Here is a 41679-nt window from a genome sequence, read left to right as displayed (position 1 = left end):
CTTCGGCTTAAAAACACGCCGCTTCCCAGCGGTGTGATGCCATCATCTTCTAATTCATTGCCGGGCTCAAGACGGTGCTGGATTTACGCTTACGTCATTCTTGGCTGTGCCATGAGAGAAAACCGCCCACCATATTTCAAAAAAAATCGCGCTGTCAAGGCGCGATTTTAGATTTTAGTCTAACTACTGCTGCGTCAGCCCTGAGTATGGACGTCATCGGATTACGGCCGGATTGAAAGAATTCCTGATCGGGTCAGTGATGGCCCCGTGGCGACATACTCACTCGGCGGTGGCGCCCTTCGTCGTAAGCGTAACGGTTGTCGCTGAATTCATGGCCGCGACGTTGGCCCCGGTGCAAGTCTTGGTAGCGGTTTGCGGCACGAGCGTTGTCGCGACGATGCTGCTGATCATAGTCATTGCGATAGCCGTAGCTATTGTCGCGCAGCCCCATAATTTGAACGTTGCCATAGCGGCCATTGTTTTGTTGATAGCGCTCCTGCACATTCCGGTCACTGTTTTGCTGGTAGCGCTCAGACATATCCCGGTCTCCCTGGTAGCCATGTTGGGCAAATGCGCTGCCGGTGGTGGCAATGCTCAATACAAAAAAAGCTGATGCAATCAAAGTAGTTTTCATTGTAATTCTCCTCTGGCGAAACTGCGGGGCTGCAGCGACAAAGCCATTACATCGCAAGTTTGGCCTACGAGGTGAAGCAGTTCGGTAAGCAATGCAACTAAACGTATCAGGTCTCCCCCGCGCGAAGACTTCCAACAAACGAGGGTTTATTGGACTCCCGCGCGCGGCCGGCATGTGTGTCGTTTTCAGAAGACGACCGCACCATCTGACTGGATGTAACGCCTGGTGTGCATACGGCTCCTGACAGCCCAATATCAGGAGTCGTCTGCACCAATCTCGACTATGCTCAATACTCGTGTGCACCAAAGCGAGGTTTGGGCATGACATCAGACACTCCACCGATTGCCGCGCAAGGCGTGGCCACCCTGCCCGACGAGGCATGGGCGCAAGCCCGGCACCGGACGGAAATCATCGGGCCACTGGCAGCGCTTGAGGTGGTCGGGCATGAAGCCGCCGATGAGGCAGCCCAAGCGCTGGGCCTGTCCCGGCGACAGGTATATGTCCTGATCCGTCGCGCCCGGCAGGGTACTGGCCTGGTAACAGACCTGACGCCCGGCCGATCCGGCGGCGGCAAAGGCAAGGGGCGCTTGCCGGAACCGGTCGAGCGCATCATCCGCGAGCTGCTGCAAAAGCGCTTCCTGACCAAGCAGAAACGCAGCCTGGCGGCGTTCCACCGCGAAGTCGCGCAGGCGTGCAAAACCCAGAAGCTGCCGGTGCCGGCGCGCAACACCGTGGCCCAGCGGATTGCCGGACTACACCCGGCGAAAATAGCCCGCAGCCGGGGCGGGCAGGACGCTGCCCGTCCCTTGCAAGGCGCGGGTGGCATTCCGCCAGAAGTCACCATGCCGCTGGAACAGGTGCAGATCGACCACACCGTCATCGACCTGATCGTGGTCGACGAGCGCGACCGGCAACCGATTGGCCGCCCATATTTGACCCTCGCCATCGACGTGTTCACGCGCTGCGTACTCGGCATGGTGGTCACGCTGGAAGCGCCGTCCGCCGTCTCGGTCGGCCTATGCCTCGCGCATGCCGCCTGCGACAAGCGGCCCTGGCTGGAAGGGCTGAATGTGGAAATGGACTGGCCGATGAGCGGCAAGCCCAGGCTGCTCTATCTGGACAACGCGGCCGAGTTCAAAAGCGAAGCGCTGCGCCGTGGCTGCGAACAGCATGGCATCCGGCTGGACTATCGCCCACCAGGCCAGCCGCACTACGGCGGCATCGTGGAACGGATCATCGGCACGGCGATGCAGATGATCCACGACGAATTACCGGGGACGACCTTCTCCAATCCCGGCCAGCGCGGCGAGTACGATTCCGAGAAGATGGCCACCCTGACGCTGCGCGAGCTGGAGCGCTGGCTCGCGTTGGCGGTAGGCACCTATCACGGCTCCGTGCACAACGGCCTGCTCCAGCCGCCGGCCGCGCGCTGGGCCGAGGCCGTGGAGCGCGTTGGCGTCCCGGCCGTCGTTACCCGCCCCACCGCGTTTTTGGTCGATTTCCTGCCGGTGATCCGCCGCACCCTGACCCGCACCGGCTTTGTCATCGACCACATCCACTACTACGCCGACGCCCTCAAGCCGTGGATTGCCCGGCGCGAGCGCTTGCCCGCCTTCCTGATCCGGCGCGATCCGCGCGACATCAGCCGCATCTGGGTACTGGAACCGGAAGGTCAGCACTATCTGGAGATCCACTACCGCACCTTGTCCCATCCGGCCGTCACCCTCTGGGAACAACGCCAGGCGCTGGCCAAATTGCGTCAGCTCGGGCGCGAGCAGGTGGACGAGTCGGCGCTGTTCCGCATGATCGGGCAGATGCGCGAGATCGTGACCACCGCCCAGAAGGCCACGCGCAAGGCGCGGCGCGACGCTGATCGCCGCCAGCACCTCAAGACGTCGGAGCCACCGGCCAAGCCCATACCGCCGGATGTGGACATGGCTGACCCGCAGGCAGACAACCTGCCGCCGGCCAAACCGTTCGATCAGATCGAGGAGTGGTAGCCGTGGACGAATATCCCGTCATTGACCTGTCCCACCTGCTGCCAGCGGCACAGGGTTTGGCCAGGCTGCCGGCAGACGAGCGCATCCAGCGCATTCGCGCCGACCGCTGGATCGGCTACCCGCGCGCGGTCGAGGCGCTGAACCGGCTGGAAACTCTGTATGCGTGGCCGAACAAGCAACGCATGCCAAACCTGCTGCTGGTCGGCCCCACCAACAACGGCAAGTCGATGATCGTCGAGAAATTCCGGCGGGCGCACCCGGTCGGCACCGACGCTGACCAAGAACATATCCCGGTGCTGGTCGTGCAGATGCCGTCAGAGCCATCGGTGATCCGCTTCTATGTCGCGCTGCTGGCTGCGATGGGCGCGCCGCTGCGCCCGCGCCCACGGCTGCCGGAAATGGAGCAACTGGCGCTGGCCCTGCTGCGCAAGGTCGGCGTGCGCATGCTGGTGATCGACGAACTGCACAATGTACTGGCTGGCAACAGCGTTAACCGGCGCGAGTTCCTCAACCTGCTGCGCTTCCTCGGCAACGAGCTGCGTATCCCCCTGGTCGGGGTCGGCACGCGCGAGGCGTACCTGGCCATCCGTTCGGACGATCAGTTGGAAAACCGCTTCGAGCCGATGCTGCTGCCGCCGTGGGAGGCCAATGAGGACTGCTGCTCGCTGCTGGCCAGCTTCGCGGCGTCACTCCCGCTACGGCGGCCATCCCCGATTGCCACGCTGGACATGGCCCGCTACCTGCTCACCCGGAGCGAAGGCACCATCGGCGAGCTTGCACATCTGCTGGTGGCGGCGGCCGTCGCCGCCGTGGAGAGTGGCGAGGAAGCGATCAACCACCGCACGCTCAGCATGGCCGACTACATCGGCCCCAGTGAGCGGCGGCGACAGTTCGAGCGGGAACTGATGTGAAGTCCGCGCCGCGCTGGCCGCTGCATCCGGCACCCAAGGAAGGCGAAGCCCTGTCCTCATGGCTCAACCGGGTCGCCGCCTGCTACCAGATGGACGTGCACGAGCTGCTGGCCCACGATCTTGGTCACAGCCAACTTGATGACCTGGATACCGCACCATCCTTGTCGTTGCTGACGGCGCTCTGCCAGCGCAGTGGCGTCGAGCTGGAGCGGTTGCGCAGCATGAGTCTTGCAGGCTGGGTGCCGTGGCTGCTCGACAGTCTCGACGATTCGGTACCAGCAGCCTTGGAAACCTATACATTCCAATGCGCGGTGCTCCTGCCCAAGCGCACCCGCAAGGTGCGGTCCATCACTCGCTGGCGTGCCTGGCTACCGAGCCAGACGATTCGCCGGGCGTGTCCGCAGTGTCTGAACGATCCAACGAATCAAGCTGTGCTACTCGTCTGGCAGCTCCCCTTGATGCTGAGCTGCCCGCAGCATGGCTGCTGGCTGGAGTCCTACTGGGGCATGCCCGGCCGGTATCTTCAGTGGGAAATCGCCGATGCTGCGCCGCGCCCTGCCGATGACGCAATCGCCTGCATGGACCGGCGCACCTGGCAGGCGCTGACGACGGGTTTTGTGGAGCTGCCGCGTCGGCGTGTCCACGCCGGCTTGTGGTTCCGGCTGCTGCGCACCCTGCTTGATGAGCTGAACACGCCGCTCTCGCACTGCGGCAGTTGCTCGGCGAGCATCCGCCATGTCTGGGAGCGCTGCGGCCATCCGCTGCGCGCCGGGCAGAGTCTGTGGCGTCCCTACGAGATTCTGGCCCCGGCGGTGCAGTGGCAGATGCTGGAGGCGGCGGCCACCGCCATCACGCTGATCGAGTCAAAGGCGCTGATCCCGCGCGGGGAACAGGCCGCGCTGTTTCAGACGGAGCCGCACACTGGTTTCACCAACGGCCTGCCGGCGAAGGTGCCGAAGCCGGAACCCATCAACCACTGGCAACGAGCAGCCCAGGCCATCGATGAGGCCATCATTGAAGCGCGACACAACCCGGAGACGGCCCGCTTGCTGTTCACACTGGCGTCCTACGGGCGACGCGACCCCGAATCCCTGGAACGTTTGCGCGCCACGTTCACCAAGGAGGGCATCCCGCCGGAGTTTTTGTCACATTACGAGCCTGAATGGCCGTTTGCAGGTCTTAGACTAAATGACGGGTTAAGTGACAGTTTTTGACGGCGAGAACTTTCTGGCTCACACTGTCACATAATCGAACGTATATGTGACAGGTACGACATGCTGATAGGCTACATGCGGGTATCGAAGGCGGACGGCTCCCAGGCTACCGATTTGCAGCGCGACGCGCTGATTGCCGCCGGGGTCGATCCAGTACATCTTTACGAGGACCAGGCATCCGGCATGCGCGAGGATCGGCCCGGCTTGACGAGCTGCCTGAAGGCGTTGCGAACTGGCGACACACTGGTCGTGTGGAAACTGGATCGGCTCGGACGCGACCTGCGACATCTCATCAACACCGTGCACGACCTGACTGGGCGCGGCATCGGCTTGAAGGTATTAACCGGGCACGGCGCGGCCATCGACACCACGACCGCCGCCGGCAAGCTGGTCTTTGGCATCTTCGCCGCCCTGGCCGAGTTCGAGCGCGAGTTGATCGCGGAGCGCACGATTGCCGGCCAAGCCTCGGCCCGCGCGCGCGGGCGGAAAGGCGGCCGGCCGTTCAAGATGGGGCAAATAGGGAAAACGGAAAAAATCGGGCGCTAAGCCCTTTTATCAATCTTTGAAGTTCCGCAGTGGCCGATAATTTCCCTGATCGACCTGCTTGCTCTGCCTCCAGACATAATCCCCGGTCAGATTGATGTGTTCCCAACCCAACGGCGACAAGAATTGCAACATGTCGGCGTTGGACAGCTTGCCTTTTTCGTGCAACGCCTGCGTCGCCCGCTCCAGATAGACCGTATTCCACAGCACAATGGCAGCCGTCACCAGGTTCAGCCCACTGGCGCGGTACCGCTGCTGCTCGAACGTCCGGTCTCGGATCTCACCGAGCCTGTGGATGAAGACAGCCCTGGCCAGCGCATTTCGCGCCTCTCCCTTGTTCAGACCAGCATGCACGCGCCGGCGCAGTTCGACATTCTGGAGCCAGTCTAGGATGAACAGCGTCCGCTCGATGCGGCCCAGTTCGCGCAGCGCGATCGCCAGGCCGTTCTGACGGGGGTAGCTGCCAAGTTTGCGCAGCATGAGGGAGGCCGTGACGGTGCCATGCTTGATTGAGGTGGCCAGGCGAAGCACGTCGTCCCAGTGCGCGCGCAGGTGCTTGATGTTCAAGCTGCCGCCGATCATCGACCGCAGCGCCGGATGATCCGTCACCTTGCCCGGCACGTACAATTTGGTGTCGCCCAGGTCGCGGATGCGCGGTGCGAAGCGGAATCCGAGCAGGTGCATTAGCGCGAACACGTGGTCAGTGAAGCCGGCGGTGTCGGTGTAATGCTCCTCGATGCGCAGGTCCGATTCATGGTACAGCAGGCCGTCCAGCACATAGGTCGAGTCGCGCACGCCGACGTTGACCACCCTGGTGCTGAACGGGGCGTACTGGTCGGAGATATGGGTGTAAAACAGCTTGCCCGGCTCGGCGCCGTATTTCGGGTTGATGTGGCCGGTGCTCTCCGCCCGGCCACCGGCGCGGAAGCGCTGGCCGTCCGACGACGACGTTGTGCCGTCGCCCCAGTTCTCGGCGAACGCGTGCTTGAACTGCGCGTTCACGAGATCGGCCAGGCCGGCCGAATAGGTCTCATCGCGTATGTGCCACGCCTGTAGCCAGGACAGCTTGGCGTAGGTGGCGCCAGGGCTCGATTCCGCCATCTTGGTGAGCCCGAGGTTGATCGCGTCGGCCAGGATAGCGGACAGCAGCAGCGTGCGGTCCTTGGCCTGCTCACCGCTCTTGAGATGGACGAAATGGCGCGTGAACCCGGTCCAGTCGTCCACGTCCATCAGCAATTCGGTGATCTTGATACGAGGCAGCAGACCCCCGGTGAGATCGATCAGCACCTGTGCCTCGTCCGGCACCACGGCATCCTGAGGGCTGATACGCAGCCCTGTCTCCGTGATGATGGCATCGGGGAGCTCATTGGTCAGTGCCAAGCGGTTGACCTTGGCCAGCTGCTCTTCGAGCAGCAGCAGGCGGTCATGCAGGTACTGGTCGCAGTCGGGGCTGACCCCGATCGGCAGCTCCCGCGCCGTCTTCATAGCTCCGAATTTCGCCGCCGGCAGCAGGTATTCCTCGAAGTCGCGGAACTGGCGCGATCCCTGCACCCAGATGTCGCCGGATCGCAGCGAATTCTTCAGCTCCGACAGCACGCAGATCTCGTAGAAGCGACGATCCAACCCGTCGTCGGTAATGACAAGCGCCTTCCAGCGCGCCTTCACGAACGAGACAGGCGCATCGTCGGGCACCTTGCGAGCCCCCGTCATGTTCATCTCGCGCAGCACGTCGATCGCATCCAGGACCGCTTGCGCGGCCGGCGCCGCCTTCAGCTTGAGCACATCCAGGAATTCGGGCGTGTAGCGCCGCAATGTGCTGTACTGCTCGCCGACCAGGGAGAGGTAATCAAAGGATTCGGGCTGCGCCAACTGGCCGGCCTCGGCTACGCTTTGCGTGAAGTCGGTCCACGGCAATACCGCCTCGATCGCGGCGTACGGGTCCAGCCCGGATTCCTTGGCTTCGACCAGGGCACGGCCGATTTTCGAGTACAGGCGCACCTTGTCGTTGATCGCCTTGCCCTGTTTCTGGAAGTCTTGCTGATGCTTGTTCTTGGCAGCGCTGAAGAGCTTTATCATGATCCGGTCGTGCAGGTCGACCAGCTCGTCCGTCACGGTGGCCATTCCCTCGATGGCCAGCGCGGCGAGCGTGGCGTAGCGCCGCTCGTCCTCGAACTTGGCCAGGTCGCGTGGCGTCATCTGCGCGCCCTCACGCGCCATCTTCAGTAGCCGGTTCTGGTGGATCTGCCGGCCAAGCCCGTCCGGCAGGGCCAGCGACTGAAACACCTTCAGCCGTTCGATGTGTTCGCGCATGTAGCGGGAATTTGGCTTGAGCGGCGATTGGCGCAACCAAACCAGCCAGGTGATGCTCATGTCGGGCGCGACATTGAGCAGGTTGTCCAAGGATCGCTTGTGCTGGCGCTCCAGCGGGTCGATCAATGCCCGGTAGATCCGTCGGTTCGCCCTTGTGACGGCCTCGGAGCAGGCCCGCTCGATGACGCTTAACGCCGGCAGGATGATGCGCTTGTGGCGCAGCGTTCCCAAGGAATGCGCTGCCAGGACCATCGCTTTGTCTGTCTGCATGGCCAAGTCGGCCAAGCTGTGCACCAATTTGCGGAAATCGGGAAGCCCGAACACCGACAACCCTAAGTAGGCGCGCAGTTCGTGCAGGTGCTCGTTTCGGGTCTTTTCGCGCTCGCCGTATTCCGGCCATGCGCCGGCGTCGCTGCGTACCTGCTTGGCGATCCAGGTGATCACCTCCTCCGGGAGAACGGTGTCACTAGCCAGCGCGTAGCCGGGGTAGCGCAACAGGCACAGTTGCACGGCGAAACCGAGACGATTGGCGGCCCCGCGCCGCTGCCGGATCAGGGCCTGGTCGGCATCCGTGAAGCTGTATTGCTGAATCAGATCATCCTGACTCTGCGGCAAAACCAATAGGCTGTCGCGTTCGGTATCGGAAAGCAGTGAGCGACGTGGCATTGGTCCGTCCTTCAGTGGAGGTTTGTCAGATTCGGTAGATAATTATGATACATTCTTGCAACTTTTCGACGGCAAAATCAGTATGATTAAATTTGATTAAGAACGATTGACACGGATTTTTCGCTATGCCATGATGGCCAACACAGTTCTGTGCACCGGAAAACTGAACTCACTTAGGAACCTGAATGGGACAAGCTAAACAACGTGGTACTCAAGAAGATCGGGCCAAGCAAGCTCGAGAGAAGATTGAGGCGTTAAAGCCATCGATGATCGTCTGCAATAGTTGCGAGAACGAGATCACGGACATTCACAAGATGGACACGCGGGGAATGGCCGGCATCCGCGCAGTGTTCGCCGGTATTTGCGGCTGTGGCTGCACCACGCACGCGATGCTCGGCGATCCGGACGCGGTGGCCGAGTTGGCCGTGGCGATGGAGGCAACCATGGGCCGGGAAGGCATTCTGGGATCACAAGCTTATCAACCTGCGAAATCGGAGGAATAATGGCAAACGCAGACACCAAAGTGCTGACGGCGCACATTCCGCTGCCGCTGGCCGAAAAGGTAGACCAGCTGGCCAGCCGGCTTGAACGATCGCGTGGCTGGATTGTCAAACAGGCCCTCAGCGCTTGGATCGACCAGGAAGAGGAACGCAGCAGGCTCACGCGCGAGGCGATGGCCGACGTCGATGCTGGCCAAGTAATCGACCACCAGACCGTGCAGGCATGGGTCGACAGTCTCGGCACCGCCAATCCGCTGCCGGCGCCGGTGGTGGCTTGATGGAGTTGCTGTGGACCGGTAAGGCTTTGTCCGATTTGACGCGACTGCACGAATTCCTGGCGACGGCGAATAAATCGGCGGCCGGGCGCGCGGTTCAGGCGTTGACAGCTGCGGCGCTAACCCTGGTATCAAACCCGCGCATTGGAGAACGGCTCGAAGAGTTTGAACCGCGCGAAGTTCGCCGCATTCTGGTGGGCAGATACGAGCTACGCTACGAAATCGTACAATCTACAATCTTCGTCTTGCGGCTTTGGCACACGAGGGAAGAACGTTAGGTCCAACAGCGATCATGCTTTTACCGGGATGAATGTATGGCGAGTAGTTTGACGAGATTGACCGAAGCTGCGGCGAAGACTACCGGGCGGCGCTATTGCAGCACGCATGGAAGCCAGGTGCCGTGCGACGCTGGGAGCTATGTCCTGCGCAACAAAACGACGCGATGGGTTTGCTTTAGCTGCCAGCAAAAGCGCAACTTCGCGATCCCCGGCATCGGCACCAAATAGAGGAGCGTCGGATTCCGGCTGATCGACTCGCAGGATTGGCCCTGTAGAGCTAAAATACAGAACGGATATCTTCAAGAGGACAGATTGTGTCTGATGCATCAGAATTGAAATTTGCGGTCAGCGCGGAGTTCGATATGCTTGCCGGCCGGGCTGTCGCAGATGCCGTGGCGCAGCACCACGCCTCCGGGCGAGCAACTTGTCATGGAGATGGTGACGGGCTTTACCTTCTCTTTCCGGATAAATCGACACGCCATTTCCCGGCAGAGAGCTTCCCGATGGACAAATTGGCCCCCACGCCTTATTGGCTGAAGTGGTGCGAGTTCATCCAGGCGCTCTATCGACTCCTGACGCCGGTGGAGTGGGCCGCCGTTCAGGTTCAGTACAGTCGCGAAGGGGCGCATGGACCTTTTCAGGCCGTTGTCGCCCCTGATGGGCTCGACGTGAAGCACTGGCTGGCTGCACGCGAGCTGGCCAGCCGGATCTCGGCCGAGCATCGCACCGAGCAGGAATATTTGGCATGACCTTGGCCCGCAGGAACCGCAAGCTTGTGGAGCAGCTGCGCTGCGCGCTCGACATCGACGCCACCCAAGCCGCGCTCGATCGGGGAGCCATCACCCCTATTCAAGCGCGCAATATCGTCAAATGGGTGGTCCACGTGAAACAGATACACGACAACCCCATGTTTGTTGTCACTGACGCAACTGGGGAGCACATAGGCGAACTGATCAGCGGGAATAAGGGCACGACCTGGACAGGCCGGCGGTACGGCAAGAACTACCCCAACGATGCCGCCGAGTTCGCCGACCAGGGCCACGCAGAGGCTTTTGTGCGTGGCCATTCCGGCACTACGGGTGAGTGATATATACTACTCAGGGTCAGTAGTACATACTACTCGCCCAAGGCGAGTCACCGCTGACCTCCAATTTGCCGGCACGGGCGGGATGGTTACTTCTTCTTCCCCGCTGCCGTAAGCCTGGCTTCCAGTCGCTCACGCAGCCTACCGATTTCCACCTCAAGCGCGCTTGCGCTGGCACGGACCTGCGCCGTTTCTTCCCACGCTTCGCGAAGCCGTGCAGCGGTCAGTTCTGATTGCATTTGCTGGGCACTGGCATCCTCGCGCGAGACCGTCAACTGCTCGACAAGCACCGAGTTCATGGCTATAGACTCGTCGCGGGCGGCGGTCGCGCTGTCCAGGCGCTCCTTCAGACTTTCTTTCTCGGCGCGCACGACAGCAAGCGCTTCCCGGCTTTCTTGCAAAATTCCCCTGGCCGCGCCCAGATCGCGCTCCACCGCGCCGGTACGCGCCTCCCAATCCTGCCGATCAGTTTGCCGCTGTTCGGCGGTCATTTCTTGAAAGTGCTCGAACTGGCGCCTCGCCTGGGCCAGCTGCTCGGCCAGCTCCCTGACCTCGGCCGCACGGTCAGCCAGACGCTGGGCCTGACCGTCCCGCTCCGCCTCCAGGGCCGCGATAACTACCGCGTCCTTTTGCCTTGCAGCCTGATCGCGGACGAGCGAGGCCTTGACACCGGCCAGCTCCCTTTCAAGCGCATCGCGCTCAATGGCCAAGTGCTGTAATTCGCCACGCAATGCATCCTGCGCGCGTTTGGCGCCCTGTTCCGCGGCCTGATGTTCGGCATGCAGCTGGTCGACCTGGGCGCGCGCGGCCTCCTGAAGGCGCTGATACACGCTCTTTACCGCCTCCAGCAGATCAGCCGGAAGGCCGACGCCGGTGGCCGCCATCACCCCCACGTGCTCGGCCTTCCACTGCTTGAGCATGGGCGCGATCGTGCTCTTGCTGCCCGTGCCGCCCATGGCCTCTCGCACCGAGTCGACAGTTGGGTTCTTGCCCGCAGTGGCCAGTTGGGTGGCGGCCCTGGCGACGTGGGAGTAAAGAATACCTGCTCGTGCCATGATCGTTCCCCAAATAACGTTCCGTAGTGTGTAATATGTAATATTACGCCAAATTACGAATCGAGTTTCTTTGTTCAAACGTATTTAAAGGTCTTGATAATTCATCTTATCGATACCAATGCCGAGCTTCGGCATGTTATCGTGCCGTAATCCCCATTACTAACCCACATTGAGAAACGCCGCCATGTCTATCCCCGCACCCGACAACGATACGGATTCGCGCCGGGCGCCAGGCCTCCATATCGGGGTTACGCCAGCACTGGCGACCCAGCACCGTGCCGTGCTGGCCGCCGCCACAGCCGACAACACGCGGCGCGCGTACAGGTCTGCCGTCAATCACTTTCTGACCTGGGGAGGCGTGCTGCCGGCGGACGAAGGCGCGATGATCCGCTACCTGCTCGCCTACGCGACTGTCCTCAACCCGCGCACTCTAGCCCTGCGCCTCACGGCGTTGTCGCAGTGGCATGTGCACCAGGGATTCAACGATCCAGCGTCGACGCTCACCGTGCGCAAGACCTTGACGGGGATCGCGCGTACGCACGGCCGCCCGAAGAAGAAGGCCAAGGCGCTGCCGATCGAGGACCTGGAGCGCATCGTGACGCGGCTGGCCAGCGCCTGCACGCTCAAGTCCGCGCGCGACAACGCGCTGTTGCAAATCGGCTTTTTCGGGGGGATGCGCAGGAGCGAGCTGGTGGCGATCAAGGTTGAGCACGTCGGCTGGGTGCCGGAGGGCATCGAGATCATGCTGCCCCGCTCAAAAACCGATCAGGTGGGCGAAGGGATCATCAGAGCAATTCCCTTTAGCGATGGACCGTGTTGCCCGGCCACGGCGCTACGTGCATGGCTTAACGCCGGCGACATTGAGGCCGGGCCGGTGTTTCGGCCGATCAGCAAGTGGGGCGTGGTGGCCGGGGCCGCGCTGGGCGAGGGTTCGGTCAATGATATCCTGGCGGCGTGCGCGGTGCTGGCGGGCCTCGACTATGTGCCGGACCTCTCAAGCCACAGCCTTCGGCGCGGAATGGCCACCAGTGCGTACCGCGCCGGCGCGGACTTCCGCGACATCAAGAAGCAAGGCGGCTGGCGCCACGATGGCACGGTGCAAGGTTATATCGAAGAAGCGAACCGTTTTACCGCGAATGCGGCAGGGAGCTTGCTTCGCACCCGGATCAAAGTCAGCTGACCGCTGGTGCAAGACGTATGCGAACACAGCCGGCACAGTTATGGCTCTCCAAACCGCCAATTACTGTCAATTTGCATAAAGAAAAAGGCTCGCGCCTGTTTTCGCCGAGCGGCCTACTCGTCTTCTTCCCATTGAAATAGGGCGAAGCGTTCTCGACTCAAATGCACGCGAAACTCCTTCCCTGCCACACGGGCGGGTAAGGGAATGGTGCGGACGTCACGTTTGCAAAGTAATGCGACCTGCGTCTTTGCCACCGTAAGCCTTTCAATGGCAGTCGGGTTTATGCTTTAAATCGAATATTGGGCATTCATTCCTGTTTTTCATCCACCCAACGTAAAAGGCGTCTGGTGTCAATGGCTTGGCGTACCAATATCCCTGTGCCTCATCGCAGCCGAGCTCGTGTAACATCGTCGCCATCGCCTCGTTTTCGATGCCCTCGGCGACAACGCGATAACCCATGCCGTGCAATAAGTCGATCATCGCACGGACCAAGGCCTTTCCGCGGAGGGTGTCAAGTTCCCCGATGAATGAACGGTCAATTTTGACCACTTGGGCGGGCAGCTTTTGCAAATAGCCCAGACTGCTGTACCCTGTGCCAAAATCGTCTATGGCCAAGCCTACCCCGTTTTTTTTCAGTGCAATCAGGGTCTGTTCAGCTAACACTGGGTTGGTCATCACGGCGCTTTCCGTCAGTTCGACCTCGAGCATAGACGGCGGCAAACCATGTTTTTTTAGACGCGCTAATATGCGGCCGATGAAGTCATCTTCGAGCAGGTTCGTCGTCGAGACGTTCACAGATATCTGCGTCTCGATGCCTGCGGCGCGCCAGATCGCAAGTTGCGACAATGCAGTCTCCATGACCCATTCGGTAGTGGCCCGAGCCGTGGAAGTCTTTTCGACGATAGGGATGAATTCTCCCGGAGCGACGAAGCCCAGCGTAGGGTGATTCCAGCGCAGTAGCGCTTCGGCCCCCAGCCAGCGACCTGTTCTTACGTCCACACGGGGCTGGTAGACGAGCGACAACTGGCCCACTGTACTTAGCGCTGTGCCAAACGCGTTTAGCAGCGTGAAGCGGCGCTGGTAGGTTGCATCCTGCTCGGCAGAATACAGCCCCACGCTTCGTTCGGTCGCCTCGGCATCCTGGGCCGCGTTGTGACAGCGCCGTAGAAGATCAAGCCCATCAGCTGCGCCGACAGCAAAGTCGCTCAGCCCGAACGTAACCGTGGTCAGGTACACCGTTGCCTGGGCGACCCCACGCCGCGTCAACCAGCCCCTGGCGCTATCCGTAAAATGTTTTACGCTGACCTCTCTACTAGCCAGAAAGGCGAACTGAGCACTTCCGACGTGATATAGCCGGACATCCGGCCCCACGCATTCCTTAAGCCAGGTCGCAGCCTCGCTCAGCAGGACGTCGAGATAGGACGATCCCATCACCCGTACCGCCGCGTCAATTTGTCCTGGGGAGGCGAGATTGACCAGAACTGCCAGTTGCGCGGACCCAGGAAGGGAGGTCCTACTGAGAGCCTCTACGTCCTCCTTGAACTGTGTGCGATTCGGCATGCCGCTGATCGAGTCCCTGCGCCCGATAACGTAGTTCAATTCGATTTGCGCCATGACCATGGTGGCCATGTCACGTAGGGTTTGCATCTCCTGCTCGGTGACCTCGCGCGGCTCTACGCCTAACACGCACATCGCTCCTAGGCAGTAACCGTCAGAAGTGGTCAACGGTGCGCCGGCGTAAAAGCGTATCCCGGACTGGGCAAGGACACTGTGCCGGAATTCCGGATCGGTGAGCAAGTCTGGCACGACCAGCATCGACTCGCTGCGGGCCACTTGGGCACAGGGCGCTTGGTGGCGCGGAATGGCGCTGTGTGAAATGCCCACTTTAGACTTAAACCATTGGCGATCTACGTCTGTGAGCGACACGGCCGCAATCGGCAGATTGAACAGCTGCGCCGCCATGCGCGTGATGCGGTCAAAGGCGTCGCTGGGGGCCGTGTCGAGCATGCCTAGTTTGCGAAGCGCATCGAGGCGATACGACTCATGCTGGGTACACGAAAAATTTAACATGATCTCTTCGAGTTGAAGGAGGAACTGAGCCTATCGGCAAAAAAATTGGTTTGCACCAGGTCTGGATATTTTTCCAGCCAATTCTGGAGGGCATAGTACCCAAGCGCGGGCCGGATCAGTTGCACTTATGCCCTTAGCCTAGCGGCGCTCGGCGGTATTGGCGCTTTAACGCTGGCGTGGAGCAAACGCGGGGCGCTACGCGTCGCCGGCGGTGCGACCGTGATCGAGACCGGAGGGACGATAAAAAACTCAACCACTTCGGCCAGATGCTGCGCCTGAACGTTCATAGTCTGGGCGGCAGCAGCAGCCTCTTCAACCAAACTCGCATTTTGCTGAGTGACTTGATCGAGCTGCGCGACTGCGCGGTTGATCTGATCGATACCACCGGCCTGTTCCTGGGTTGCGCTGGAGATTTCGTCAATCGTCCGGTTCGCCTTAATGATCGCCGCGACCACGTCCTGCATCGTGCCACCGGCGCCTTGCGCCAAAACGACACCAGACGCTACTTGGTCGAGGGATTCTCCGATTAACAGCTTGATCTCCTTGGCTGCAGTACTGGAGCGGTGCGCCAGCGTGCGGACCTCGGTAGCAACGACGGCAAAGCCGCGCCCGTGCTCACCAGCTCGCGCTGCCTCTACAGCGGCGTTGAGAGCGAGTATATTGGTCTGAAAGGCAATCCCATCCACCACGCTGGTGATATCGGCGATCCGCGTGGCCGAAGCCTTAATTGCATCCATTTTGGCCACAAGCTGTTCAACTGCATCACCGCCTAGTCGCGCAGTAGTGGCCGCCTCCCGTGATAAAGCCTGGGCAGCGAGCGCGTTATCGGCGTTATTGCGTACGCTCGCGTTCATCTGCTCCATTGATGAAGCAGTCTGTTCCAGCGCCGCGGCCTGCTGTTCGGTGCGCGCAGACAGTTCCATATTGCCGGCCGCGACCTCGCTCGAGATGGCGCTAATTGCATCGGTGCTCGAGCGTACCTGGCTCACCACCGTCGACAAGCGATCGGTCATCGTCTGCACGGACGCGAGCAGCCGACCGCTTTCATCGGCTGACGCGGCAATCACTTTGCCGGTGAGATCGCCTCCGCCTATCTTTTCCACTGCGCGCAGCGCGTTTCCGAACGGATGTGCAACAAGCTTGCGAATGATAATTGCCAATAGCGCCGTCAGGATCAGCACCATGAGCAAACCCATTCCAATGGCCTGGTTGCGCTGGCGAGTGGCGCCTGCTGTCACCTCGTCAAGGTAAGCATCACCCACCACCAGCATCTGCCAGTCCTTGATGGTGCTAAATGCGGCGACCCGCTCGCGTGCGCCGGCACCGTTTTTTCCGGGCTCGGTATAGCGCAGCAGGCCGTTAGCCTGGCTCAGCATGCTGCTAACGACGAGCTGGCCGCCGCTATCCTTGATGTCCAGCAAATTTTGTCCTTCGCGCTCGCGATGCACCAGCGCCTTGCCCAGATCCTTCCCCGGGCGCGCACTGAGAACATAGAAGCCGCCGTCTTGCCCCAGTTTCAGCGATTTAATGCCTTCTCCCAGTAAGCGCACCGAATCGGTAAAATTGATACCCACGTAAAGCACCCCGATCACTTGGCCGGCCGTATCGAGAACGGGCGCGTAATGGGTCATATACTGCCCGCCGAACAGACTGGCCGAACCGGCGTAACTGGCTCCGCTCAGCAGCCGGGCGTATGCAGGGTGGGCGCGGTCAAGAAGGGTACCAATCGCGCGTTGACCGTCCTCTTTTTTATGGGACGTGGTTACTCTTACGAAATCGTCGCCTTCTCTGACAAAAACGGTGGCGTAGGCGCCCGTGCGAGCAGTAAAACCATCCGGAATATCGAAGTTCAGGTTGAGCGCTTTTCCGTCCAGCTGCAGTGCGGCAACTGGCTTTCCTGCTACATTAACCGGCGCCTCACGGTTTACGGAAAATTGCCCCGTCAGGCTGTCGCTAAACACTTTTGCGTATGTCGCCACCTGCGAACGCAGGCTGCGGTCGAGTACCTCCACCGTTGTTCCGAGCAGTCGGCTTTTTTCAGTTACCTGCAGCACCGCTTCTTCCTCGGCTTGACGCTGATTAGTTACGGTAGTGATGCTGATAAAGATGGAGAACAGGCCGCCAACAGCCAGCAGCATCGCGAATGCCACTTTGGTACCGATTTTGGTGATCGTAAGGCTGAAAATTTTCATTGCAAACCTTTCTTGAAGACAATTCATGTTGCGTTAATGAAATGAACAAGTCAAGCGATTTCACCGAATTCATCATTTTCGTCACAAATATCGAATTTACGAGTGTTGCACCCATTCAATAAATTTTGCGTTAAGATTGGACTATGACAAAATCTATTTCCAAGGAGCAATCCGCTCCCGACAACGCAATCGTTACCACGCGTGAAGCCTCTCAATACCTCGGTGTTAGTGTGAGCACGGCGCAGCTATGGATGGAAAGCGGAGCGCTGCCTTCCTGGAAGACCCCGGGCGGCCACCGGCGTTGCCGTCTGAGCGATGTGAAACGGTTGCTGCAGAGCGGACCCGCCCGGTCCAGCAAACAACCGTCGCAGGTCCTGCCGGAGGAATTCATGCGGCCCGCTCAGGCAAGCTTTCCGATGCTCGACAGCGAACAGCAACGTCTCGTCGCGCTGGCGGACAGCGCACTCATCGACAGCCCGCCCGATGCCGTGTTGGATCGCATTACATGGCTGGCATCACGTATTACTGGATGTCCGACCGCACTCGTATCCTTGCTCACCTCTGAGCGTCAATGGTTCAAATCGCGCATCGGGCTAGATGCCCTGCAGACACCGCGCGAATCTGCATTCTGTAGCCACGCCATCATGGAACCCCGAGGGATGGTGGTTGAAGATGCGAGAACGGACGCACGTTTCTCGCAAAATCCGCTGGTGGTCGGTGCGCCGTTCATACGATTTTATGCTGGCGTTCCCGTTACCGACCGCCTATCGCACAGGTTGGGTACGCTGTGTGTGCTCGATTCCGAGCCGCGCCAGCTTAGCCCAGACCAGTTACGTGGTCTGGTGGAACTTGCTGCCATGGTCACTGCCGAAATTTGCCGTTGACCGTGACTGTTCTCGCGTGCGCGGCCAGGGCAAGCGATTGATCTTATTAGATCATGTTGCCTTGGCGATCCCCGCCACTTCCACGCCCGCTTCATCATCTATCCACAACACCAGCTCTGTATTCCACGAAAACAGGCGGCATGAGGATCAATCCCGAACCTGCCTTCACTGGCAATACCGCCGATCGTTTCCGCAAGCTCGATCCCAATTCTTGCCTTGCGCCGTGCCGCGTCCAGGTGACTGCCTGGCCGTGCGATCTCGCGCGTAAATGTTCCTAGCCGATCGGTGTCGAAGCCGGAAACGAGCTCGATGGAGCAGCCCAGCGTGGACTCGAGTAAAGGGGCGATGATCTGTCCTTTGCCATGCTGGGTCAGCAATGCCACGTTGCGCCCAGCGTAACAGGATGGTACCGTCACGCCAACTCCGTGCACAGCGGCGACCACGAGCCATCGTGGTAGCGGTCGAACCCTGTCGCGCTGAAGCGCCAGAGGTGCACCCAGCCGTTATCGACCAGTTGCGCAACCACGGCATGCTTAGCCATAACCGCCTCGATGGCAGCTCGAGGTGCATCGATGGCCACGGTCAACCGCAAAGGCTCGTGCACCCACTGCTCTCCGTCGTGCAGCGACTGCCGAGACAAGCCAATACGTAGATCTCCTCCATTTCCTTCGAACACGCCAATGTTGCCACCCACCACGTTGTGCAAGAGTTTGTTTCCGCTACCCAGCCGTTGCGATTCAACGGTGGATGCGTGGTACTGCCAGTTAATCCAGTGCGTGACCAGCATAGGCGCAGTCATCAGCAGCTCCAAGACGCTGCCGTCGGTGTCCTTGTCGGCGTCGTAGTCATGCAGGAAAGTGCGGCCATTCAATACGCTTGCGCGGCTTCTTGCGCGCGGCGCGATCAAGAAAGCTGCGTTGCCCGCCAGACCCCATTCAGGGCGGGTTTGGGCCCCGTCATTGGCGCGCGCGCGCAGCTGGCCCAACAGCGCATCGTGCGATGCGCGCGGGTCAATCCCCAGCGCTGGGGCGCGTTCCCTGCGTACCCGGTCGCAGGCGTGTGTAAACGCCGCCTGCACGCGCTCCCAGCGCCGGGTCGCCAGGTTTGGCGGTAAATCGAGATCGAACCAGTAAACTTCATCGGTGGTGGTATTGTGCAACGCTGCCGCGAAGACCGTGGTCGGCAGGATCGTCAACCCTTGAGCCTGCAAAGCGTCCCGGACCGCTGCGTCGTTGAGCAGCCCTGCTAGCACCCGTGCGTTCACTTCCCCGCTCTGACCGCAGCATGCACCGCATTCCAACGCGGATGCGTGCGCGTTGTTTTCCGACTGGCTGCCATGACCGATCAGGAGCACGAGTGGCGCCAGTTCCCGGTCAAGCCCCATCGCGTGCAGAACCCGCTGCGCCAGCGCGACTTTGCCATCCAGATTCAGTCCGAGAAGCTGCAGTCGGCACAGCGCCCGATACCGGGCGGGCAAGCCATCCAGGTCGTCGTTGACGCGCGCTCGTTTGCTCGGTCGCATCCACTTACCGAGTTTCCCCAGGTAGCCTAGACCGGCCGCTTCCACGAATGAAAAGGCTGAGCCCGGCCACAGGTTCGCCGAATTCCACTGATTCGTAAGCGCAAACCGCGCGCGACGCGCGTGGCTGGCAGCGCGTAATAAGGCCACATCGGTCTCGCGCTCTGCCGGGTCAGCGCTGGTGATGCAGTCGCCCACCTCCAGGGTGGGCGCGAGCAAACCCGGTAGCTGGGGTCGGCGTGCCGGCGTTGCCACAGGCGTGTACGCGATCGGCAGTCCGAAGAAACCGGCAAATCCAATGGTCTCGATGGAAGGCCACTCGGCCTCCAGGGCGCGCCTCAGCCGTTCGCTGCGAACATCGATGCAAAAGGCGGCCTGGACTGCGACGTCCGACCGCGCGATCCGATCGCGGCTGCGCGGAGATAGCCGCTGAGCCAGTTCACGCTGGTACCCGATCTCCAGTGCCAGTTGCCACACCTCGTCGATGAGACTGCTTTCTTCCGCGCGCTGCAAGACAGCGGTGGACCGGCTCCAGGCTGCCTGCAGCGCCTCTTGCGCGAGCCTAGCCTGCGCCGCCTGTTTTGACTCCAGCAGGATGACACCCCACGCCAGACGAATGGCCAATAATTCGCGCAAGTGGGTGTCCTGCTGACCGGAAAGCCTGGCTTCCCACCCCAGATAAGCGCACCAGGAAGCCCAGCCATTTACGGTCAGCAGTACGGCCTCGAGGTAGTCCGCCCATACTGCTTGCGGCAGCCCCAACTGGCGCAAGACCCAGCGCTCGGCTTGCGCTGCCGTTGCTGGCAGGGCATCTAGGACACGACCGATATGTGGCAAGCCCATGAGCATGCCAATGCCGTGGTCATGCTGCAATGTCTCGCGCCAAAATGCGTATAGGCCCTGGCCGCGTTCCGGTTGCCAGCTGGCCTGGTGCCTGTCGAAATAGGCTGCGCAGGTCTGGCTGACCTGATGCGTGATTGCCTGCCGCCAGGACAGTCTGGAATGGCGGTCGGCAGCGTCGTCAAGGACATCGATCAGAAGCGGTAGCTGCGCTTGCTCCTCCGATTGCTCCAGGGCCTCCACGCATTGCGTCGGCGACAAACCTGTCGTCTGCGCCGCAGGGAGTTGTTGCAGAGCCTGGTTTAGGTCAGGGGTGCCGATGCGGCCGCTGCGCCATGCGCGAAGTTGATCGTTGCGCGATGGAAAGACCCGGATGCCCCCGAGCACGGCCATCCGCGCGGCCACCTGCCGTACCGGCAAGCCGATATGCGACCAGTGCGGATTGACCGCAATGGCCCGGTCAAGCGGCCACGCGGGAGCAATCGCCGCGCAGGCCTGCACGCACGCGTTCTCGATCGCGGCGCTCAGGAACGCCGAATCGGCGCTGGACTCATCTGTACGCTCGGCGGCGGCAAGGTGTCGGGTCGCGAAAGTTTCGGTCACAAGGTTCTCCATGGTTTCAGTTCAGGGTGCGCGGGCAAGGTGGGTTGCGCCAGGCACGCAATTCGGGCCGGTGGGCGTCTTGGTGGTCCACTGGTGTGGCCAGAGGAGCAGGGTTAGCCGGGTGTAGGCTTCGTCCAGATAGAAACCTGCGTAGCTCCATCGACGCCACCCGGACAGACGCTGCGCGTGGCGCTGGAGCAGCGCCTGGAAGACATACAAGGCCACCATGCCGAGCAGTGCCACCATGCCGAGACGGTTATCCGGGGCATCCTGCAATGTGAACGGCAAGGCGTGCGCAGCTAGCGCAGCGATAGTCAACCCGACGACGATAGCGACCCCACACAGCCAGTGCCCGATAGCGGGCAGGGAGGCAGGCAGCCATAGCAGCGGCGCCCATGCTACTCCCAGCAATAGGCTCCACCACAAGGGCCAGGCAGTAGCATCAGTGAGTGTCGTTGTTAGCAATACCGCCGACATCGAAAGCGCCGGTGCGGCAACGAGGCTGAAGCCGGTCGGTCTAGTGGCTTCGCGCAGCGCCTGCAGGCGCGTCTCGCGCACCGCTCCAGAGGCGGACAGAAAGGCATGGGCCTTGTACAGCGAGTGGCCGATCAGATGCAGCGCTGCCAGAGTGTAGAGCCCAAGGGCGCATTCAAGCAGCATAAAGCCCATCTGGGCTACCGTGGACCACGCAAGCTTCACCTTGATGCTGATGCGTGTGAGCATTACCATACCGGCCAACACTGCGCTCGCCAGGCCGAGCACCAGTAACAGAACACGCGCGGCCATGGCTTGTTCCAGCAGCGGCGCGAAGCGGATCAGCACAAAGCCACCAAGATTAATGACGCCAGCGTGCAGCAGGGCTGACACGGGGGTAGGCGCTTCCATGACTTGGATTAACCAACCATGAACCGGCAGCAGCGCTGTGCGTATTGCGACGGCAAGCACCAGAAGTACAGCGCTGGCCTGCAGGGGAAATGACATGCCATGCTGGCCGATGTGGGCCAAGAGTGACGAGAGGGACCCGCTTCCAACAGTCCACCACGCCAGCGCCGCGGCACCGACTAAGGTCAGATCGGCAAAGCGATCGGCGATCCGTTTCTTGTGCGCCGCCAGCAAGGCGAACGGGCGATCGGAATAAAAACACAAAAGCGACTCCAGGGCCAATCCGACGGCCGCCCAGGCACCGATGAGAACGAGCCAGTGATCGGCCAGCAAAAGCAGATGGACGCTGGCCAACACCGCAGTCAGGCCCCCAATGTAGCGGCGTTGATGGGCTTCGCCCGCCAGATAGCGGGCAGAAAACGCTGCGATAACGGTGCCGAGTAGTTGCACCAGGATTGCCAGCACAAGACTGAATGTCGTTATATTGACCACGCCCGCCCCATAAACGCCATTTGGTACGGTTGCGAGTGCAACCGCACTCACTCCCAACGCAGCGGGCGAGATGACCTGAACTAAATGCCACAGCCGGGTAGTGTGGAGCCAGCCTGTTCGGGCCAGTCCAGAAAGCGCGGCCATCATCACCGCCGCTGCCAAGGCGCAGCTAAGATACATTGCTTGGGAAAGATCCATCTTTTAACCTCTTCAAATTGCATCGAAGAATGATGGCCGAGTACGAGAGCACTGTAAAATAGATTATTAATGCCAAATTAATCCTGAAAAGAGAACAATGCACCTTGCTCAACTCAATTTCAATCATCTGTTTTATTTCTGGAATGTCGCAAAGTCAGGGCATCTGACGCGAGCCGCTGAAGCGCTGCACACGTCGCAGTCGGCACTTTCTTCCCAGATCCGCCAGCTGGAAGAACGTATCGGGGAAGAATTGTTCAGGCGCGAGGGTAGAAGGCTGTCGTTGACCGACGCCGGTCATCTGGTGCTTGCTTACGCGGATTCCATTTTTGGCCTGGGCGAGGAGATGCTGGCTCGCCTGCAAGGCCACGCTTCGGGCACAACTCGGCTGCGCGTGGGTAGCGTTGCGACCATGTCGCGAAATTATCAGGAGAACTGGATCCGGCCTGCACTTAGCGATTCAACCTTGGTGCTGACTCTAGAATCGGGTCTACTGGAAGGCCTGCTCTCACGATTGGCGCATCATCAGCTCGACGTCGTGCTGGCCAATGAAACGGTCCCCTCGAATCCCGATCGCCCCTTACATTGCCAGTTCCTCGGCAGCCAGGCGATCTCGTTAGTCGGTCCCGGCAATCAATGGGGAGGGAGGAAGCTCCGTATTCCAGAAGACCTCGATGGGCTTGATATCGCGTTACCCGGGCCACGGCACGCGTTACGAGTGCAGTTTGACGCACTCTGTGCTGCCGCTGGCGTGACAATTAGATTGCGGGCGGAAGTAGATGATATGGCCATGCTGCGCCTGATTGCGCGCGATAGCGGGTGGTTGGCCGTATTGCCTGAAGTGGTAGTGCAAGACGAGTTGCGAGACAACGTCCTCGTGGTCGTTGGGCGTTCCACTGAACTCCAGGAACGCTTTTACGCCATTACGACACCACGGCGGCGTCGCATTGACGTGCTCGAGCAACTGCTGCTAGGTGCGACACGCACCGGCGATGAGCAATCCGCCGGCACGGCCCTTACTTAGCTACTCCTCAATTAATTTAAGGGCGTTACCGCCGGCGAGCCTGAAACAAATTTCCGATCAGCCCCTTGCGGCCTCGATGACCTCGACAAGTTGATCGTACTTGTCGGCCTGGCGACCTTCAAGGGTAGTCATGTTCATGCTCCAGCGCGTAAATGTCCTGGACTTGGCAGGTTCGTTGAACCCGAGCGCGCCCTCAAGCGATAGTGTGGATCCGACCTATCTCGCCGCTGACAATGTCAGCTAATTCACGCAAGCCTCGCAACTGTTCTACGCTAAGAATCCGCGGATGCGAATCGAGTACACATAATGTTCCGAGACGGCTTCCATCTGCATTAGTGACGGGTACTCCAGCATAAAAACGGATATTAGGTTCGCCCAGGACCAACGGGTTATTGGAAAAGCGCTGATCGGCGCGCGCGTCTTCTACCAATAAACCTTCATCTGACAAGATCGCGTAATTGCAAAATGCATGCGCACGGGGCGTTTCCACCGCATTTACGCCGACACGCGATTTGAACCACTGCCGCTCTGAGCTAAGCAGTGAAACCAGCGCCATGGGGCAGTTGGTAAGTTGTGTGGCCAGCCAAGTAATACGGTCGTAGGCATGTTCGTGCGCGCTGTCCATCAATCGACTGCCTGCAAGAGCGAGAAGCCGCTTTTCTTCGTTGACAGGTAAGGGATAGTCCCTATTGATAGCCACACGGAACTCACCCGCAAGCTCAGTCGCTTGCTGGGAGTGCGCGCCGTCCTTAGAACTTTCTACGATATTTTGGAGACGGGTGATGGAACTTAAGCGGCAGCGCCGGTGCCCACCCGGTGTCTTCCAAGACGAAAGCTCACCCCGCTCCATCCAGGTTTGAGCCGTGCTTACGCTAACACCCAAAATATGGGATGCGTCGCGGGTTGTACAAATTGGGTCGTCGTCCAAGGAAGGACGAGCACGAACGTATGAGGCCATACGATACTTTAACAGAATCGCAAAGGAAGAAAGTTATGTCCAACCAAAAATATCGGAATTGGTAAAATCCGTAAAAACGACAAATTTGTGATTCTCCTTGACAGCAATAGTGATGGTGGGCAAGATAGACGACACAGTTCGTGAGAAGCCCCTTCCGTTCCGGACTGAGATTTAGTCAAGCCCTTTGTGTCTCTGTTGGCAAAGCCGCCCTGTGTGGGCAGAAAGTGTCGAATGAATCAGCTCCCGGGCGCCAGCCCATGTTCCACGTTGCAAGCGGCAGCGGATCGCTCAATCATGGAGGCGGTAAATCGGATCCAAGCCATGGTCGAGTTCGACCTCGAGGGGCATGTGTTGCACGCCAATCAACGTTTCCTAGACTGTATGGGATATGCATTGGAAGAGATCGTCGGGCAGCACCACCGCAGCTTTTGCACACCCGAGTTCGCATCAGCACCGGCCTATCAGACTTTCTGGCAACGACTTGGCGCGGGTAAAACAGACGCTGGGGAATACATGCGTTTGCATAAAAGCGGTCGTGACGTTTGGCTACAAGCCTCGTATAACCCAGTGCTAGCGCCGGACGGCACAGTACTCAAGATAATTAAGTTCGCGACTGACATTACCGAAGCGAAGGCACGCAATGCCGATAATGAAGGAAAAATCACCGCCATTAATCGTGTGCAGGCGGTCATCGAATTCGACCTGGCTGGCCATGTCTTGAACGCCAATGACAATTTCCTCGCTGTGTTCGGGTATAGCTTGGCCGAAATCGTCGGTCGTCATCACCGTCTGTTTTGTGAGCCCTCCTTCGCAAGTTCGATCGAATATGCAGGATTTTGGGATCACCTGTCAAAGGGCCGCGTGCATGCAGGGCAGTTCAAACGCCTGCGCAAGGACGGCACCCAAGTGTGGATCAACGCTAGTTACAACCCCGTACTCGGTCCGAACGGCGACCCCGTGAAGGTAGTCAAGTACGCAACGGACGTGACGGCTGCGACCCATCGTAATGCGGATTTCTCTGGGAAAATGACTGCAATAGAGCGCGTTCAGGCCATTGTGGAGTTCGACCTTCAGGGAAAGGTACTTGCGGCGAATAACAACTTCCTTGATACATTCGGCTATTCCCCAGATGAGGTAATCGGCCGACAACATGCAATGTTCTGCGAGAGTGAGTACGCCCGATCGCACGAATACCAAGCATTCTGGCGTCACTTGGGCACGGGTGAGTTCCATTCAGGGGAGTTTCGTCGCGTGGCCAAAGATGGGAGCGTGCGCTGGATCCAGGCCAGCTACAACCCAATTTTCGACGCAGATGGGAAGCCTTATAAGGTTGTTAAATTTGCGACAGATATTACAGGTCCTAAACAACGGAATTCGGAGATAAAGGGCAAACTCGACGCGATCGGACGCTCCCAGGCAGTAATTGAATTCGATTTGCGCGGTAATATTCTTTCAGCTAATAACCACTTTCTGCGCACGCTAGGCTACACGACTGATGAAGTAGTCGGCAAACACCATAGCATGTTCTGCGAGCATGAAGTTACGCAGAGTGCGGCTTATCGAAATTTCTGGGCCGATCTGGCAGAGGGCAAGTACCAGGCAGGTCGCTTTCTGCGCCGTTCGAAGCATGGTGCCGAGGTGTGGATATATGCGACCTACAATCCGATCTTCGATGCAGATGGCAATCCTTACCGAGTGATCAAGTTCGCCCTTGACATTACTCCCCAGGTCGTTCGCGAGCAACTCATCTCCGACAAAACAGCATCAATTTCGGACGTCCTATCTGAGCTCAGCGACTCAATCAGTAACATTACCGAGACCTCCAAACGCTCAGCGGCGCTGGCCGAGCAAACCCAGCAGGAAGCCGCCAGTGGCACGAATCTGCTTGCCCGGTCCCGTAGTGCCATCGTTGATATTCAAAAATCCTCTGGCGAGGTGCACGCGATCATCGAGACTATTGGTGACATCGCCCGTCAGACGCACCTGCTCGCCTTTAATGCAGCGATCGAGGCCGCGCGCGCAGGCGAGCATGGCGTTGGGTTCTCGGTGGTAGCCGATGAGGTGCGCAAGTTGGCCGAGAAGTCGGCCATGGCTGCCCGAGAAATAGCAGCGATGATTAATGAAACCGTTAGCCGCGTGGACGAGGGCGGCCGATTGTCTAGTGAGGTTGAGCTGGCGTTCGAACGCATTGTGCGCTCGGTAGCTCACACCACTGACTCGATCGACGAAATTCGGCGATCAGCCACGGCACAGGCATCGGCCACTGTGAATGTTAACGGCTTGCTCGCGCACCTGCAACGCACCACAGCGGAGAACTGAGCGTGACCAGCAGCACTGCGAAGTCAAGCTGGGTCGTCGCCGAGCTAGCTGCTGTGCGTCTCGCAGTTCCGGTCGGGACGGTATTGGGTGCCGTCTCGCGCCCCCCCGTCCACAGTCCGCTCGGGCGCCGAGAGGGAGCGGTATGCCAAGTAATTATGTACCAAGGACAAGCCATCCCGGTATTAGATCTGGCTTTGTGGGTGGACATCGGAGCGCCAGCTCCTAACCATCAAGCCCATCAGTATGTCATAGTGTTACGGCATGGTGATCGAATGGTCGGCGTATTAGTTGACGCAGTTGTTGGGGTAGCAAGCTTGCGCGTTGAGTCCGTCGTCCGGCTCCATCACAACGATTCGGAAAACGAGATCTTTCACAGCATTGCTCAGGACGATTCGGGTGCAATTCCGCTTAGTCTGCTCGACATGCCGAGGCTAATGGCATTGACGTCCATATGGTCTACCGATGTTCAGGAGGGCGGTACGTGTACAGAGTTGGCGCCCAAAACTGAGGAAGACAGTGCAGTCGCAAATTGGGCGGTGTTCGAGAGCGGTGGGCGGCGCCTCGCCGTGCGCGCGGAGGAGGTTGGCGAATTGCTGGAATTGCCAGTGCTGGAACGTTTGCCCGGATCAGGCGTTGCCGGCATCTGCCGTTGGCGCGGTCGGCACGTTCCCGTGCTCGACGGCGCTGCCCTTTTTGGAAGCGTTGGTGAGCAGAGGACAGCTGGTTTGCTTCTGACGCTAGGTTTCGGCGGAATGTCGCTCGGTTTTACGGTAGAGCGTGTCGTGCACCTGCGTCGCATCAGCGCCCAGGCGTCTAGCCAAGCATTGCCACTGGGGACACCGAGTTTCGTACAGTCGATCGTGCTCGACGACGGTTTGCCCTTGTACGTTATTAACACCGCGCGCCTTTTCAACTTGTTTCCGGAAGCATCGATGAGCCGAGCTGAAGTTGATAAGAGCCTGATTGCGGCACGCGGAAAAACTAATGCCGGTTCATATATCGTGTATCAAGCAGGCGCCATGGTCGCGTCGCCTATCGCAGGACTGGAGGAAGTCTTGGCTGGCAGCTCGACTGTGTGCACGAGCATGGAATGGCGCGGTAATGCATTGCCCGTAATCGACATGCGGACCGAGTCCTCCGTGGCTGGCAACGTGCTGGTACTACGCCATGAAGGAATCTTAATGGCGGTTCTGATCGAGAGGATTGAATCATTAGTAACACCCCATGGTGGGCACCTCAGCACAGTCGCCCTACCTGGCGCGCGCTTTGAGATGCTCACAACCGGTCGTGGGCCAAGTCAGGCTAGCTACCGGGTACTTGACCTGTGCGGCATCGCGGCTTCCCGTTTATCACGCGGCAACTGACATTCATTGTCCTTTTCCCGTAGGCTTAACGTGCTATTTCCCCGAAAACTATGGTTTCCCCTGTACGGACAACGAGAAAGTTACGATTGACGCGTGCAAGCCACTGGCCGCGCACTGTAGTTTTTGAACGCCCTCGCTTGTGGCCTTGAGCGACTCGACGCTCTGGCAAGACGCATCGGTCAGTTGTGTCATCGTGGCTGCGATTTGAAACGCACCGGCCGCCTGTGTCTGCATACCCCAAAGGACCTGATCAAACCGTTGCCCAATCGCTGTACCTGGAAGTCGTCGAGGAAAATTACTCGCTGCCGCGAGACTCGAGGATCGGTAGCCGGGCTTAGCGCCCGATTTTTTCCGTTTTCCCTATTCGCGCCAAGATGACCGCCGCCAAGCTGCGGCTGGCGATGGCGGCAATGGGTCAGCCAGAGACCAAGGTCGGCGACCTGTGCCAGGAACTTGGCGTCACGCGGCAGACCCTGTATCGGCATGTTTCACCCAAGGGTGAGCTACGTCCAGATGGCGAGAAGCTACTCAGCCGAATTTGATGCCGGCATGAGGCAACGTAGCGACAGCGTGGTTTGTCTCAATGGGAAGCGCTCATGATCGATCTTTGAAGGCCCGCAGCAGTCGTGTCACAGACAGGACGAACAAACCGGTCAGCGTGAGGGCTGCGATACCCCAGTACTCTCCGATGAACGCGCCGGCCGTCGTGCCGGCCAGCACAATGGCGAGAATCGGCAAATGGCAGGGACAGGTGAGCACGGCCAGCGCGCCCCACAGGTAGCCGGTGATCGGTTTGTGCGTCTCGGACGGCAAGCGCTCGGGGCTGTTCATGGCAGACTCTCCGCGTGCTGTGCCGGCTCGGTCGGCATGGTGGCCAACTGCACCTCCAGATCGGCCAACGCTTCGCGCCGACGCTCGACGAACTGGCGCAGAACGGCAAGCTGCGCGGCCGCTTCATCGCCGTCCGCAGCATCCAGCGCCCGGCACAGCCGCGCCAGCGCGTCCAGGCCGATGCCCGCCTCGAAGGCCGCCCGCACGAAGCACAGCCGTTGCAAGGCGGCATCATCGAACAGGCCATAGCCGCCCGGGGTGCACGCCACCGGACGCAGAAATCCGCGCAGCAGGTAGTCGCGCACGATATGCACGCTCACCCCGGCATCAAGGGCCAGCCGGGACACGGTGTAGGCGCTCATTGAAAACCTCCTTTTTTTATCCAGCGCAGCAGGAAAGCTGCTTCACGTCCTTGTTGAAGGTCTGCGCCGCAAGCTTCAACCCCTCGACCATTGTCAGGTAGGGGAACAACTGGTCGGCCAGTTCCTGCACCGTCATGCGGTTGCGGATGGCGAGCACCGCCGTCTGGATCAGTTCGCCCGCTTCCGGGGCCACCGCCTGCACGCCGATGAGCCGTCCGCTACCTTCCTCGATGACCAGCTTGATGAAGCCGCGTGTGTCGAAGTTGGCAAGCGCTCGCGGAACGTTGTCGAGTGTCAGCGTGCGACTGTCGGTCTCGATGCCATCGTGGTGCGCTTCCGCCTCGCTGTAGCCCACGGTGGCGACTTGCGGGTCGGTGAACACCACTGCCGGCATCGCGGTCAGATTGAGGGCTGCGTCGCCGCCGGTCATGTTGATCGCGGCACGGGTGCCGGCGGCCGCTGCCACGTAGACGAACTGCGGCTGGTCGGTGCAGTCGCCGGCCGCGTAGATGTTCGGGTTGCTCGTGCGCATGCCTTGGTCGATAACGATGGCCCCTTGCGCATTGACAGTGACCCCCGCCGCGTCCAGCGCGAGGCTGCGCGTATTCGGTGCCCGACCGGTGGCAACCAGCAACTTGTCAGCGCGCAATTCACCGTGTCCGGTGGTCAGCACGAATTCGCCGTTCACATGGGCGACCTGGCTGGCTTGCGTGTGCTCCAGCACCTCGATGCCCTCGGCGCGGAAAGCGGCTGTCACGGCCTCGCCGATGGCCGGGTCTTCCCGGAAGAACAAGGTGCTGCGTGCCAGGATCGTGACCTGGCTGCCGAGCCGGGCAAAGGCTTGCGCCAGTTCCAACGCCACCACCGACGAACCGATCACGGCCAGGCGTGCGGGAATGGTGTCGCTGACAAGCGCTTCGGTGGAAGTCCAGTAGGGTGACTCTTTCAGGCCCGGAATCGGCGGCACGGCCGGACTGGCACCGGTGGCGACCAGGCAGCGGTCGAACGTTACCTCGCGCTCGCTACCCTCGTTCAAACGGACGACCAGGCTCTGGTCGTCCTTGAAACGCGCTTCACCGTGCAAAACGGTGATGGCTGGATTGCCGTCCAGGATGCCTTCGTATTTGGCGTGCCGCAGTTCATCGACACGGGCCTGCTGCTGGGCCAGCAGTTTGCTGCGGTCAATCGCAGGCACAGTTGCCGCAATACCGCCGTCGAACGGACTTTCCCGGCGCAGATGGGCAATATGGGCAGCGCGGATCATGATCTTGGACGGCACACAGCCGATATTGACGCAGGTGCCGCCGATGGTGCCGCGTTCGATCAGCGTGACCGTCGCGCCTTGCTCGACGGCCTTCAGCGCCGCCGCCATCGCGGCCCCGCCGCTGCCAATGATGGCGATATGCAAACCGGCGCCCTCAAGTGCATCACGGATTTTTGGTTCATCTTTGAAATCACCAACCCGGATCGAGCCTTGATAACCCAATGCGGCGATGGCGGCCAGCAGTTGGTTGTGGCTCACGGCGGTGTCTGCCATGACTTGCGCGCGGCTTTCTGGATAGGACACCACAGCGGCATTCACGCCGGGAATCTTTTCCAAAGCATCTTTGACATGGGTGGCGCAGGATGTGCAGGTCATGCCATTCACGGTGATTTCGGTCATTTTTTTACTCCATTGAATTTCGGGGTGCAGCAGGCATCGGCTTGGCGTTTTCGTTGGATGGCGTAGATGGTCAAGCCGATGAAAATCGCCAGCGCAGGCAGCAGCACATAGTCCAGATAGCCGGTCAGCGCGGACAAGCCGACCACACCGAGCAAAATGACCAGAACAGGGGTGAAGCAACACAGCGCCACGAGGGTTGTGCCAATGATGCTGACCCGCAGCAGTGTCTTCGGGTCTTTCATGATCAGTTCTTGACTGATGATGGGTAGCCCGCATCCTCGGTAGCCTTGGTCAGTTTCTGCACGCTGGTCTTGGCATCATCGAAGGTGACCACCGCTTCGCGCGTCTCGAAGGTCACGTCAACTTTACTGACGCCATCGACCTTGGAAATCGCCTTCTTGACAGTGATCGGACAGGCCGAGCAGGTCATGCCCGGTACGGACAGCGTAACGGTCTGGGTGGCGGCCCACACGGGGGCAACAACGGCAGCGAGGGCAAGGGCGGAAAGCAGCTTTTTCATGGTGAACTCCTGTGATCAATAGAAAAATGGCACGACGTAGGGAAATCCGAGCGCGACCAAAACCAGCACGGCCACGCCCCAGAAAATGAGCTTGTAAGTAGCTCGCACTTGGGGAATCGCGCAAACCTCACCCGGTTTGCAGGCGGCTGACGGCCGGTAGATGCGCCGCCAGGCGAAGAACAACGCCACCAGCGCCACGCCGATAAAGATGGGGCGATAGGGTTCCAACACCGTCAAGTTGCCGATCCAAGCGCCGCTGAACCCCAAGGCGATCAGAACCAGCGGCCCGAGGCAGCAAGCCGAGGCGAGGATGGCGGCCAGCCCGCCAGTGAAGAGCGCGCCGCGCCCGTTTTGAGGTTCAGACATACGTTTGTCCTTTCGAATCTGAATTGGATAGCTTAAGCTTACTTCCGTAGTTATGTACGGAGTCAAGCGATATGGAAAACAATTTGGAGAACCTGACCATTGGCGTTTTCGCCAGGACGGCCGGGGTCAATGTGGAGACCATCCGGTTCTATCAGCGCAAGGGCTTGCTCCCGGAACCGGACAAGCCTTACGGCAGCATTCGCCGCTATGGCGAGACGGATGTAACGCGGGTGCGCTTCGTGAAATCAGCCCAGCGGTTGGGCTTCAGCCTGGATGAGATCGCCGAGCTGCTGCGGCTGGAGGATGGCACCCATTGCGAGGAAGCCAGCAGCCTGGCCGAGCACAAGCTCAAGGACGTGCGCGAGAGGATGGCTGACCTGGCGCGCATGGAGGCCGTGCTGTCTGATTTGGTGTGCGCCTGCCATGCGCGGAAGGGGAACGTTTCCTGCCCGCTGATTGCGTCACTGCAAGGGAAGAAAGAACCGCGCAGTGCGGACGCGGTGTAGCCCGAGGGAACTACGCCTTAGCGTGCTTTATTTTCCGTTTTCTGAGGCGACTCCAACGTCAGAAAAGACCGTGCGGTCGACTTTTGATATTTCGTGCTGTCGCCTTCTGAAAGTGACAGGCGCGGCACGGGAATCAAGGCATTGCGATTCTCGAAAATAGTTCTTGAAATTCTATTCTTGATTGCATATCATCTCAACGAGTTTCGATAAGAAAGGATGCCCATGCGACCGTCTGTTGTGCTTGACATGAAGCGAAGCGCAGTGCGTGAAGCGGTAGGCCGCTTTCGCGCCGCGAACCCGCGCGTCTTCGGCTCGGTGCTGCATGGCACCGACCGGGATGGCAGCGACCTCGACCTGTTGGTCGATGCGCTGCCCGGTGCCACGTTGTTGGACTTGGGCGATTTGGAAGAAGAACTGAAATCGCTGCTCGGCGTTGACGTCGATCTGCTGACTCCCGGCGACCTGCCGCCGAAGTTCCGGGCCAAGGTGCTCGCGGAGGCGCAACCGATATGAGCGAGAACCGCCTGCCCGATTACCTCGACCACATTCAGCAGGCCGCAACCGATGCGCGCAGCTTCGTGGAAGGGATGGCCAAGGACGACTTCTTGGCCGACAAGCGCACCCAGCAGGCCGTCATCATGAGCCTGATCGTCATCGGCGAGGCGGCCACAAAGGTGATGGATGGCTACGTCGAGTTCACCCAGGCGCATGCCGACGTGCCGTGGCGCAGCATGCGCAATATGCGTAATCGCATGGCTCACGGCTATTTCGACATCAACCTCGATGTGGTGTGGGAGACGGTACAGGAATGGCTGCCGGCGTTGCTCCAGCAATTGCCCGCCGTGCGTCAGGATGCCGACGATGAAGACCGTAACGACAAAGGCATGGAGCCATGACCAATCAAGCCGCCGATGTTCGGCCCCTCTGGCGTGTTCGATCCCGCGACCTATGAGCCGCGCTCGGGCAAGACCTTCTGGATGGCCGCAACGGACGTGAGTTCGCTGGTGGGCAAGGAGGCAGCAGCCGACACGCTCATCGGCAACTGCACGACCGCACGACCAGCCTCCCGTTCAAATTCGAGTTAGAACTCATATCCAGCCTGTCTGGGGGCACTGTGAAAGAGGGATCTCCGATGACTGTTGAATCGAGAATATTTTCTGTAGCCGAGTATGTTCAGCCGTCCGAAGGCGAGCCTATTCGTTCCGTTGTGCTTGAAACCCGAGACTCAATTATCGTGGTTTGGCATGTCCATCCCGGGCAGGAAATTGCGGCTCACATTCATCCTCACGGCCAAGACACGTGGACTGTTTTGTCGGGAATGGCTGATTACTTTCAGGGCAATGGGATTGTTCGTGCCCTCAGGGAAGGTGAGATAGCCGTGGCAAGACCGGGCCAAGTGCACGGGGCGCGAAATACAGGTACCGAGCCATTTGTGTTCGTCTCGGTTGTGGCATCAGCCAATGCCGGTTTCGTATTGGCTGAGCGATAGAGCCCAATCTCTGGAGTTGGTCCAATGAGCGGTCGGGGAGATAGGTAACAGACATGCAGCGGACACGGCTGCTAAACCAGGTCGCAAACCTCCTTGCGTCGCAGCGTGCCGCAAGCGACGCGATCAATCGAATGGGGTCGGCATGAGACTGAACACCATCCAGTTCCCGACCGCGTAGCCGCCTGTCCTGCCGATCAGGTCTTGACCATCGACGCCTGGGATCAGTCCTGAATGTTCTTGGAGACCACTACGTTATGAGCCGCAGCCGCCGCAAAACACCCATCGTCGGGCACACGACCTGCGGCAGCGAGCGCGAGGACAAGAAGCTCTGGCATCAGCGCTGGCGCACCCGTGAGCGCACGGCGCTGACCAGCGCGTCGCCCGAAGCCCTGAGCGCCCATCTGCCCCTGCTGGAAAACCAGGCCAGCAGCGTCTGGTCGATGGGCAAGGATGGCCGCTCCTACTGGCCCGTCAAGCGCCAGGCCGCCACGGCGGATCGCATCGCCAATCACAAGGGACGCAACCCGCAAGAACGCGCCTCCCTGAAAAAGCGCCTGCTGCGCAAGTGGATGAGCAAATGAAGCTCTCCTTCCATCAGCACATTGCGCTGTTCTGGATGATCGGTGCTCCGGGCGTCTTCGCGCCCGTGATCGAGAACGCCAAGCGGCCCGATGCCGGCGCCGTCATGGCGTGGGGTGTCGCGATCGTGGCGGTGATGATCCTCTTCACCCCTTTGCTGCTGCGCTGTCCACCATTCCGGCGCTGGTATGGCCGGACGGATGCGCTGTCGGAGCGGCAGCGCCAGGCGCTTGCCGAGCGCGGCCTGCGCCGCTACTACCAGACCGCTTTCGATGACGGCTACGTGCCCCGCGTGATGCCCTACGTGTGGCGCATCATCTGGACGGTCGGCGGGTTGATGGCTGTGACCGCCGTACTGCCTACCAACACCGGACGGCCAGCCTTCGATGCCTTGGTGGTCTTCTCGACCTGGTATCCGATAGGCGTGATGCTGCTGGTTTTCGCGTCGAGGCCCCTTGGCCGGTTGATTCGCCAAAGAGCACAGGAGCGGCGGAAATGAGCACGTCAACCATCGAGGCGCTGGCCAGCGCCTGGGCAAGGATTGCCGAGGAAGCGGAATTCCCCGCTGACTACGAGGGGACTGCCACACCACAAGCGCATCGGGCTAGCGAAGCTATTCAGGAGCAGATTCGGGAGCGCATCGTCGCCACCAACGACATGCGGCTGTTCAGCCTGCTGCACCTGCTGGGTCAGGCGTCGCTGCGCATGGAGCAAGCGCTGTGGCCGGAGGATTACGAGCGGATGACGCGCGAGGTTGAGGAAGCCCTGCGGCAAGCCACCGACGCCAACGCCAGATCGTACACCCACGAAGAAGTGATGCAGGCGATGCAGGAACGCATCGACCGGGCGCGAGACAAGCCATGTTGATTGGCTATGCGCGCGTCTCGACGCAGGATCAGAACCTGGAGCTGCAACGCGAAGCCTTGAGCAAGGCCGGATGTAAAAAGGTCTTCGAGGACAAGGTGAGTGGCACGCGGGCAGACCGGCCTGGCTTGGCCAAGACGCTCGAAATGCTGCGCGAAGGCGATACTTTGGTCGTCTGGAAGCTCGACCGGCTGGGCCGGTCGGTCAAGCAACTGGTCGATCTGGTCGGCGATCTGCACAAGCACGGTGTCCAGTTCAGGAGCCTCACCGACTCCATCGACACCGGCACACCATCCGGGCGGTTCTTCTTCCACGTCATGGCGAGCCTTGCCGAAATGGAGCGCGAGCTGACCGTCGAGCGCACCCGCGCCGGGCTGGAAGTCGCCAAGCAGCTCGGCCGCAAAGGCGGCCGCAAGCCGAAGATGACCGACAGCAAGATCGAGTCGGCCAAGAAGCTGCTGGCCAGCGGGGTGCCGCCCAAGGACGTGGCCAAGAACCTCGGCGTGTCCATTCCGACGCTGTACCGCTGGGTGCCAGCCTCCACGCACGCTTAGCGTGCTTTATTTTCCGTTTTCTGAGACGACCCCATGAGCGATCAATGAGCAACCCCTACCCTATTCAAACCCTCAATCACTCTTACCTGGGCAGTGGCATCTACGAGTTGCTGCGCGAGGCACTGATCACCGGGCGTTTCCAGCCCGATGACCGCCTGCGCATCCGCGACCTGGCCGAACAACTGGGCACCAGCGTCACACCGGTGCGCGACGCGATCCTGCAACTGGCCAAGGAACAGGCGCTGATCCTCAAGACCCCGCGTGACATCCGCGTACCCATCCTCACCGCCGCGCAATACGGCGAGATCCGCAGCATCCGCCTGGCGCTTGAAGGCCTGGCTGCGGAGACGGCCGCCGCGCTGGTGACCGACAGCGAACTCGCAGACCTGCAAGCCTGCATCGAAAACAACATCGCCGCGATCAACGCCCAGGACTTGCAAGCCGCTCTCAAGTGCAATCAGCAATTTCACTACGCGCTGACCACCATCGCGCGCATGCCGGTGCTGGCGGGTTTGCTCGATAGCCTGTGGATGCGCACCGGCCCACTGATCGCCCGTGCCTATGGCAACTTCAACGAGCGCATGGCCATCGACCATCACTGGGAAGTGCTCGACGCACTCAAGCGCCGCGATGGCGCGGCGGCACGGGCGGCCATCTGCCGTGACATTCTCGATGGCAACGAGAAGATGCTCGAGTACATCGAGATGGCGCAGGCGGACTGATTGGCAGTCAATTCGACTGTTGACGAAACATAGATGACCAGTTAGTTTATTAAAACTTTCTCATCACTGGATGTCTCTGTCATGGCTCGCCCGGTCAACCTCGAAGTCAGATCCCGTTTGCTGTCGATTGGCCGCCAGGTGGTTCACAACCGTGGCTTCAACGGCTGCGGCGTCCAGGACATCACCGCCGCTGCCGAGATTCCCAAGGGCTCTTTCTACAACTACTTCGCCAGCAAGGAAGACTTCGCGGCAGAGATCCTCGAGGAATACTGGACCTCGATCGAAACCCGCCACGGGCCGATCTTCTACGACGCCCGGGTCAAGCCGCTGGAGCGCATCGGCCAGTTCTTCCAGGCCCTGGTGCTCGAGCACGGCGAGCATGAATACAGCCTGGGTTGCCTGATTGGCAACCTGTCCCTGGAAATGTCCAATGGCAGCGAACAAACCCGCAAGCGTCTGGCCGATGTGCTGGCGCGCTGGGAAGGTTTGCTCGCGAGCTGCCTGCGTGAAGCGCAGCAGCGCCGCGAACTCTCTGAAACTCACGACGCCGAAGCGCTGGCCAGTGTCATCGTCGAAGGCTGGGAAGGTGCGGTCATGCGCGGCAAGGTCCTGCGCGACGGTGCACCTCTGCCCTGAGCAAAGCCGCCCTGGTGGTCATCGACCCACAGAACGACTTCCTCAGCCCTGCCGGCGCCAGTTGGGCGGTGTTCGGTGAGAGCATCGTCGAGAACAACACCGTCGAAAACCTGGAAAAACTGTTCAAGGCCTTCAAGGCTCACGACCTGCCCGTGGCCGTGTCGCCACACTATTACTACCCGCACGACCACGACTGGCATTTTGGCGGTCCGCTGGAAAAGGTCATGCACAGCATCTGCATGTTCGATCGCAAGGGACCGAACACCCTGGAAAACTTCGAAGGCTCCGGCGCCGATTTCCTCGAGATCTACAAGCCGTACATTCTCGACGGCGAGACCATCATCGCCTCGCCGCACAAGGTCTACGGCCCGGAAACCAACGACCTGGCGCTGCAATTGCGCAAGAAAGGCGTGTCGCAGATCATCCTCGCCGGCATGGCGGCCAACCTTTGCGTGGAATCACACCTGCGCGAACTGCTCGAACAGGGCTTTGAAATAGTCGTGGTACGCGACGCCACCGCCGGCCCGCGCCTGCCGGATGGCGACGGCTACCTGGCGGCCATCATCAATTACCGCTTCCTCGCCCACGGGCTGTGGACCACCGAAGAGACTATCGCGCAACTGCAACCGGCTTGATCGTGCCCGAGCGGCCGGGCATCGCGCCCCCCCGCTCTTTCTCGAGAACCCCCGATGAAAATCCCCGCCCGTTATGAGCATTTCGTTTTCGGCGTCGTTCAATCCGGCCTGACCTGCGCGGTCGCGGCCGCCATCGCCACCACACCCCATGCGCTCGACCTGGCCTTTGCCGGCCGCTGGTTGAACGCGTGGGCGCTGTCGTGGGTATCGATGTTGCCGGTGGTGGTGCTGGCGGCGCCGATGATTCGGCGCGTGGTGAGGCGGATGACGGTGGGCTGAATGACTTGGCTATGACTCACCCAACACACCGCCATCGCGAGCATGCTCGCTCCTACCGGGGGCTTCGGGGCTGCTCGCGACAGGCGCGCAAGCCCGCACCCGACGCACGAAATACTGTGCCCGTTCGCATTTTCGCAATAAACCACTTTTCATCCGCGCATTTGTAGCCGCTTCGTTCACGGACAAGCCGGTACATTAGACCTCCATGGTCCCGCAGAGCGACCGACAACAAAACCTACAGCTCGCCCAAGAAAATCTGCCAACCATTCGGAGTCTTTCCATGAGCACATTGCGCACTACAGCTTTCCAACTCGCGAGTCTGGCCCTGTTCATCGGTAGCGCCACCCAGGCCATGGCCGAGGACATCACGTTCGTATCCCAGGGCGGTGCTTATCAGGAAGCCCAGAGCAAGGCGATCCTGGAGCCTGCGGCGAAAAAGCTCGGTCTGACGCTCAAACAGGACAGCTCGCCCAAGGCCTACCCGATCATCAAGACCCAGGTCGAGAGCGGCAAGGTCACCTGGGACGTGGTGGACCTGCCCACTGGCGACTGCATCCGTGGCGAAGCCGAAGGGCTGTTCGAGAAGCTCGACCTTGCGCTGATTCCCAATGCCGCGCAAATACCCGACAGCCTCAAGGACGAATACAGCGTCGGCTACATCAGCTACTCCACGGTGCTGGCGTATCGCACGGACGCGTTCAAAGGCGCGGACGTACCCAAGACCTGGGCCGACTTCTGGGACACCAAAAAATACCCGGGCCAGCGCTCCCTACGTAACCTGCCACGTCCAACCCTGGAAATCGCGCTGCTGGCCGATGGCGTGCCGATGGACAAGCTCTATCCGCTGGACGTCGATCGCGCCTTCCGCAAGCTTGAGCAGATCAAGCCCGACATCGCCACCTGGTGGACGTCCGGCGGGCAGTCGGCGCAGCTGATCAGCGACGGCGAAGTGGACATGATCCAGGCCTGGAACGGCCGTATCACCGCCGTACAGGCCGCCGGCGCACCCGTGGCATTCGACTACAACCAGGGTGTGCTGGAAACCAACTCGTTGTGCGTCCTCAAAGGCTCGCCGCACAAGGTGGCCGCCATGAAATTCGTCAACGAGGCCATCGATGCCAAACTGCAAGCGGCGTTGCCGATGATCATCGACTACGGCCCGCTCAACCCCGAAGCCTTCAAGACCGGGGTAATCCCGGCCGAGCGCGAGGCCAAGCTGCCTTCCGCACCCGGCAACATCTCGCGCCAGGCCCTGCTCTCGGCGCAATGGTGGGCCTCCGAAGCCGGGGTCAAGGCCGAAGAACGCTGGTTGTCCTTCGTCCAGAAAAAATAGCCATCGGCCGTTGCTGCGCCGCAGGCCAGAGGCCTCGGCGCAGGACATGCCGTCTGCCCCCGCGATTTCGACATAAAGCGCTTGCGCACCGGTCAATTGCGTCCACTTCATTCGTTGGCATCCCGGTACATTAGGCCTGAGGGTCCCGCAGAGTGACCTGTGCAGACAACTCGCGCTCGCCTCAAGTACCTGCCCACCATTGGGAGTTCTTCACATGACATTACCCGAGCACCGCACCCTGCTGTCCGCCAGGACGACTGCCACCGCCAGCGCTACCCGTCAGTGCTGGATACCCTCCAGCACTGCGCAGTGACGAGAGGTCATCATGTCCAACGCCTATCTCGCCAAATCCATGCCCGACTCCAGCGACCAGCAGCACCAGCCGCCCATGACCAGCGAAGACGCCCTGGCCCGTGAAGAACGCAAGGAGCACACCTCCATGCTGTTGCTGCTCACCCCGGCGCTGGTCATGGTCGTGGTGCTGTTGATCATGCCGCTGTGCTGGCTGGCCTTTCAGTCGGTCCAGACCGAGGAAGGGTTTTCCCTGGCCAACTACATCCGGATTTTCCAGGAAAGCATTTACTGGGACACCTTCGCCCTGACCTTCAAGATCAGTTTCCTGGTGACGATCCTGTCGATCGTCATGGGCTTCCCCATTGCCTACGCCGCTTCGCGCCTGCAGGGTTTCTGGGCCAACCTGATTCTGATCTGCGTGATCCTGCCGTTCTGGACCAGCGTGCTGGTGCGGGCCTATGCCTGGCTGGTGCTCCTGCAACGCCGCGGACTGGTCAATCAGACGCTGATGGACCTTGGCATCATCGACCAACCCCTGACGCTGATGCACAACACCACTGGCACGGTAATCGGCACCCTGCACGTCATGCTGCCCTTTATGGTCCTGCCGCTGTATTCGGTGATGAAAAAAATCCCCCAGGACCTCATGCAAGCGTCCGAGAGCCTTGGCGCCAAACCCTTCTACACCTTCCGCCGGGTCTTCCTGCCGATGGCAGCGCCGGGGGTCATGGCCGGTTCCATCCTGGTGTTCGTCATCTGCCTAGGCTTCTTCATCACCCCGGAACTGCTCGGCGGTGGCCGCACGATCCTGGTGTCGATGCTGGTGCAACGCAACGTCGAGCTCTATCACGCCTGGGGCGCAGCCAGCGCAGTCGGCCTGGTGCTGCTGTTTGTGGTGTTCCTGATCTTCTGGGGCATCAATCGCTTCATCCCCATCGAACGCATCCTGGGAGCGCGCTAAATGAACCTGCTTGCCAACCTGCGTCACCTTCGCCTGTCCCACGTGCTGTTCACGGTGCTGGTCGCGGCGATCCTGCTGTACCTGATCATCCCGGTGCTGATCGTGGTACCCATGTCGTTCTCCGAGGCGCGCTTCCTGCAATTCCCTCCCAAGCAATGGTCCTTCCACTGGTACGAGGCGTTCTTCAACAGCGTGGAGTGGATGTCGGCGGCGCGGGTCAGTCTGATCACGGCATTTTTCACCATGGCCATCAGCCTGCCGATTGGTATGGCGGCCGCCTACGCCATCAACAACTCCAGCCTGAAGGTGGTGCGTACGCTGCAGATCATCCTGCTGCTGCCGATGATGGTGCCCATCATCCTGATCGCCGCCGGCGTGTTCTTCGTTTACGCCCGGGTCGGCCTGATCAGCACGCTGACCGGCCTGGTGCTGGCGCACATCATGCTCGCCTTGCCCTACGTGATCATCGCGCTGCTGGCCGGTCTGCGTAACTTCGACATGTCCCAGGAAATGGTGGCGCGCAGCCTGGGCATGAACCGCTTTCGCGCCTTCATGGCCGTGACCCTGCCGCAGATCAAGCCCAGTGTGGTCTCGGCGACACTGTTCGCCTTCATCACCTCGCTGGATGAAACTGTGGTGGCGCTGTTCATCTCCGGCGGCGACAACCAGACTCTGACCAAGCGCATGTTCACGGCGCTGCGCGACGAGATCGATCCGACCATTGCCGCTATCAGTTCGATCCTGATCCTGGCGTCGCTGATCCTGGTGGTGATTGCCGGTCGCAACAAACAATAACCAACAACGCACTCCCCCTCTGCAAACACACTTGCCCGCCATTGCGGGCAAGTGTGTTTTTGCGTCCTGACCACGCACGCCCATGCCGACGTGCAGCCCAGCACAGCCTGCCGTCACACGGCTTAATTCAGCATCTATCACCCGTGTCCAGGCCCATCTCGGGGGAACCGCAGAATTCGGAAAAAATCGTACGCTAAGCTAACGGTGTTCTCGTGACAGCTCTTTGACTAGGCTTTCTAAGGCCATTCTGATAGCCCTGACTTCCTGAAAAGCCATGGCTAAAATTTGTGCGGCTAAA

42 protein-coding genes and 4 pseudogenes are annotated in these 41679 nt (G+C 60.3%); 30 read left to right on the top strand and 16 right to left on the bottom strand.

What is annotated here, in order from left to right:
• Window positions 1-253 precede the first annotated feature (253 nt).
• On the bottom strand, window positions 254-634 hold the full coding sequence (locus BXA07_RS30970; RefSeq protein ID WP_157808928.1) for a hypothetical protein: 381 nt from the start codon (window positions 632-634) through the stop codon (window positions 254-256).
• A 320-nt stretch (window positions 635-954) separates the two neighbouring features.
• Here BXA07_RS30970 and BXA07_RS27140 point away from each other — a divergent pair, with 320 nt between their 5' ends.
• From BXA07_RS27140 to BXA07_RS27125, 4 genes and pseudogenes are all read left to right on the top strand, one after another.
• Window positions 955-2634 carry a Mu transposase C-terminal domain-containing protein gene (locus BXA07_RS27140; RefSeq protein ID WP_003465068.1) on the top strand — a complete coding sequence of 560 codons (1680 nt, stop codon included), beginning with the start codon at window positions 955-957 and terminating at the stop codon, window positions 2632-2634.
• A gap of 2 nt (window positions 2635-2636) precedes the next feature.
• Window positions 2637-3545: a TniB family NTP-binding protein gene (locus tag BXA07_RS27135; RefSeq protein WP_003465065.1), complete on the top strand. Its 909-nt coding sequence runs from the start codon at window positions 2637-2639 to the stop codon at window positions 3543-3545.
• Window positions 3542-4759 (top strand): TniQ family protein, encoded by a 1218-nt coding sequence (locus BXA07_RS27130; RefSeq protein ID WP_003465063.1) that lies wholly within the window; start codon window positions 3542-3544, stop codon window positions 4757-4759. The genes BXA07_RS27135 and BXA07_RS27130 overlap by 4 nt, the downstream gene beginning before the upstream one ends.
• Window positions 4760-4819: 60 nt before the next feature.
• A pseudogene (locus tag BXA07_RS27125) lies at window positions 4820-5269 on the top strand (recombinase family protein); the annotation flags it as partial.
• A 45-nt stretch (window positions 5270-5314) separates the two neighbouring features.
• Here BXA07_RS27125 and BXA07_RS27120 read toward each other — a convergent pair.
• Window positions 5315-8278, bottom strand: a complete 2964-nt coding sequence (locus tag BXA07_RS27120) for a Tn3 family transposase (RefSeq protein WP_076572705.1) — start codon at window positions 8276-8278, stop codon at window positions 5315-5317.
• A 185-nt stretch (window positions 8279-8463) separates the two neighbouring features.
• Here BXA07_RS27120 and BXA07_RS27115 point away from each other — a divergent pair, with 185 nt between their 5' ends.
• The 5 genes from BXA07_RS27115 to BXA07_RS27095 all read left to right on the top strand — a co-directional run bounded on the left by BXA07_RS27115 (window position 8464) and on the right by BXA07_RS27095 (window position 10418).
• Window positions 8464-8781 (top strand): hypothetical protein, encoded by a 318-nt coding sequence (locus BXA07_RS27115; protein WP_076572703.1) that lies wholly within the window; start codon window positions 8464-8466, stop codon window positions 8779-8781.
• Window positions 8781-9056: a CopG family ribbon-helix-helix protein gene (locus tag BXA07_RS27110; RefSeq protein WP_076572702.1), complete on the top strand. Its 276-nt coding sequence runs from the start codon at window positions 8781-8783 to the stop codon at window positions 9054-9056. Before BXA07_RS27115 ends, BXA07_RS27110 begins: the two co-directional genes overlap by 1 nt.
• On the top strand, window positions 9056-9331 hold the full coding sequence (locus BXA07_RS27105; protein ID WP_076572700.1) for a type II toxin-antitoxin system RelE/ParE family toxin: 276 nt from the start codon (window positions 9056-9058) through the stop codon (window positions 9329-9331). The genes BXA07_RS27110 and BXA07_RS27105 overlap by 1 nt, the downstream gene beginning before the upstream one ends.
• Window positions 9332-9645: 314 nt before the next feature.
• Window positions 9646-10080 carry a hypothetical protein gene (locus BXA07_RS27100; RefSeq protein ID WP_139335796.1) on the top strand — a complete coding sequence of 145 codons (435 nt, stop codon included), beginning with the start codon at window positions 9646-9648 and terminating at the stop codon, window positions 10078-10080.
• On the top strand, window positions 10077-10418 hold the full coding sequence (locus tag BXA07_RS27095; protein ID WP_076572696.1) for a hypothetical protein: 342 nt from the start codon (window positions 10077-10079) through the stop codon (window positions 10416-10418). Before BXA07_RS27100 ends, BXA07_RS27095 begins: the two co-directional genes overlap by 4 nt.
• Before the next feature lie 86 nt (window positions 10419-10504).
• On the opposite strand, the gene BXA07_RS27090 is transcribed toward BXA07_RS27095, so the two are convergent.
• On the bottom strand, window positions 10505-11470 hold the full coding sequence (locus BXA07_RS27090; protein ID WP_076572694.1) for a DNA-binding protein: 966 nt from the start codon (window positions 11468-11470) through the stop codon (window positions 10505-10507).
• A gap of 184 nt (window positions 11471-11654) precedes the next feature.
• On the opposite strand from BXA07_RS27090, the gene BXA07_RS27085 reads away from it, so the two are divergent.
• Window positions 11655-12650: a site-specific integrase gene (locus BXA07_RS27085; protein ID WP_083708575.1), complete on the top strand. Its 996-nt coding sequence runs from the start codon at window positions 11655-11657 to the stop codon at window positions 12648-12650.
• Window positions 12651-12914: 264 nt separating this feature from the next.
• On the opposite strand, the gene BXA07_RS27080 is transcribed toward BXA07_RS27085, so the two are convergent.
• Together BXA07_RS27080 and BXA07_RS27075 are read right to left on the bottom strand one after the other, a co-directional pair.
• A complete protein-coding gene (locus tag BXA07_RS27080; protein WP_076572692.1) occupies window positions 12915-14720 on the bottom strand; it encodes a sensor domain-containing phosphodiesterase in 1806 nt (601 codons plus the stop codon).
• Window positions 14721-14845: 125 nt separating this feature from the next.
• The gene (locus BXA07_RS27075) at window positions 14846-16912 is read right to left on the bottom strand and encodes a methyl-accepting chemotaxis protein (RefSeq protein ID WP_076572690.1); all 2067 of its coding nucleotides are present in this window, start codon (window positions 16910-16912) and stop codon (window positions 14846-14848) included.
• Between the two features lie 143 nt (window positions 16913-17055).
• Here BXA07_RS27075 and BXA07_RS27070 point away from each other — a divergent pair, with 143 nt between their 5' ends.
• Window positions 17056-17796, top strand: a complete 741-nt coding sequence (locus BXA07_RS27070; RefSeq protein ID WP_076572688.1) for a GAF domain-containing protein — start codon at window positions 17056-17058, stop codon at window positions 17794-17796.
• Window positions 17797-17894: 98 nt separating this feature from the next.
• On the opposite strand, the gene BXA07_RS30510 is transcribed toward BXA07_RS27070, so the two are convergent.
• From BXA07_RS30510 to BXA07_RS27060, 3 genes are all read right to left on the bottom strand, one after another.
• Complete coding sequence (locus tag BXA07_RS30510; protein WP_139335795.1) at window positions 17895-18179, bottom strand: hypothetical protein; 285 nt, start codon at window positions 18177-18179, stop codon at window positions 17895-17897.
• 29 nt (window positions 18180-18208) lie between these two features.
• A complete protein-coding gene (locus BXA07_RS27065) occupies window positions 18209-20683 on the bottom strand; it encodes a YbcC family protein (RefSeq protein ID WP_244556418.1) in 2475 nt (824 codons plus the stop codon).
• Window positions 20684-20779: 96 nt separating this feature from the next.
• Window positions 20780-22330: an NADH-quinone oxidoreductase subunit L gene (locus tag BXA07_RS27060; RefSeq protein WP_076572686.1), complete on the bottom strand. Its 1551-nt coding sequence runs from the start codon at window positions 22328-22330 to the stop codon at window positions 20780-20782.
• Between the two features lie 97 nt (window positions 22331-22427).
• On the opposite strand from BXA07_RS27060, the gene BXA07_RS27055 reads away from it, so the two are divergent.
• Complete coding sequence (locus BXA07_RS27055) at window positions 22428-23351, top strand: LysR family transcriptional regulator (protein WP_076572684.1); 924 nt, start codon at window positions 22428-22430, stop codon at window positions 23349-23351.
• A gap of 193 nt (window positions 23352-23544) precedes the next feature.
• On the opposite strand, the gene BXA07_RS31455 is transcribed toward BXA07_RS27055, so the two are convergent.
• Together BXA07_RS31455 and BXA07_RS31710 are read right to left on the bottom strand one after the other, a co-directional pair.
• Window positions 23545-23976 (bottom strand): GAF domain-containing protein, encoded by a 432-nt coding sequence (locus BXA07_RS31455; RefSeq protein ID WP_244556417.1) that lies wholly within the window; start codon window positions 23974-23976, stop codon window positions 23545-23547.
• Between the two features lie 102 nt (window positions 23977-24078).
• Window positions 24079-24309, bottom strand: a pseudogene (locus tag BXA07_RS31710) (helix-turn-helix domain-containing protein); the annotation flags it as partial.
• Between the two features lie 231 nt (window positions 24310-24540).
• Here BXA07_RS31710 and BXA07_RS27045 point away from each other — a divergent pair.
• From BXA07_RS27045 to BXA07_RS27035, 3 genes and pseudogenes are all read left to right on the top strand, one after another.
• Window positions 24541-26628 carry a methyl-accepting chemotaxis protein gene (locus BXA07_RS27045; protein WP_083708572.1) on the top strand — a complete coding sequence of 696 codons (2088 nt, stop codon included), beginning with the start codon at window positions 24541-24543 and terminating at the stop codon, window positions 26626-26628.
• Window positions 26629-26630: 2 nt separating this feature from the next.
• A complete protein-coding gene (locus BXA07_RS27040) occupies window positions 26631-27992 on the top strand; it encodes a chemotaxis protein CheW (protein ID WP_076572678.1) in 1362 nt (453 codons plus the stop codon).
• Between the two features lie 371 nt (window positions 27993-28363).
• A pseudogene (locus BXA07_RS27035) lies at window positions 28364-28534 on the top strand (recombinase family protein); the annotation flags it as partial.
• 52 nt (window positions 28535-28586) lie between these two features.
• Here the strand turns inward: BXA07_RS27035 and merE are convergent.
• From merE to merT, 6 genes are read right to left on the bottom strand one after another with little or no spacing between them, the layout of a single operon-like run.
• Window positions 28587-28823, bottom strand: coding sequence for a broad-spectrum mercury transporter MerE (gene merE / locus BXA07_RS27030; protein ID WP_001087809.1), 237 nt, complete (start codon window positions 28821-28823; stop codon window positions 28587-28589).
• On the bottom strand, window positions 28820-29185 hold the full coding sequence (gene merD / locus BXA07_RS27025) for a mercury resistance co-regulator MerD (protein WP_010466447.1): 366 nt from the start codon (window positions 29183-29185) through the stop codon (window positions 28820-28822). The genes merE and merD overlap by 4 nt, the downstream gene beginning before the upstream one ends.
• A 16-nt stretch (window positions 29186-29201) precedes the next feature.
• Entirely contained in the window at window positions 29202-30848 is a 1647-nt protein-coding gene (gene merA, locus BXA07_RS27020) for a mercury(II) reductase (RefSeq protein WP_073656515.1), read from the bottom strand.
• Window positions 30845-31090: a mercury resistance system transport protein MerF gene (merF, locus tag BXA07_RS27015; RefSeq protein ID WP_000654684.1), complete on the bottom strand. Its 246-nt coding sequence runs from the start codon at window positions 31088-31090 to the stop codon at window positions 30845-30847. Before merF ends, merA begins: the two co-directional genes overlap by 4 nt.
• A gap of 2 nt (window positions 31091-31092) precedes the next feature.
• Window positions 31093-31368 (bottom strand): mercury resistance system periplasmic binding protein MerP, encoded by a 276-nt coding sequence (gene merP, locus BXA07_RS27010; RefSeq protein ID WP_000735441.1) that lies wholly within the window; start codon window positions 31366-31368, stop codon window positions 31093-31095.
• Between the two features lie 15 nt (window positions 31369-31383).
• Window positions 31384-31734: a mercuric ion transporter MerT gene (gene merT, locus BXA07_RS27005; protein WP_001294667.1), complete on the bottom strand. Its 351-nt coding sequence runs from the start codon at window positions 31732-31734 to the stop codon at window positions 31384-31386.
• 71 nt (window positions 31735-31805) lie between these two features.
• On the opposite strand from merT, the gene merR reads away from it, so the two are divergent.
• The 15 genes and pseudogenes from merR (at window position 31806) to BXA07_RS26925 (ending at window position 41381) form a co-directional block, all read left to right on the top strand.
• A complete protein-coding gene (gene merR, locus BXA07_RS27000; RefSeq protein WP_000429838.1) occupies window positions 31806-32240 on the top strand; it encodes a mercury resistance transcriptional regulator MerR in 435 nt (144 codons plus the stop codon).
• 222 nt (window positions 32241-32462) lie between these two features.
• Complete coding sequence (locus BXA07_RS26990) at window positions 32463-32753, top strand: nucleotidyltransferase family protein (RefSeq protein WP_001247892.1); 291 nt, start codon at window positions 32463-32465, stop codon at window positions 32751-32753.
• Window positions 32750-33136: a HepT-like ribonuclease domain-containing protein gene (locus tag BXA07_RS26985; protein WP_003100872.1), complete on the top strand. Its 387-nt coding sequence runs from the start codon at window positions 32750-32752 to the stop codon at window positions 33134-33136. Before BXA07_RS26990 ends, BXA07_RS26985 begins: the two co-directional genes overlap by 4 nt.
• 236 nt (window positions 33137-33372) lie before the next feature.
• The gene (locus BXA07_RS26980) at window positions 33373-33729 is read left to right on the top strand and encodes a cupin domain-containing protein (RefSeq protein WP_003465043.1); all 357 of its coding nucleotides are present in this window, start codon (window positions 33373-33375) and stop codon (window positions 33727-33729) included.
• Window positions 33730-33983: 254 nt separating this feature from the next.
• Window positions 33984-34310 (top strand): hypothetical protein, encoded by a 327-nt coding sequence (locus BXA07_RS26975; protein ID WP_003100858.1) that lies wholly within the window; start codon window positions 33984-33986, stop codon window positions 34308-34310.
• Window positions 34307-34807, top strand: coding sequence for a hypothetical protein (locus BXA07_RS26970; RefSeq protein WP_003100856.1), 501 nt, complete (start codon window positions 34307-34309; stop codon window positions 34805-34807). Before BXA07_RS26975 ends, BXA07_RS26970 begins: the two co-directional genes overlap by 4 nt.
• Window positions 34804-35175 carry a hypothetical protein gene (locus BXA07_RS26965; protein ID WP_003100853.1) on the top strand — a complete coding sequence of 124 codons (372 nt, stop codon included), beginning with the start codon at window positions 34804-34806 and terminating at the stop codon, window positions 35173-35175. Before BXA07_RS26970 ends, BXA07_RS26965 begins: the two co-directional genes overlap by 4 nt.
• Window positions 35169-35726, top strand: coding sequence for a recombinase family protein (locus BXA07_RS26960; protein ID WP_003100847.1), 558 nt, complete (start codon window positions 35169-35171; stop codon window positions 35724-35726). The genes BXA07_RS26965 and BXA07_RS26960 overlap by 7 nt, the downstream gene beginning before the upstream one ends.
• 44 nt (window positions 35727-35770) lie before the next feature.
• Window positions 35771-36448, top strand: a complete 678-nt coding sequence (locus BXA07_RS26955) for a GntR family transcriptional regulator (RefSeq protein WP_016487046.1) — start codon at window positions 35771-35773, stop codon at window positions 36446-36448.
• 81 nt (window positions 36449-36529) lie between these two features.
• Complete coding sequence (locus tag BXA07_RS26950; RefSeq protein WP_076572676.1) at window positions 36530-37084, top strand: TetR/AcrR family transcriptional regulator; 555 nt, start codon at window positions 36530-36532, stop codon at window positions 37082-37084.
• Window positions 37081-37719 (top strand): annotated as a pseudogene (locus BXA07_RS26945) (cysteine hydrolase); the annotation flags it as partial. The gene BXA07_RS26950 and the pseudogene BXA07_RS26945, both read left to right, overlap by 4 nt.
• Window positions 37720-37773: 54 nt before the next feature.
• The gene (locus BXA07_RS26940) at window positions 37774-37998 is read left to right on the top strand and encodes a DUF2798 domain-containing protein (protein ID WP_003465037.1); all 225 of its coding nucleotides are present in this window, start codon (window positions 37774-37776) and stop codon (window positions 37996-37998) included.
• A gap of 280 nt (window positions 37999-38278) precedes the next feature.
• Window positions 38279-39331: an ABC transporter substrate-binding protein gene (locus BXA07_RS26935; RefSeq protein ID WP_003465034.1), complete on the top strand. Its 1053-nt coding sequence runs from the start codon at window positions 38279-38281 to the stop codon at window positions 39329-39331.
• Between the two features lie 325 nt (window positions 39332-39656).
• The gene (locus BXA07_RS26930) at window positions 39657-40586 is read left to right on the top strand and encodes an ABC transporter permease (protein WP_003465031.1); all 930 of its coding nucleotides are present in this window, start codon (window positions 39657-39659) and stop codon (window positions 40584-40586) included.
• A complete protein-coding gene (locus BXA07_RS26925; protein ID WP_003465028.1) occupies window positions 40587-41381 on the top strand; it encodes an ABC transporter permease in 795 nt (264 codons plus the stop codon). It abuts the gene before it with no gap.
• The last annotated feature ends 298 nt before the right edge of the window (window positions 41382-41679 follow it).

Source organism: Janthinobacterium sp. TND4EL3 (assembly GCF_900156175.1).
In the GTDB taxonomy this organism is placed as follows: Bacteria; Pseudomonadota; Gammaproteobacteria; order Burkholderiales; family Burkholderiaceae_D; genus Janthinobacterium.
This window is presented reverse-complemented; position numbering and strand designations above follow the sequence as displayed.

Bases quoted from the DNA above. Each gene is read 5' to 3' on its own strand.
- BXA07_RS27105 (WP_076572700.1), top strand. From the start codon at position 9,056: ATGGAGTTGCTGTGGACCGGTAAGGCTTTGTCCGATTTGACGCGACTG.
- BXA07_RS31455 (WP_244556417.1), bottom strand. From the start codon at position 23,976: ATGGACAGCGCGCACGAACATGCCTACGACCGTATTACTTGGCTGGCC.
- BXA07_RS27110 (WP_076572702.1), top strand. From the start codon at position 8,781: ATGGCAAACGCAGACACCAAAGTGCTGACGGCGCACATTCCGCTGCCG.
- BXA07_RS27120 (WP_076572705.1), bottom strand. From the start codon at position 8,278: ATGCCACGTCGCTCACTGCTTTCCGATACCGAACGCGACAGCCTATTG.
- merR (WP_000429838.1), top strand. From the start codon at position 31,806: ATGGAAAACAATTTGGAGAACCTGACCATTGGCGTTTTCGCCAGGACG.
- BXA07_RS27090 (WP_076572694.1), bottom strand. From the start codon at position 11,470: ATGGCACGAGCAGGTATTCTTTACTCCCACGTCGCCAGGGCCGCCACC.
- BXA07_RS27095 (WP_076572696.1), top strand. From the start codon at position 10,077: ATGACCTTGGCCCGCAGGAACCGCAAGCTTGTGGAGCAGCTGCGCTGC.
- BXA07_RS26965 (WP_003100853.1), top strand. From the start codon at position 34,804: ATGAGCACGTCAACCATCGAGGCGCTGGCCAGCGCCTGGGCAAGGATT.
- merP (WP_000735441.1), bottom strand. From the start codon at position 31,368: ATGAAAAAGCTGCTTTCCGCCCTTGCCCTCGCTGCCGTTGTTGCCCCC.
- BXA07_RS27085 (WP_083708575.1), top strand. From the start codon at position 11,655: ATGTCTATCCCCGCACCCGACAACGATACGGATTCGCGCCGGGCGCCA.
- BXA07_RS27075 (WP_076572690.1), bottom strand. From the start codon at position 16,912: ATGAAAATTTTCAGCCTTACGATCACCAAAATCGGTACCAAAGTGGCA.
- BXA07_RS27060 (WP_076572686.1), bottom strand. From the start codon at position 22,330: ATGGATCTTTCCCAAGCAATGTATCTTAGCTGCGCCTTGGCAGCGGCG.
- merT (WP_001294667.1), bottom strand. From the start codon at position 31,734: ATGTCTGAACCTCAAAACGGGCGCGGCGCGCTCTTCACTGGCGGGCTG.
- BXA07_RS26940 (WP_003465037.1), top strand. From the start codon at position 37,774: ATGAAAATCCCCGCCCGTTATGAGCATTTCGTTTTCGGCGTCGTTCAA.
- BXA07_RS26990 (WP_001247892.1), top strand. From the start codon at position 32,463: ATGCGACCGTCTGTTGTGCTTGACATGAAGCGAAGCGCAGTGCGTGAA.
- BXA07_RS27070 (WP_076572688.1), top strand. From the start codon at position 17,056: ATGACAAAATCTATTTCCAAGGAGCAATCCGCTCCCGACAACGCAATC.
- BXA07_RS30970 (WP_157808928.1), bottom strand. From the start codon at position 634: ATGAAAACTACTTTGATTGCATCAGCTTTTTTTGTATTGAGCATTGCC.
- BXA07_RS27140 (WP_003465068.1), top strand. From the start codon at position 955: ATGACATCAGACACTCCACCGATTGCCGCGCAAGGCGTGGCCACCCTG.
- BXA07_RS27045 (WP_083708572.1), top strand. From the start codon at position 24,541: ATGAATCAGCTCCCGGGCGCCAGCCCATGTTCCACGTTGCAAGCGGCA.
- BXA07_RS26980 (WP_003465043.1), top strand. From the start codon at position 33,373: ATGACTGTTGAATCGAGAATATTTTCTGTAGCCGAGTATGTTCAGCCG.
- BXA07_RS26930 (WP_003465031.1), top strand. From the start codon at position 39,657: ATGTCCAACGCCTATCTCGCCAAATCCATGCCCGACTCCAGCGACCAG.
- BXA07_RS26975 (WP_003100858.1), top strand. From the start codon at position 33,984: ATGAGCCGCAGCCGCCGCAAAACACCCATCGTCGGGCACACGACCTGC.
- BXA07_RS26970 (WP_003100856.1), top strand. From the start codon at position 34,307: ATGAAGCTCTCCTTCCATCAGCACATTGCGCTGTTCTGGATGATCGGT.
- BXA07_RS26960 (WP_003100847.1), top strand. From the start codon at position 35,169: ATGTTGATTGGCTATGCGCGCGTCTCGACGCAGGATCAGAACCTGGAG.
- merE (WP_001087809.1), bottom strand. From the start codon at position 28,823: ATGAACAGCCCCGAGCGCTTGCCGTCCGAGACGCACAAACCGATCACC.
- BXA07_RS26985 (WP_003100872.1), top strand. From the start codon at position 32,750: ATGAGCGAGAACCGCCTGCCCGATTACCTCGACCACATTCAGCAGGCC.
- merA (WP_073656515.1), bottom strand. From the start codon at position 30,848: ATGACCGAAATCACCGTGAATGGCATGACCTGCACATCCTGCGCCACC.
- BXA07_RS27055 (WP_076572684.1), top strand. From the start codon at position 22,428: ATGCACCTTGCTCAACTCAATTTCAATCATCTGTTTTATTTCTGGAAT.
- BXA07_RS27080 (WP_076572692.1), bottom strand. From the start codon at position 14,720: ATGTTAAATTTTTCGTGTACCCAGCATGAGTCGTATCGCCTCGATGCG.
- BXA07_RS26950 (WP_076572676.1), top strand. From the start codon at position 36,530: ATGGCTCGCCCGGTCAACCTCGAAGTCAGATCCCGTTTGCTGTCGATT.
- BXA07_RS27115 (WP_076572703.1), top strand. From the start codon at position 8,464: ATGGGACAAGCTAAACAACGTGGTACTCAAGAAGATCGGGCCAAGCAA.
- merF (WP_000654684.1), bottom strand. From the start codon at position 31,090: ATGAAAGACCCGAAGACACTGCTGCGGGTCAGCATCATTGGCACAACC.
- BXA07_RS26935 (WP_003465034.1), top strand. From the start codon at position 38,279: ATGAGCACATTGCGCACTACAGCTTTCCAACTCGCGAGTCTGGCCCTG.
- BXA07_RS26925 (WP_003465028.1), top strand. From the start codon at position 40,587: ATGAACCTGCTTGCCAACCTGCGTCACCTTCGCCTGTCCCACGTGCTG.
- BXA07_RS26955 (WP_016487046.1), top strand. From the start codon at position 35,771: ATGAGCAACCCCTACCCTATTCAAACCCTCAATCACTCTTACCTGGGC.
- merD (WP_010466447.1), bottom strand. From the start codon at position 29,185: ATGAGCGCCTACACCGTGTCCCGGCTGGCCCTTGATGCCGGGGTGAGC.